Source organism: Pseudomonas sp. SCPG-7 (assembly GCF_002156405.1).
GTDB lineage: Bacteria > Pseudomonadota > Gammaproteobacteria > Pseudomonadales > Pseudomonadaceae > Aquipseudomonas > Aquipseudomonas parakoreensis.
Genome location: NZ_MVOO01000001.1, coordinates 224,014 through 281,684, shown reverse-complemented (window position 1 = coordinate 281,684; position 57,671 = coordinate 224,014). Strand labels below are relative to the sequence as shown.

46 protein-coding genes and 1 pseudogene (2 of these 47 only partly in view) are annotated in these 57,671 nt (G+C 59.6%); 20 read left to right on the top strand and 27 right to left on the bottom strand.

What is annotated here, in order from left to right:
- The 5 genes from B1722_RS01365 to B1722_RS01345 all read right to left on the bottom strand — a co-directional run.
- Positions 1-260 carry the start of a fumarate reductase/succinate dehydrogenase flavoprotein subunit gene (locus B1722_RS01365; protein ID WP_086790979.1) on the bottom strand. 1,471 nt of this gene lie to the left of the window's left edge, so 260 of the gene's 1,731 nt are visible here — the first part of the coding sequence; its start codon is at positions 258-260; the stop codon falls past the left edge of the window.
- A gap of 1 nt (position 261) precedes the next feature.
- Positions 262-1,008, bottom strand: a complete 747-nt coding sequence (locus B1722_RS01360) for a GntR family transcriptional regulator (RefSeq protein WP_086790978.1) — start codon at positions 1,006-1,008, stop codon at positions 262-264.
- 273 nt (positions 1,009-1,281) lie between these two features.
- A complete protein-coding gene (locus B1722_RS01355) occupies positions 1,282-2,250 on the bottom strand; it encodes a Gfo/Idh/MocA family protein (protein WP_086790977.1) in 969 nt (322 codons plus the stop codon).
- 25 nt (positions 2,251-2,275) lie between these two features.
- Complete coding sequence (locus B1722_RS01350; protein ID WP_086790976.1) at positions 2,276-3,163, bottom strand: Dyp-type peroxidase; 888 nt, start codon at positions 3,161-3,163, stop codon at positions 2,276-2,278.
- A 232-nt stretch (positions 3,164-3,395) separates the two neighbouring features.
- Entirely contained in the window at positions 3,396-4,433 is a 1,038-nt protein-coding gene (locus B1722_RS01345; protein WP_086790975.1) for an AraC family transcriptional regulator, read from the bottom strand.
- Between the two features lie 210 nt (positions 4,434-4,643).
- On the opposite strand from B1722_RS01345, the gene B1722_RS01340 reads away from it, so the two are divergent.
- From B1722_RS01340 to B1722_RS01330, 3 genes are all read left to right on the top strand, one after another.
- Positions 4,644-5,591, top strand: a complete 948-nt coding sequence (locus B1722_RS01340) for a transporter (protein ID WP_086790974.1) — start codon at positions 4,644-4,646, stop codon at positions 5,589-5,591.
- A gap of 272 nt (positions 5,592-5,863) precedes the next feature.
- Positions 5,864-6,055: a hypothetical protein gene (locus tag B1722_RS01335; protein ID WP_003225628.1), complete on the top strand. Its 192-nt coding sequence runs from the start codon at positions 5,864-5,866 to the stop codon at positions 6,053-6,055.
- Positions 6,045-6,314, top strand: a complete 270-nt coding sequence (locus B1722_RS01330; RefSeq protein ID WP_084234091.1) for a type II toxin-antitoxin system RelE/ParE family toxin — start codon at positions 6,045-6,047, stop codon at positions 6,312-6,314. Before B1722_RS01335 ends, B1722_RS01330 begins: the two co-directional genes overlap by 11 nt.
- A gap of 64 nt (positions 6,315-6,378) precedes the next feature.
- Here the strand turns inward: B1722_RS01330 and B1722_RS01325 are convergent, their stop codons facing one another.
- From B1722_RS01325 to gspG, 9 genes are all read right to left on the bottom strand, one after another.
- A complete protein-coding gene (locus B1722_RS01325; protein WP_086790973.1) occupies positions 6,379-18,882 on the bottom strand; it encodes a filamentous haemagglutinin family protein in 12,504 nt (4,167 codons plus the stop codon).
- A 204-nt stretch (positions 18,883-19,086) separates the two neighbouring features.
- The gene (locus tag B1722_RS01320) at positions 19,087-20,199 is read right to left on the bottom strand and encodes a substrate-binding domain-containing protein (RefSeq protein WP_086790972.1); all 1,113 of its coding nucleotides are present in this window, start codon (positions 20,197-20,199) and stop codon (positions 19,087-19,089) included.
- Between the two features lie 490 nt (positions 20,200-20,689).
- Complete coding sequence (gene gspF / locus B1722_RS01315; RefSeq protein WP_086790971.1) at positions 20,690-21,901, bottom strand: type II secretion system inner membrane protein GspF; 1,212 nt, start codon at positions 21,899-21,901, stop codon at positions 20,690-20,692.
- Positions 21,901-23,307 carry a type II secretion system ATPase GspE gene (gene gspE, locus B1722_RS01310; RefSeq protein ID WP_086790970.1) on the bottom strand — a complete coding sequence of 469 codons (1,407 nt, stop codon included), beginning with the start codon at positions 23,305-23,307 and terminating at the stop codon, positions 21,901-21,903. The genes gspF and gspE overlap by 1 nt, the downstream gene beginning before the upstream one ends.
- Positions 23,308-23,491: 184 nt before the next feature.
- Positions 23,492-25,873: a type II secretion system secretin GspD gene (gspD, locus tag B1722_RS01305; RefSeq protein WP_086790969.1), complete on the bottom strand. Its 2,382-nt coding sequence runs from the start codon at positions 25,871-25,873 to the stop codon at positions 23,492-23,494.
- Complete coding sequence (gene gspM / locus B1722_RS01300; protein ID WP_086790968.1) at positions 25,870-26,418, bottom strand: type II secretion system protein GspM; 549 nt, start codon at positions 26,416-26,418, stop codon at positions 25,870-25,872. The genes gspD and gspM overlap by 4 nt, the downstream gene beginning before the upstream one ends.
- Positions 26,411-27,595: a type II secretion system protein GspL gene (gspL, locus tag B1722_RS01295; protein WP_086790967.1), complete on the bottom strand. Its 1,185-nt coding sequence runs from the start codon at positions 27,593-27,595 to the stop codon at positions 26,411-26,413. Before gspL ends, gspM begins: the two co-directional genes overlap by 8 nt.
- Positions 27,592-28,545 carry a type II secretion system minor pseudopilin GspK gene (gene gspK / locus B1722_RS01290; RefSeq protein ID WP_086790966.1) on the bottom strand — a complete coding sequence of 318 codons (954 nt, stop codon included), beginning with the start codon at positions 28,543-28,545 and terminating at the stop codon, positions 27,592-27,594. Before gspK ends, gspL begins: the two co-directional genes overlap by 4 nt.
- Positions 28,546-28,553: 8 nt before the next feature.
- Positions 28,554-29,012, bottom strand: coding sequence for a type II secretion system major pseudopilin GspG (gene gspG, locus B1722_RS01285; protein ID WP_086790965.1), 459 nt, complete (start codon positions 29,010-29,012; stop codon positions 28,554-28,556).
- Between the two features lie 148 nt (positions 29,013-29,160).
- Here gspG and gspI point away from each other — a divergent pair, with 148 nt between their 5' ends.
- Positions 29,161-29,535, top strand: coding sequence for a type II secretion system minor pseudopilin GspI (gene gspI / locus B1722_RS01280; protein WP_086790964.1), 375 nt, complete (start codon positions 29,161-29,163; stop codon positions 29,533-29,535).
- A 217-nt stretch (positions 29,536-29,752) separates the two neighbouring features.
- Here gspI and B1722_RS01275 read toward each other — a convergent pair whose 3' ends face one another.
- The 6 genes and pseudogenes from B1722_RS01275 to B1722_RS01250 form a co-directional block, all read right to left on the bottom strand.
- Complete coding sequence (locus B1722_RS01275; protein ID WP_086790963.1) at positions 29,753-30,109, bottom strand: DUF6124 family protein; 357 nt, start codon at positions 30,107-30,109, stop codon at positions 29,753-29,755.
- A gap of 425 nt (positions 30,110-30,534) precedes the next feature.
- Positions 30,535-31,251 (bottom strand): hypothetical protein, encoded by a 717-nt coding sequence (locus B1722_RS01270; protein ID WP_086790962.1) that lies wholly within the window; start codon positions 31,249-31,251, stop codon positions 30,535-30,537.
- Between the two features lie 90 nt (positions 31,252-31,341).
- A pseudogene (locus tag B1722_RS29700) lies at positions 31,342-31,631 on the bottom strand (hypothetical protein).
- A gap of 417 nt (positions 31,632-32,048) precedes the next feature.
- Entirely contained in the window at positions 32,049-32,378 is a 330-nt protein-coding gene (locus B1722_RS01260) for a hypothetical protein (RefSeq protein ID WP_256578833.1), read from the bottom strand.
- A gap of 173 nt (positions 32,379-32,551) precedes the next feature.
- A complete protein-coding gene (locus tag B1722_RS01255; RefSeq protein ID WP_045122058.1) occupies positions 32,552-32,938 on the bottom strand; it encodes a hypothetical protein in 387 nt (128 codons plus the stop codon).
- Positions 32,935-34,083: a hypothetical protein gene (locus B1722_RS01250; protein WP_086790960.1), complete on the bottom strand. Its 1,149-nt coding sequence runs from the start codon at positions 34,081-34,083 to the stop codon at positions 32,935-32,937. Before B1722_RS01250 ends, B1722_RS01255 begins: the two co-directional genes overlap by 4 nt.
- A 167-nt stretch (positions 34,084-34,250) precedes the next feature.
- On the opposite strand from B1722_RS01250, the gene B1722_RS29515 reads away from it, so the two are divergent.
- The 5 genes from B1722_RS29515 to B1722_RS01225 all read left to right on the top strand — a co-directional run bounded on the left by B1722_RS29515 (position 34,251) and on the right by B1722_RS01225 (position 38,023).
- Positions 34,251-34,406 carry a hypothetical protein gene (locus tag B1722_RS29515; protein WP_176393368.1) on the top strand — a complete coding sequence of 52 codons (156 nt, stop codon included), beginning with the start codon at positions 34,251-34,253 and terminating at the stop codon, positions 34,404-34,406.
- A 67-nt stretch (positions 34,407-34,473) separates the two neighbouring features.
- Positions 34,474-35,073, top strand: a complete 600-nt coding sequence (locus B1722_RS01245) for a hypothetical protein (protein WP_086791512.1) — start codon at positions 34,474-34,476, stop codon at positions 35,071-35,073.
- 298 nt (positions 35,074-35,371) lie between these two features.
- Entirely contained in the window at positions 35,372-36,163 is a 792-nt protein-coding gene (locus B1722_RS01240; RefSeq protein ID WP_140395971.1) for a hypothetical protein, read from the top strand.
- A gap of 257 nt (positions 36,164-36,420) precedes the next feature.
- Positions 36,421-37,218, top strand: coding sequence for a hypothetical protein (locus tag B1722_RS01235; protein ID WP_086790958.1), 798 nt, complete (start codon positions 36,421-36,423; stop codon positions 37,216-37,218).
- A gap of 436 nt (positions 37,219-37,654) precedes the next feature.
- Positions 37,655-38,023, top strand: coding sequence for a hypothetical protein (locus B1722_RS01225; protein WP_083387108.1), 369 nt, complete (start codon positions 37,655-37,657; stop codon positions 38,021-38,023).
- A 184-nt stretch (positions 38,024-38,207) separates the two neighbouring features.
- Here B1722_RS01225 and B1722_RS01220 read toward each other — a convergent pair whose 3' ends face one another.
- Positions 38,208-39,764: an ATP-dependent endonuclease gene (locus B1722_RS01220; RefSeq protein WP_086790956.1), complete on the bottom strand. Its 1,557-nt coding sequence runs from the start codon at positions 39,762-39,764 to the stop codon at positions 38,208-38,210.
- Positions 39,765-40,142: 378 nt separating this feature from the next.
- Between B1722_RS01220 and B1722_RS30005 the strand changes: the two genes are divergently transcribed.
- Positions 40,143-40,415 (top strand): DUF3892 domain-containing protein, encoded by a 273-nt coding sequence (locus B1722_RS30005; protein WP_086790955.1) that lies wholly within the window; start codon positions 40,143-40,145, stop codon positions 40,413-40,415.
- Between the two features lie 250 nt (positions 40,416-40,665).
- Here B1722_RS30005 and B1722_RS01210 read toward each other — a convergent pair whose 3' ends face one another.
- Positions 40,666-41,097, bottom strand: coding sequence for a type II secretion system protein N (locus B1722_RS01210; protein ID WP_086790954.1), 432 nt, complete (start codon positions 41,095-41,097; stop codon positions 40,666-40,668).
- Between the two features lie 133 nt (positions 41,098-41,230).
- Here B1722_RS01210 and gspH point away from each other — a divergent pair, with 133 nt between their 5' ends.
- Positions 41,231-41,683 carry a type II secretion system minor pseudopilin GspH gene (gene gspH / locus B1722_RS01205; RefSeq protein ID WP_086790953.1) on the top strand — a complete coding sequence of 151 codons (453 nt, stop codon included), beginning with the start codon at positions 41,231-41,233 and terminating at the stop codon, positions 41,681-41,683.
- Complete coding sequence (locus B1722_RS01200) at positions 41,680-42,288, top strand: prepilin-type N-terminal cleavage/methylation domain-containing protein (protein ID WP_086790952.1); 609 nt, start codon at positions 41,680-41,682, stop codon at positions 42,286-42,288. Before gspH ends, B1722_RS01200 begins: the two co-directional genes overlap by 4 nt.
- A gap of 293 nt (positions 42,289-42,581) precedes the next feature.
- On the opposite strand, the gene B1722_RS01195 is transcribed toward B1722_RS01200, so the two are convergent.
- The 3 genes from B1722_RS01195 to B1722_RS01185 are packed head-to-tail and all read right to left on the bottom strand — an operon-like array spanning position 42,582 to position 44,765.
- Entirely contained in the window at positions 42,582-43,520 is a 939-nt protein-coding gene (locus B1722_RS01195) for a FecR domain-containing protein (protein WP_086790951.1), read from the bottom strand.
- 31 nt (positions 43,521-43,551) lie between these two features.
- Positions 43,552-44,103, bottom strand: a complete 552-nt coding sequence (locus B1722_RS01190) for an RNA polymerase sigma factor (protein ID WP_027613107.1) — start codon at positions 44,101-44,103, stop codon at positions 43,552-43,554.
- A complete protein-coding gene (locus B1722_RS01185) occupies positions 44,100-44,765 on the bottom strand; it encodes a secretin and TonB N-terminal domain-containing protein (RefSeq protein ID WP_371851360.1) in 666 nt (221 codons plus the stop codon). Before B1722_RS01185 ends, B1722_RS01190 begins: the two co-directional genes overlap by 4 nt.
- A 207-nt stretch (positions 44,766-44,972) precedes the next feature.
- Between B1722_RS01185 and B1722_RS01180 the strand changes: the two genes are divergently transcribed.
- A complete protein-coding gene (locus tag B1722_RS01180; RefSeq protein WP_086790949.1) occupies positions 44,973-45,287 on the top strand; it encodes a hypothetical protein in 315 nt (104 codons plus the stop codon).
- 253 nt (positions 45,288-45,540) lie between these two features.
- Here the strand turns inward: B1722_RS01180 and B1722_RS01175 are convergent, their stop codons facing one another.
- The gene (locus B1722_RS01175; RefSeq protein WP_041062432.1) at positions 45,541-45,981 is read right to left on the bottom strand and encodes a carboxymuconolactone decarboxylase family protein; all 441 of its coding nucleotides are present in this window, start codon (positions 45,979-45,981) and stop codon (positions 45,541-45,543) included.
- A 315-nt stretch (positions 45,982-46,296) separates the two neighbouring features.
- On the opposite strand from B1722_RS01175, the gene B1722_RS01170 reads away from it, so the two are divergent.
- The 4 genes from B1722_RS01170 to B1722_RS01155 all read left to right on the top strand — a co-directional run bounded on the left by B1722_RS01170 (position 46,297) and on the right by B1722_RS01155 (position 49,701).
- Positions 46,297-47,730, top strand: coding sequence for a PLP-dependent aminotransferase family protein (locus B1722_RS01170; RefSeq protein ID WP_086790948.1), 1,434 nt, complete (start codon positions 46,297-46,299; stop codon positions 47,728-47,730).
- Positions 47,731-47,853: 123 nt separating this feature from the next.
- Positions 47,854-48,147: a putative quinol monooxygenase gene (locus tag B1722_RS01165; RefSeq protein ID WP_003225668.1), complete on the top strand. Its 294-nt coding sequence runs from the start codon at positions 47,854-47,856 to the stop codon at positions 48,145-48,147.
- A 197-nt stretch (positions 48,148-48,344) separates the two neighbouring features.
- A complete protein-coding gene (locus B1722_RS01160) occupies positions 48,345-48,746 on the top strand; it encodes a cupin domain-containing protein (RefSeq protein WP_086790947.1) in 402 nt (133 codons plus the stop codon).
- Between the two features lie 241 nt (positions 48,747-48,987).
- Complete coding sequence (locus tag B1722_RS01155; protein WP_086790946.1) at positions 48,988-49,701, top strand: ATPase; 714 nt, start codon at positions 48,988-48,990, stop codon at positions 49,699-49,701.
- A gap of 206 nt (positions 49,702-49,907) precedes the next feature.
- On the opposite strand, the gene B1722_RS01150 is transcribed toward B1722_RS01155, so the two are convergent.
- Positions 49,908-54,803, bottom strand: coding sequence for an NAD-glutamate dehydrogenase (locus tag B1722_RS01150; protein ID WP_041062444.1), 4,896 nt, complete (start codon positions 54,801-54,803; stop codon positions 49,908-49,910).
- 505 nt (positions 54,804-55,308) lie between these two features.
- On the opposite strand from B1722_RS01150, the gene B1722_RS01145 reads away from it, so the two are divergent.
- From B1722_RS01145 to B1722_RS01135, 3 genes are all read left to right on the top strand, one after another.
- Complete coding sequence (locus tag B1722_RS01145; protein WP_041062446.1) at positions 55,309-55,662, top strand: hypothetical protein; 354 nt, start codon at positions 55,309-55,311, stop codon at positions 55,660-55,662.
- Between the two features lie 290 nt (positions 55,663-55,952).
- Positions 55,953-56,912, top strand: coding sequence for a MoxR family ATPase (locus B1722_RS01140; RefSeq protein WP_003218556.1), 960 nt, complete (start codon positions 55,953-55,955; stop codon positions 56,910-56,912).
- Between the two features lie 5 nt (positions 56,913-56,917).
- A protein-coding gene (locus B1722_RS01135) for a DUF58 domain-containing protein (protein ID WP_041062467.1) crosses the window boundary here: on the top strand, positions 56,918-57,671 show its 5' portion. Its footprint extends 191 nt past the window's final position; only the first 754 of its 945 coding nucleotides appear in the window; it begins with the start codon at positions 56,918-56,920; its stop codon lies beyond the right edge, outside the window.

Here is a 57,671-nt window from a genome sequence, read left to right as displayed (position 1 = left end):
GCCTGATTGACGATGCCGTCGTTGGCGATGGTGATTTCCTTGGTGTACTGCTCCGGCGTCGAGTGGCCGGGGATGATCGCGTTGTTCAGGCCGTCCATGCCCATGCTGATCGCGCCGCTGCGTTTGACGTTGGCCTTGTCCACCAGCAGCACGCGCAAATCACGGTTCTTCTCTTTGGCCTTGATCGCCGCCATCGGCCCGGCAGTGCCGCCGCCGATCACGACGATGTCGTATTCCTGTTCCAAGGTCTTGCGGGTCATGTCACGCCCCTTTTTGCCGGTCGATCCGCAGGCGGTACTGGAATGCATCGCCACGGTAGTAAAGGTGTTCGAAGTCCAGCGGCTGGCCGTTGGCGTCGTGGGTCAGACGTTCGATGCGCATGATCGGCGAGCCGGCCTCGACGTTCAGCGCCTGGGTCAAATCGCTGTCGGCCAGCACCGCGTCAATCGCCAGATCAGCGTGGCCGAGGGCGATGCCGCAGTCGTTTTCCAGAATCAGGAAGATGTCGCGAGTCACCAGATCGGCCTTCTCCAGCCGATCGCCAATCGCTTTGGGCAGGTAGGTGATTTCCAGCGAGATCGGCTCGCGGTTGATCAGGCGCACGCGTTTGATCTGCGCCACGGTCTCGCCTTCGGCCACCTGCAAGCGATCGGCGACACGTTTGTCAGCGGGGATGAATTTGAAGCTGCGCAGGCGGTTGATCACCTCGTAGCCGCGCCCGGTCATGGACTCGGCGAGGCCTTGCAGGCTGCTGACGTTCTGAAAGGTTTTCGGCTTGGCGACGAACGTGCCTTTGCCGTGGATCTTGAAGATCAGCCCTTCTTTCTGCAGATCGCCAAGTGCCTGACGCACGGTGATGCGGCTGACTTTGAACAGCGCGCCGAGCTCGCTTTCGGAAGGCATTTGGCTGTCTTGCGGATATTCGCCGTCAAGAATGCGGGCGCGCAGCACGTCGCGCAGTTGCGTGTGCAGCGGGACACTTGCCAGGGACAGTACGTTATCGGTCATCACGGGATCACTTGTTATAACGAGTTATGACGTGATCTTAGAGACGTTATGACAAGCTTGAGAAATATTGTTTGGGCATAACCTTAGAGCTGGAGCAGTTCCTGAGGGCTCCCGTCTCCTGTGGCGAGGGAGCTCGCTCCCGCTCGGCTGCGCAGCAGTCGTAAACCCGGCTGAGGTGATTTACCTGGAATACCTCGTTGCCAGTATTTGAGGCCGCTGCGCGACCCAGCGGGAGCAAGCTCCCTCGCCACAGGGTTGGTTTTAAGACGTAAATCAATAACGTTTGAGGATCTGGTCCATCACCCAATCGGTTTTGAGGGCGTGTTCGGCGACTGCCGGATGCTGCGAATCACCACGGATATGCGCATTCATGCCCAGCACGTGATGCCACTGAATGTGCTCGTGATGGGGGATTTCCAGGCTGATCTGCTCATCGGCGAATAGCTGCACCGGATGTTCGTCAAACACGGAGAATGCGATGCGCCTCTGACTGCCGATTATTTCCACCCGGTCCTCGCGCCGATCCGCGACAAAACTCCAACAGCCCATGCCCAATGCTCCGGAGGCGAAGCGCCAACTGGCACTGACCGCGTCTTCCGCCGCATACAACCCGGCTTGCCGGGCGGTGAAACCGGCGACTTCAACGATGTCGCCGAGCAGGTACTGGAACAGGTCAAAACCATGGCTGGCCAGATCGGCAAAGTAACCGCCACCGGCGACGCTCGGGTCGGTTCGCCAATTGGCGCTGCCATCCAGATCCGCCGCCGAGGGGGCTTTGGTCAGCGTCCAGCTCAGGTGTCGTACCTCACCGATGCGGCCCTGCGCCAGCCATTGCCGCACTTGAGCAAAACGCGGCAGCGAACGGCGGTAGTAGGAAACGAACAGGTGCAGACCGGCGTCGGCAAACGTCTGCTGCATGTCGCGGCTTTGCCCGGCGTTGAGCGCCATCGGTTTCTCGACGCAGCAATGCTTGCCGGCGGCAGCGACTTTGAGGCTGTAGGCGTGGTGGCTGTCGGGTGGCGTGGCGATGTACACCGCGTCCACTTCGGGGTCGTTGATCAGCGCATCGACATCGGTGTAGACCCGGGCGATGCCATGACGTGCGGCGTAATCGCTCACCGCTTCAAGGCGCCGGCCCATCACCGCCACCAGCGCCGAACCGGGCGCCTTGTAAAAGGCCGGCCCGCTCTTGCGTTCAGTGACGCTGCCGCAACCGATCATGCCCCAACGCACCACGTCCATGCTCAACTCCCTTTGTTTGAAACACTCAGCCGATGCGCAGCGCGCGCAGATCGAGGTGGCCGTCCTTGATGGGCGGGCACCAGTAATAGCCGCCGGTAATCGGTCGGCTGATGCGGTACAGACCATCAGCGATACCGTCTTCCAGACCGCTCATGCGCCGCAGTTGCGCCTCGAAGGCGTCCAGCGAGAACCCGAAGGCGAGGAACATCAGACCGGCCCGGTCACCTTCAATCCATGGCATCGAACGGCGCACGACGAATGCTTCGGGGGCGAAGCTTTCCTGGGCGGTGCGTTTGACGTGGGCAGAGACTGGCGCATCGTCGATCTCCTCGTTGTCGCTCAGGCGACGGCCCATGATGTTGTCCTTGTCTTCGCCGGACAATTGATGAAAACCCTTGAGGTCGTGCTGCCACTGCTGGATCGCGGCGAAGCTGCCGCCGACCAGACCTTCTGCGCCCTCGCCCAACAAGGCTGCAGCGATGGCGGCTTCGTCGTGCGGGTTTTCGGTGCCGTCTTCGTAGCCGGTCAGGTCATGGCCGTCCTTGTGGCGGAAGGCTTCCTGCATGTCGACCAGGCGCAGCGCCGGGGCCAGTGCGGCCTCAACGGCGTTGCAGCGGTTGAGCAGTTCGCCACGGTCGTCACCGTGCAGCCAGACCCACAGCGCGTGCTGGGTCGAGGGGTTTTCCACGCCGACGCCGGTCATGGCCGGGAAGCTGCGCAGACCATCAATCTGTACGTTCAGCGCCTTGGTCAGGGATTCACCGAAACCGACCACCGCCGACTTGCCGTCCACCAGGCTCAGCAGGTTGTCGATCGCCTGCGGCAGTGCTTCAACCGACGCCAGGGCGAAAAACAGGTGGCGCGCTTGTGCAGGAACGGGGGTGGCGAGAATGCCCGGCTGGTAGTAACTCATGTGAACTCCTTGGGAAAGTGCGCGGGAGTTTACCTGTAGCTGAAGGGCTTGTGGGGTTGAAATACTGATGAGTGGCGCACGGAAGCCTGTGGCGAGGGAGCTTGCTCCCGCTCGGGGGCGAAGCACCCGCAAACCCCGCCGGCATGGTGTGTCTGGAGAAATGGCGTGGCAGGTTTTGGGTCTGCTGCGCAGCCCAGCGGGAGCAAGCTCCCTCGCCACAGGGGACCGATGTCTAAGCGGTGCTTGCATCCTGGCGCCACGCACTCGGGCTCATCCCGGTCCAGCGCTTGAACGCCCGACGGAAGCTGCGCACGTCGCTATAGCCGACTTCTTCGGTGATGCGTTCAATCGGCATGTCCGGATTCGCCAGCAGACTCAGGGTCCGCGCCTGCCGCACCTGTTCCAGCAGCGCCTCGAAGGTCAGCGCATGCTCGGTGAGGCGCCGACGCAAGGTGCGGCTGCTCATGTTCAGGTCGCCGGCGATTTTTTCGATGTGACTGCCCCGGCTCAGGTCCCGGGCAATCGCCCGTTCCACGGCTTGAATCAAATCGAGTTTCTGGTGCACCTGAGCCGCTTCCAGCTCCAGCAATGCAACCGCCTGGCGCAGCGCCAGCGAATGATGATTGGGCAAGTTGACGTCCAGCCACTGAACATCGATCAGCATGCGATTGTGCAGACAACCGAAGCGCACATCGGGCCCGAGCAAGCGGTGGTATTCGCTCAGGTAATCCGGCGCGGCGTGCACAAACTCCACGGCAATCGGCTTGAATTCACTGCCGGCCAAGGCCCGGCCATACACCAGCAGGCTGGCGAAAAACTCTTCGACGGCAAACACCTGAACGTCGGCGAACGGCAAGCGGCACTCGGCGTCGAGGTGCACCTGATCACCCACCACATCGACGCTGGACACCACGATCCCGCCGGAGGTGTGTTGGTGGCGGATACCGAGGGCAAAGGCATCGCGCAAGGTCTTGCACAGCGACAGCACATGCCCGAGCAAGCCCAGCGTACCCAGCACATTCTGCGCGCCGACCCACAGCCCCAAACCCTGATTGGGCAACACTTTGAGCGCCCGTTGAATCATCGCTACGGCCTGGCGATAGGAAATCCGTTGCGCCGGATCCTGCAGATCATCGAGGGTGAAGCCCAGGCCACGGCACAGGCTTTCGGGGTCGATGCCTTTGTTGTGCACGACTTCGGCGAGGGTTTGCAGGAGAAACGGCGAGACCAGCGCCAATTCGAAAGTGGGGTCTTGGACTTTTACGTTCATGGGAGCTGACATTCCGGATCACGCTTGATTGTTATTTTTGTAACCGGTTATGTCGAAGGAAGTTAGCACAGGGTTGGCCGACTGTCCGCAGAAGTCCCCCTAACTGTCCGCCAATACCCTGCCCCGTCGGGCCTCTAGCGCTTATTTCTATGGTGCCGGACGTTCCGCGTACCGGCGCCACGTCCCACCACAATAATAATGAGGACAGCCATGAGCCCGAACCGCGCCACTTTCCCCTTGCGTCTGGCACTGACTTTGCTCGGTTGCACCGCGTCCCTGTCGGCCCTGGCCACCGAAGCCGGCGTCGACAACATCGGCCCCGGCACCGACGGGTTCTTCATGCTGCCGCTGGAGGTCGACAGCCTTCCGGAGAACATGGTTGCGTTCAACCTTTACTACAACCATTACAAGTCGACGAAGCTCAACATCAGATCGTTGGGCGGCAAGGTGCCGAATGTCGACATCGAATCCACGGCGGTCATTCCGCGCATCGATTACCTGAGCCCGGTACGCGTGTTCGGCGGACGCCTGGCCGGCTACATCGCCCAGCCCTGGTTGAAGCAGGAAGTGTCGGTATTCGGTCTCAGCGATACCCGCGAAGGCATGGGCGACACCACGATTGCACCGATCATCCTGTGGGACATGGGCAAGAACCTGACCCTCGGCGCCGCCCTGGAAATCACGGTGCCCACCGGTGAATACAGCGTCGATCGGCTGGCCAATACCAGCAACAATTTCTACACCTACAAGCCGCTGTTCTCGTTCACCTGGCTGCCGACCGACAAGACCGAGGTGTCACTCAAGACCACCTACAGCTTCAACGAAAAGAACAAGGACACCGACTACAAGTCCGGACAGATTTTCCACTTCGATTATTCGGCCAGTTACAAGATCACTGACGATGTGATGTTCGGTATCAACGGCTACTACCTCAAGCAGACCACCGACGACAAACAGTACGGCCATACCGTGCAGTTCGCCGGGCAGGATGTGGACGACGGCGTGCGCGGCAAGGTCTTCGCGATTGGCCCGGCGTTGCATTTCACCTTTCTCAAATACGCCAGCGCGGAGATTCGCTGGGCCAAGGAGTTTGACGTGGAGAACCGGCCGGAAGGCGACATGCTCTGGGCCAAGGTCAGCATCCCCTATGCCTTCTGACCTCGACCTGCAGGAGCTGCCGCAGGCTGCGATCTTTTGACGTTGGTTTTCACAAGCCAGATCAAAAGATCGCAGCCTGCGGCAGCTCCTACACAGACGGCGGTGTTGTGGAGGAATCCGATGACAACGTGCGTCGATTTTCCCTTATGGGCAAGGGAAACGTCTGACATCTTTCCCGCCAGCGCTTGGGGATACTTGGCACTTCGTCTTGCCAGTGACGACAGCGAGCCACATCCCCCTTAGACTGCTTCACATTGATCATGGAGGTCACTATGAGCGCCGAACTTTCCCTTATCGTTTCAGACTTCGAAACCCCAGAGCAGGCCGCCAGCTATGATCGCTGGTTCAGGGCACAGGTACAGGCCTCGATGGATGATCCGCGGCCCAACATCCCCCACGAGCAGGTGATGGCCGAGATGCGCGCCCTCATCGAATCGAAACTCAACAAAAACAGTGCGGGTTGACTGGCGACCTGAAGCTCGCACTCAACTCTGGCAAACCCTGAACTACATCGCTGACCGTAACGCCGTTGCGGCCAGTCAACTGAACGCCGCCATCGAAGCGGCTACCTCCGCCCTCCCACTTCACCCCTACCTTTATCGCTTCGGCAAGGTCGCCGGCACCCGGGAAATCGTTGTCCATCCCAACTATGTCGTGGTTTATCGGGTGACCGAGCGGATCGAAATCCTAAACGTATTGCATGCTCGACAAGGGTATCCCTGAACCTTCCCACCTACACAAAAAAAGGGCGACCAACCGGTCGCCCAAAGTACTACACGAGAGTCCTTTACAACGTCAGCTGCCCCCGTTCCTCCTCGGTCAGCTGCTGTTTCGCCTGTTCATCCAGCACCCCGGCGCCCAGCACCTGCACCGGGCTGTTCGGGTTGTATCCGCTGGCCGGCGCACGACTGGCGCCATCGCGGGTCGGCGCCAGTTGCTCGTTACCGAAACTCAGCACCTGCACGGTGAACACCGACGCCTGATTCTGCCGCGCTGCTGCCTGCTGCTGACGGGCCACGTCCTCAGCGGCCTGGGTGGCTGAAGAGGCAGCGGAGCTTGCCGAGGTGATCGCCCCGGTGTTCACCGCCGACACAACAGGCACACCCGTCGCCTTGCCCTGCACCGAGATGTTGGCAGCGTTGACCACCGTCAGCGCGGCGATGTTGACGTTGCCCGAGACGCGAATCCCCGCCTCCCCGGCGTCGATGGTGCCCAGCGGCGCGATCAGGTCGATGTCGCCAGGTGCCACTTCGGCAATCGGGTTAAGGGTGGCGATACCCGCACCGGTGCTCGGCACCGAAGGCGACAGGGTCACGTTGCCCCAAGTGTCGTAAACCCGTTTCGGCGGGGTGTAGACCACGGTGGTTTTCGAACCGCGACCGGCGTTGATGTCGCCCTCGGCCGACCAGCCGAGAATCGAACCACCGAAGGTGGTCATGATCCGGCTCTGCCCCAGCAGAATGCTGCCCTGCGAGTAGAGCTGAATGTTGCCCAAGCCCTGCGTAATGATCCCCGCCGTGGACGGTGGTGCTGAGCCTTCGATGCCGAACACCTGACCGCCGCCCGGCGTGAGCATCTGGATATCGCCGCCGAACAGGGTCTTGACCCCGGCACCACCGTAGAGCGTGATGTCGCCGTCGTAACGCAGCGGATTGCCCGCCACATCGGTGCTCGGGAACAGTGCGGCGATGGCGTTGCGACCGCGCAGATAACTGCCTTTGCGTGGGCCGTCAGCGTCGTTGTATTCCAGGCCGCCGGCGCGCAGTTCGGCGAAGTACACCTGGCGAGCGAAGATCGCCTGCTCGGCACTTGGCAGCGCGGTATAGAACGCCTGTGCCTGCTCTGCGTTGCCGCTGAAGCCGTAGCCGAGCGTCAGCCAGCTCTGCAACTCGTCGAGGTAGGTCTTGACCACTTTGCCCGGCTGGCCGTTGAGAGAGGCATTCGGATCAGCAAGGTTTTGCGGGTTCAGGTAACGGGCGATGAACTTTGTGTAATCCGGCCCCTGCGCGCCTGCGCCCGCCTGCAATACCACGCTGGCACCGGGCCGCGAATCCCCGGCCACTATCGCGCCGAGGCTGGTGATGCTGGCACGGTTTTCCATCAGGATGTTGCGCCCGGCATTGATATCCAGCGTGCCAGGGCCGGCGATATCGAAGCTGCTGTAGAGAATGTCGCGGCCCGCCGACACCCGGGATATATCTCGCGGGTCGTTATGAACGAACAGGTTGCCGGTCGAGGTGATGCCTTCCCGACCCACGCCCATCTCATCGGGCTGCACGGCTGTCGGTTGGCCCAGGTGGGTTCCGGATGCCACGATGTCACGTCCGGCAATCATCCAGACAGGGCCTGCTGCTTCGTACCAAGTGCGTTTCGAGGTATCGAAACTCAACGTCTCGCCACTGCGTATCCCCACCAAATCGCCGGTCAGGGCATAGAACCGTGCCGGCCCTTGCACATCATTCAAACCGGAATAGCTGTCGGGCCCAAAAGCGAACAATGGATAACGCGAATTACCATCCGGTTTAACACCGTCACTGCCGTAGTTGCTGGTGAGTGGCTTGTTGGGGTTATTGCTGGCAAAGGCGAGGAATGACGGCCTGAACGGGGTGGCGATGGCCAGCGGGCTGGCACCGGACTGATTGATTGCGTAGCCGCCGGCATAGATGGAATCGCCCGCCAACAGTTCGAGTTGCCCGGATGGAGAAGGCGCCAAAAGCAGGGAATACGCGGTTTTCGGCGCAGCATTGCCGACCCCGTAAGCCGCTGATGGCCCCGCATAAATCGAACCTTGAGCGGCAACGGCCCGAAGAATCGCCGGGTAGACAAAACGACCATCGGTGGGCGAGGTATTGGCGCCCCTCACAGGAGACAGACTCCCATCGACCTGCGCCAACTGAGTGCTGGGCGTGAGATTGCCGCCGGCGGAAAACAGATCGATGGCGGTGTGATCGGTCCACAGTGAGAAGCCGCTCAGGGTGCCACCGGGAAGGATATTAGCGTCGCTATCGAGCAGTGGCGTGGCGTTGAATTGGCTCACACGACCGGGATCGGCCGCCCCCCCCAATACCAGATCACCACGGGTGCTGAGACTCATGCCGGAGTCTCCGGGAATCAGCACCAGGCCACCAGAAGCGTTGCTGGTCGTCGAGGTGAACGGATCCAGCGGTCGGGTTTCACGGACATCATGCAACTGCGAGCTGGCACCGTATTGCAGATTGATGCCGCCCAGCGCCCCACCCGTCAATTGCGCCGCACCGCGCAAGTTGATCAGTGCGCCTTGCAGGTCGTGCCTCGGCGGCTGAGTCCCGTTATCCCCGGCCCGCGCTTGCAGCGATGGGTTGAATGCGCCGCCGATGCGAATGTCCATATCGCCACCGCCGGTCATCTGCACGCTCCCATCGTCGGCGACACGCCCGGTGCTGCCCACGGCAACGATCAGCCCTTGGCTGCGCGGATAATTGACCGCATCGCCCAACGGTCTGAGCATCCCGGCGTCGCCACCGACACGCAGGCTGATGTTGCCGCCGCCCAGGGTGCCGAATCCGGTGAAGCCCACCAGGTACGGTTCGGTATTGGCGTCAGGCGTCATCAACCGAGTAGCGTAACTGCCAAAGTTGATCCACCACGCTGTGGGCACATCCGGGTTGCCCGTGCCTTGGCGCCACAACCAGTTGCCCACTGACGCACTGGCGATCTGTTCGCGGAAACCGCCATTCACCGATTGTGCTTTCGTGCCGACGGAATCCCCGGAAACCGAGCCACCGGCATTGATGTGCAGATTGCCACCCAATTGCGGATACCAGGCCTGATAAAGGCTGTCGCTACCGCCGTCGACCCATTTTTCATAAGTGGCACCGGCGCTGCCCAACACCGAATTGCTGTCCGACAGATGCCCACGTTTCTGGTTGTACAACGGATCGACATTCGCTGATTGAGTGCCGGCGGTATAAACGCCGAACGGTGAATCCATGCTCAGGTTGCCGGCAGCCATCAGATCGAGATCGCCTGTACCGGTGCGCAGCACACTGAACATCTGACTGTGGGCCTTGGCGGTTGTGCCGGGATTATTGCCGATGCAGAACTCCGGATAGATTTCACAAAGGATCTGATACTCCTCGGGAACGGGTTCGTAGTCAGGTCCCTGACCATTGCCCGGCGCCCAGACCCAACGTGCCATCGGCACACAGAGCCCTTCCACCTGTGCACAGATCTCCAGTTGGTCATCGGGCACAGGGTAATATCCCGGAAGGTCATACGGATTGTCGGGTGCCCACACGAGTATTCCCGTTGCCTGGGTAAGCGTGACACCGTAATGAGTGTCCGCCAGCCGCAGATTGCCATCGGTGGTGACAGGCTTCACGGCACGGCTGTCGGCCGCATCAAGATCTGCACCCGCCACCACGCGCATCGACCATGAAGCACTGCCCGACGGCAGCATGCTGGCCAGCGCCCAGTTCTTGCCCTGTTGTGTGCCGTTGAACGGCCGCAACTCGATCAGCGAAGTGCCTTCGGCGAGCTTCACATCGGTCATCGACGGAATCAGCGAACCGCGCAACAAGGCCAGTTCGCCCTTTAATTTCACCCCGGAGAACGTCGTCAGATCTGCATCGTAAGCACTTGGCAGCGGCACACCCTTGGGCCAGTTCATCGCTTGCAGGGCGGTGGCCTTGTTCAAACGGATGCCGGCGCCCAGGCGTGTGTCGGCAGGCAACGTCACGCTGTCGCTGAGCAGCGTACCGGCGGTGTACAGCAGATGACCGTTGCTGTCGTGAATCGCCCCCGCCAACACCGTGCCGGCGCTGAAGGTATACGCCTCGTTCAGCACAGCTTGAGTCGGCAGCAACGTGCCACTGGCCAGAACCGCTGGTTGAATCGTCACGTCGTAATTGAGTGTCGCCCCCTGCGGAAACTGCGTGCCCTCGGCCAGCGTCACCCCACTGCCCGGCACGATCAGATCGCCACCGAACGGCTGCACACCGGCAATCAGTTTCCACCCGGCGTCATCCTGGGTTTCCGGTGGCGGCGCGAAGCCGTCATTGATGCTGCCGTAAATATCGAGGTTGCCACCGGCACGAATCACCAGGCTGCCTGCTTCCCCGGAACCATATACGGCGGGGTTCAGCTGCGTGTGCGGATTGAGACTGGCGTAGCGATAACCGGACAAATCCAGATCGCCCTCTACCACCAGATCACCGTCAGCCGTCTTGCTGGCGATCTCCACACCCGGGCGCAGATGGAAGGCGTCGGCGTAAGTGGCGTTATTCAGCCCGGCGAGTTTGCGTTGCAACAGATCGTTGTTGCCCAGTGCGCCGTTGATAAAATCATTGCTGTCGCCGTGAATGCGTTCGAGCATGGCCTGATCAATCACCTGATATGGTCGGCCACTGACCGCCGGATCGACGCCATCGCGGGCATCGGTATAGCGGCGCAAACCATTGAGCCCGATGGAGCGAGCGCCCTGAATGGTCAACACACCGCTGGCGTCGATGGCGATGTCATTGCTGCCCAGACGCGGCGCGTTCAGCTCCAGCGTACCGCGCAGCACTCCATCGTGTTGCCCGGCGAGGAAACCGGGCACGGCATCAGTGCCGTGGCGCAGGTCGATACGCGCGCCGCTGCCCAACGTAAGCAAACCATCGCCGGAATTCAGTTCGACCGTGGCGCGGTTGGGTGCATCGATGATCTTGCCGTAGCTGTCGACGCGCAGCACGCGGCCATGGGCATCGAGTACGCTGCTGCCAGCCAGCGTCAGGCCATTTTTCGCCGACAGGCGAATGCTGCCGACACGCTCGCCGCTGGCATCGATCAGACCGGCCACCGTCAGGCTGCCATTGTCCAGCGCGACATTGACCTCGCTCGCTTTGAGGCCATCGCCGATCACCAGGTTGCCTTGTTTGAGCTGCAGGCTGCGGCTGCCGTAAACCTGCCCGGCATTCAAGCGCTGATTGAGTGCGGCGAACTGCTCGGTGGCGTCACCACCCAGGCGCTGCGCGCGAATGTCCACGCCACCGGCCTTGTACGGCACCAACGTGCCTCCGGCGTCGTAGTAACCGCTGCTGCCGCCGACAATCTCGCCTTGCAGATCGACCATCCCGGCCGCATCGGCCAGAGCGACGACGCTGAGGTTACCGGCCTGATTGTTCTTCGCCGACAGATCGATCCGCGAGCCCGCAGCCTGGCGAATATTGCCGTTGGCGCTGTACAGCGATACGTCGCCGCCCCAGCTGTATTTGCTGACATCATTGAACGGCAAGGTCCGCCCGGCCATGTCCAGCACGGCACGAGTGCCCAGCGTTAAATCGCCCTCGGACTTGACGGTCAGCTTGCCGCTGGCCAAGGCGATACGGCTGTCCAGCACGATATCGCGGGCTTCAAGATTCAACTCTGCAGCCAACGCATTCGCCACCCCGGCAGCCCCGGCGCCGCTGAGGGTCAGGCTGTTGCCGACCTTGAGCAGACTGACCGAAGCCGCTTCACCGGTGAGCAACGGCGTGCGCAGGTTCAGATTGCCGCCGCTGTAGCGGTAACCCTTGAGCGGATCGTAAGCGCCCTGCTCCTGATACACCGCCAGGCTGCCCTTGTGATTGGCGGTGATGCGCTCGCTGGCGCTGAGGTTGACGTTGGCAAAACCCAGCGCCAGACGATTGTTCTGATCCAGCCCGCTGGCCTGAGGCATCGGGCCGTAACCCAGCTCGATCCGCTGGGCCTGAATGTCCAGTGTGCCGCTGCCCGTACCGGCGCCACCGGTGATGACGCTGCCAGCACTTTGCGTCGCGCCGTTCCAGATCAGGTTGGCGGTGCGGATGCTCGCCACATCGTTGGCATCGCCCAGACCGTAGATCGCCGGGGTAACCAGCACCAGGTTCTGCAGTTTGCTTTGGCCGGTCTGCGGATCGATTGTGTCGAGGCTCACGCTGCCGAAGAAATTGAAGGCATCGCGGGTGGTCAGGCTCAGGGTTTCCAGCGCTGGCGCAGCATATTGGGTGTCGCCGCGCAGCAGGCGGTCGAGCACGTTCTGGTTAAGGGTCAGACCGGCCGGTACGCGACTGCCGGCCGCCGCCAGCGCGGTGGCGCTGCCGGCGTTGACCGAGCCCACTGCCAGTGCCAGTCGGCGCGTGCCGAAACGTACCGCTTCACCCAGTTCGAACTGATTGTCCGTCGCCGCCGTAATACTGCCGTTCGAATAGAGCAGCGCCGGATCGTTGCAAGATGACGTGACACACACGCCAATCCGGATGCTGCCCGCGCCGCTGATGCCGCTGGCCGCTGCCGGCGCCAGCACATGGGTCCAGCCGTTGGATACGACCAACAGGCTCGAGGCTTCAGGCTGGTAGAGGTAGCCGGACGTTGAATCGAAGGCCACATTGCCACGCTTCAGGGTGTTGATCCCGGCGCCCGCTTCGACCGTGATGCCACCGGTGGTCGAGGTGGTGCGCAGCACGACTTCCGGCGCTGACAGGATGGCCCCTTCGCGCAGCGTGATGTTGCTGGAGGTCCCCACGAACTTGATGATGTTGCCGGTCGTGTTGTAAGTCACCTCCGGCAGCGCACCGAGCGTCAGACGTCCGGCATTGAAGTTGTTCAGCGTGTCGGCGTACACCGACACGCCACTGAAACCCGGCGACGGCGCATGCCCCGCACCGAGCACCTCGAACTCGGCGCCGGCGTAACCACCGCGTAGCGCCGCCGTGCCGATCAGCCCGCCTTCGGCGGCATCAAACAGCGCTCGCCCATCGAACTGCAACGCAGTCTCCTGCTTGCCACCCGTGCTCAGGCGCAGATCAAGCACCTTGCCGTCCATTGGCGCCAACGCACGGGGCACGCCACGCCGGGCGGCATCGCTGCGGATGAACTGGGTGAACGAGGTTTCGTTGTACTGCGAGTAACGGCGCAGCACGTCAGCCGACGTCAGGATCACCTGACTGGCCAGACTGTCGCGCAGTCCGGTATTGGCAATCGAAATCTGCCCGCTGCTGGTCCACGAACCGTTGCGTAGCTGCAACGCTGCCGTCGTCGCAGCTGGCGTCGCCTGACCGTTGACCTCGACCCGGAATGCGCCCGGCAACAAGGCAAAGGTGGACGGCAGCAGCGTGTATGTCCCCGCCGCCAGCCCCGGCACGCCGGCGCCAATAGTGACCTGCTGGCCGATGCGCGGATCGACCGCTCCGGCTTCGGCCAGGATCGGCGCGTAACGGCTCTGATTGCCCGGCACGATGGCGTAGACCGGATTACTCGCCAGCCCCGGCAGACTGAAGGTGCCATCGGTGGCATTGCGCACCAGCGGATTGAAGCGCGCATCGGTAGAACCGCCGCGTCCGGAAATGAAACCGGCGCCGCGAAGATCGCCACCGCCGGACAGATCGATCAGCGCACCGTTCTGCACCTCGATGTATTGCCCACCGATCGCCACGCCGTTTTTATCGCCCGTGATGCCGTTCAACACCACGGATTTACCGTTGTAGAGATAATCGATGCCGTCCGTAGTGCCACCGTATGGCATGACCAGACCGGCGCCGCTGACCGACGTGGTGCTGCCCGACAGCAGTCGAACCTCATGACTGGTGGTCTGCAAATCGTCACCCAGAACAATCTTGCCCAGCGGGGCCCGAACCACCCCGCCCTGCTCGATGTACGCCGCGGAAAAACTCAGATTGCCGAATACCGAGTACGGCACCTCAGCGGGTGCCGCACCGTGGCTGCTGATCCGCAGCGTATGGTCGGACACCGCAACGGCACCCTGATAGCCAACGCGCACTTCAGCCTGGACGTCACTGGCGGGATAGATTTGTGCAGCACCGAGGTTCAAGTCACCCGGCGTCCACAGCCGGGTTTTTTCGGCACCGTCGTTGGGTGCGAGGAAACGCAGATCGCCACGACTGTCGAGGCTCACCTGACCAAATGCCCGTCGGCCATACGCAACCGCCGGCGCGCCGAGTTGCAGGATTGAACCCTGCGTACCGAACGACAGGCCATTGCTCACGTCCAGCAAGTCCGCTGACGCGCTGAAGGTCGCGTCCGACAGCTGTGTCGTCGGATTATTGGTCAATCGCGGCCGTATCAGGCCGAAGCCGGCGTGGTAAGTGCCGACGCCAGACAGGCGCAGGTACGGCGCGCTCAAATCGACGCGAGTCGTACTTGCGGAGGTTTCGGCCAGCGACAGCGCTCCGGCGTACAGCGTCAGGCTCTGGTTCATGTGCAGATTGACGTCGCCGTCAAACGACAGCAAACCGTTGCTCAACAGACTCAGGTTATCGAAGCCGCCCGCCATCAGGCTGTCTGCGCTCAAGCGCGTCTGACCGTAGCGCAGGTCAGCGGCGCCCTCGCCCGGACGCAGATCCGGCGCGAGCGGTTTGTCCGTCGGCGCCTGGCCAATGATCATCTCTCGCGGCGCCCGCACGGCATTGCTTGCCGAGTCAACGTACAGCGGTGTTTCAAGCGCAACGTCCAGACGACCGCCGGCAGCCCCGACACCGCCCGCCACTGCACGCAGGTTGCCCTCAACGAACAGGCCGTTGTAGGAGCTCAGGCTGATCCGCCCGCCGTCGGTTGCGACGCGGGTCGGCCCTTGGCCGGCGATATCCAGAACGGTCTCGCTGCCGGAAGCGTCCAGCCGGGCGCCCTGACGCACGATCACATAAGCATCGGCGGCCGTGGCTGTAGCCAGTTTCGCATCGATTTCACCGCCGATGATGATGCTGCCGCCCTTGCCGACCTGCCCGTAAGTGCGGCCCAGCGCATCGACTGCCGTAGTGGTGCGTCCGGAGACATCCAGCACAGCCTGTTCACCGATCCAGATGGAGCGGTCATGTGCGCTCGGATCGGCCACGGCAATGGCGGTCGCCGGTTTGTTCGAACCAAACTGTTGCTGACGGATATCAATCGCACCACCCCAGGCATTCAGTTCACCTTCCACGGTGATCTGTCCGGCACCGCGCAGTTTGATGCTCTGCCCCGGATCGACACTGATCCGCGAACCGCGGCCCAGGGTCAAGGTGCTGTTGGCGGCGTCTATCAGCCCGACCAGCGTCGCGCCACCTTGCAGTGTCAGGCTGGCGCCGGCGCGTTGGGTCAACAGGCCCTTGGTCGGGTTTTCCTGGAACAGCGTCGGTGTCCACAGCTCCAGCGCCGTTTGCGGATCGACACCACTGACCTGATTCGGCGCGGCATCAGCGAAACGGTACACCGGCATGTGCACATCGATCGCCGTACCTTCAGCAACGTCCAGCCCATTCAGGCCAATCAGGTTGTAGGCGGAAAAGCCCTTGCGCAACAGATCGGCAGACAGCTGCAGGGTATTGTCGGCCAGCGCCTTGTCGGTCTGACCGATGAGAATCTTATTGGCCTGCACCGTCAGCGTGCCGCCGCCCGTGACACCGTAGCCCCGCAGTTCGCCCGCAAGGTTCAGGTGGGTTTCACCGGGCGCCGAAATCGCACTGGATTCCAGCGTCAGGTCGCCGCCCTTGCCACCCCGGGTCTTGCCGTTGGCCAGCACAGCGCCGCCGGAGGACGCATCGAGCAGACTGCCTGCGCCCATATCGATGTCGCCACTGCTGCGGATCGACAGCAAACCGCCATTGAGATACGCCAGGCTCGCACCGTCGTCCGGGTTGCTGCGCAGGTTGCTCCATACACCACGGGTATCGAGTTGCACACCGTCGGCCACAGTGACTTGCGTCGCCTTGCCGACCTTCGCCGTGAGCCGAGTGTCAGCGGTGTCGCTACTGAGAAACTGATTGAGCACGTTACCCAAGCGCAGACTACCGCCACGCGCGCTCAGGTCGGCGCCGATCTGCACCTCCGGGGAGTACAGGGTGATGTCGCCACCGTTATCGACCGTGAGCGCACCGTCGACGGCGATCTGATCGCTGGCCGCGACCTTGAGCGCACCGAGCCGGAAACCATTGAGTTGATCGTTATCCAGATACAACTTGCCCTTGCGCGACTCGGACACTGCGGCGCTCAGATTCAGATCACTGTCGGCGACCGGACGCGTGCCACCGATCTGCACCTGATCGAGCAATGGATTGAGGGTGTAGAGCAGGCCATTCGACGCCGCGACGAAGGTCGGGTCGTAACTGCCGACGATCAACTGCGCACGCCGGGCCAGTGCGGTCTGGCTCTGCTGATAGCCGTCGAGCACCGGTTTCGGCGCCTGATTCTGCCGTTCGCCCTGATACACCTCGCCGATCATTTGCCCGTCGAGGACCGCATTGGCCGTGGCAATCACCAGTTGCCCGGCATCGCGGCCCACGGTGTAACCCGACTCGAAACGCGAGCGCGGGGCAATCAGCGGGCTGTAGTAATAGCGGGTCTGACCCCAGCGTTGGCTGCTGTCTTCATAGCCTTTGTACAGGCCGGTGTAGAGCAGATCCCCCGGCGCGCGCGACACTTCATACAGCTTGCCGTCGGCGCCACGCAGCCAGCTCTGGCGGATCTCGCCGCTCTGCACATCCAGGGTGCCGCCGGACAGGTTGATCAGCGAACCCTTTTCAGTCACCACGTCGTTGCCGGCAAAACTCACCGTGCCGCCCTGAGCCATCCATTCGCCGACGCTGTGGCCCTGAGTGCCGAGATAACCACCGACTTCCAACAGGCCACCGGCGGTGTACCAGCGATCCGTGGCGTAGCCGTTGGTGCCCGCCGGCACATACACCAGATCGCGCACATCGACCCAGATGTCATTGCTGTTGAGCGCGCCTTTCTCGCGGTTGACCGAGGCATCGCGCTGCTCGTTGCCTTGCACGTTGATCTTGATGCTGTTGTTTTCCATCGCCACTCTGACGCCGAGGGCACCGGACACATCGATCATTGCACCGTCGCGCACCAGGCTGCGGCGTTGTGCATTGACCGCAACCTGGCCGCCAGTGGCCAGGGTGATCGAACCGCTCTGGAACTCGACACTGCCACCGCTCTGAATCTCGACGCGTGACTGATCGCCACGGATCCGGTTATTGGCCGTGACGCCTGTCAGCGCGGCCTGACGTTGGCTGTCGAGGGCCGTCAGGTCACTGCTGTCGAGCATGACGGCCGTGGCGCTGCCCTGCCCCAGCGTGACGCTGCCGCTGCCGCTGCTGTCGCTGTTCGGGTTGGTCAGGTGAATCGTGCCCCGCGTCGCCACTGACGTGCTGGCGAGCAATACGCCATTTTGCACCACCTCGTGACCGGTCAGAGTGATGTCGCCCGTGGCAGACTGGATCAGTCCGTTGTTAGTGACTTTGCCCGCAACGGCTCCGGCCTTGAAGCCGGGAATGACTTCGCTGCCGAAGGTGGTCGACAGCGCATTACCCTCGGTGCCCGAGCCCTTGCGAATGTAGAAACGGTCACCAGCGGCCAGCACGGTCTGGCCCTTGACGGTGCTGATGCTGCCGTCGTTCTGTACGTCGCTGCCGAGCAGCAAGGCATAACCCCCGGCAGCTGTAGACGATGCCGGCTTGTGGGTGTCGATGGAGGCACCACGTTCCACCAACACTTTGCCGGCCGCATCGGTGAAGGTCGGCTGGGTGGCGCTGCTGTCGAAATACAGACCCCGATCGCGGAACTGGATATCGGTGATATTCGCCGCTGCCGCCACCAGGTTGCGCACGTTGACCTGACTGCCGCCGCTGAAGACGATGCCGTTGCGGTTGATCAGCATCACCGTGCCGTCGCCCTTGATCTGGCCCTGAATCCGGCTGGCCCGGGCATTCGGATCGTTGACCCGGTTGAGCACCGCCCAGTTCGACTGCTGGGCGAATTCAACGGTGGTGTTGCGGCCGACGTTGAAGGTTTCCCAGTTGAGGATCGCCTTGTCGGAGGTCTGCTCGATCTTCACCGTTGTCTTGCCGTCGGCCCGGGTCTGTTGCGGGCCCTTGGCGTTCTGCCAACCCTGGGTCAGGCTGTTATCGACTTTCAAACCGCCCTCGCCCAGACCGTCCGGTACAAACTGTACCGTGCCCAACGCCGCCGTGCGTCCGGCCGCCTGCGCCGCCTGTTGCGCAGCAATCGCGGCAACCGTGTTGTTCAGGGTCTGGATCGAACGCTGCAACTGCGCATTGGCTTTTTGCTGTTGGGCCAATGGCGGTGTCATCCCCGGCAATCCGCCAACGCTCGGACGTGCCGCCGCAGCCTGTTGCGCTGCACCCTTGGCGGCAAACCAGCTCGAACTGAACGCCGTCTGCGCCTGCGCACTGCCCGCCACCAGACACAACGCCACCGCGTGCGCCAATGGCTTGAGCAGCCACAGCGCCGGCTCCACGGCATCACGCTGGAAGGACTGAACGTGGGTACGACGACGGGATGGGCGAGCGAGCATCACTACGAGATCCTTTTTTGATTGCCACACTTTGGTTGCCAAAGATGCCGCAGGCCTGCAAAAACCTGCTGTTACGACATAGGCCGTTGGCGAGGGGCGCGACCGAACGGATGTCACACAAACTTCATGTTCGGCGTGTATTCGAGCCAAAAAAAATGACGGCAACCCCAAGGTTGCCGTCATCGGCGTTACGACCGCGAGAGCTTACAAAGGACGACCGATAGCGTTGCAGACGCTGGCGTTGTTGATGTCCAGGTTGTTGCCCGAAGTGTTGGTGATGAAGTTGGCGGTCACAGCAGTTTTCCAGGCGTTAGGCACGGCGACGAACTTGTGGGCCTGAGTCGCAGTGTTGTTGCCCGGGTTGCTGTAGTGCTGAGTCAGGAAGGCTTTGACGGCCGCGGCCACGGTTGCATCCTTGTAGCACTGACCGAAGATGAAGTTGGTGTAGGCAGCCAGTTTGTAACCCGAAGCCGGGTTAGCCACCACGGGCGACCAGTTGGCAGGGTTTGCAGCCTGGGCGGGGGTCGAAGGAGCCGACACCGACGACAGTGCCAGGGTGACGTTGAGCGACGTTGGCTGAACGCCGTTGACGCGAGCAACAACAGCGTTGCTGGTAGCGTCGACACCGTCCGGACCGACATAACCGATCGAACCGTCAACCGCGTTCACGGCGGTGGCGACATCGGCAGTGTTGGCGACGCCGACCCAGTTCGACGGCAGCGCCGAACCGGCTGGCAGACGCGCGTTGGTGAAGGTGGAGCTGGTGGCGAACTGAGTCGGGCAGACCGAGTTCAAGTGACGGCTGAGGATTTCCGAAGTGCCGCTGGAAACGTTGCGGTAAACAACGCGAATCGGTGTGGTGTCAGTGGTGCCGAGCAACTGGCCCCAAGTGGTTTTGGCACCGGAGAACGCATCGCACAGTTGAGCGCTGGTCAGGTTCAGTGCGGTCTGGCCGGCTTTTTTGTACGGGATGGCAACCGAAGTGGCCACCGACGGCAGTTGAATCAGCGGGCCGTACGAAGCGCCGTACGTGGTGTTGTAGGTGCTGATTTCCGCAGCGCTGAGGATCGAGTCGCTACCGGCGAAATGCACGGTGCCGGTGGTGCTGAAGCCAGCCGGGTTGTTGCTCAGGAAAGCGGTCTTGCCGGCACCGCTACCCACGGCCGCGTAGCTGAAGTTGGCAGGCAGGATGCTGTCGGCCGAACCTTTGTACAGCGCGGCTGGCAGCGTAGCGCCGCCACCGGTAACGGCCATGGCCTGGGCGGAAGCCAGAGCGGCGACTGTCAAGGAAGCGGCGATCAGAGTGCGCTTGAACATGAAGAATCTCCTTTTCAACGATGGTTGTGAACACAGGTTTTCAGGGGACTTGCATGACACTGGGAAGACTCACCGCTGACCTTCGCAAGCGGGGCCCGGGGTTAAGTCGCAGTGAGAAATTCGCAGTTTCCGGTGACAGATAAAGGAAAAAACCTCGGGAGCTGCGCGGGGTTTTTCAGGGGGTTTTCTCGGGTGTTTGCGGGGGATTGCGCGGCGTCTGGATCGTGGGTTTGGCTGAAACTGGCTGCAGCCGTTGCGGGGTGGTTGCAGATGACAGAAAGGAGAACCCGAGGATGGTTCTTTTGAGGCTCGGGTGATGCTGAAGTCCTGGTAAAAAAGTCTGAGTTATTTGTTGTGCTGCATGGCCCTATCGCTGGCAAGCCAGTTCCCACAGGTTTTGATGTTGTGACGCAGGTCGCATTAACAACACTGCCCCCTGTGGGAGCTGGCTTGCCAGCGATGGGGCCAGGGCAGACCACATCAATCGCAGCTACTGCACCAACTGGTTGATCTCAATGATCGGCAACAACACCGCCATCACAATCACCAGCACCACCCCACCCATCACCACAATCATCAGCGGTTCGAGCAACGCGGTCATGCCCATTGCCCGCCGTTCGATATCCCGCGACAGCGTTTGCGCCGCACGTTCGAGCATCGGCGGCAGTGCGCCGGTTTTCTCGCCGCTGGCGATCAGGTGAATCAGCACCGGCGGAAACACGTTTTCCACCCGCAACGCCGCCGCCAGGTTCACCCCTTCACGCACCTTGGCCGTGGCGTCGCTGACGCTCAGGCTCAAGCGATCATTGGATAACGTCTGCCGCGCCGCCTCCAGCGCCCGCAGCAACGGCACCCCGGCACCGCCGAGAATCGCCAGGGTCGAGGCGAAACGCGCAGTGTTCAGGCCCAACACGAAACGCCCGATCAGCGGCAATTTCAGCACCCGATGATGCCAACTCAAGCGCGCCGCCGGATTGCGCAGGTACAGGCGCCAGCTCCAGAATGCCCCCGCGATCAGCACCGCACACAACCAGCCCCACGCCCGAATAAAATCGCTGGCGGTGAGCATCGCCAACGTCAGCCCCGGCAAGTCCTGCCGCGCCTGGGAAAACGCACTGACCACCTGCGGCACCACATAGCTGAGCAGGAAGATCACGATGCCGATCGACACCAGCCCGACCACACCGGGATAGATGAACGCGGTGAGAATCTTGCCGCGCAGGTTGTTGCGCTCCTCGATGTAGTCGGCCAGGCGCTCCATCACCTGCGCCAGATCACCGGACTCCTCCCCGGCGGCGATCAGCGCGCGATAGATCTCCGGAAAATCCCGTGGCCGTGCGGCCAATGACTCGGCCAGACGCATGCCGCTGCGCACGTCGGCGCGCACCGCGCTGAGGGTGTGGGCGATGTGTTTTTTCTCGGCCTGTTCCACCGTCGCGCTGAGCGCAGCCTCCAGCGGCAGGCTGGCGCCGAGCAGGCTCGCCAATTGCCGGGTGGCCCAGGCCAGATCGTTGTCCGACATCCGCGCACTGAACAAGCCACCGCCGCCATGCTGGGCGACGTTGCTCTCCTTGTGCACCGATAACGCAGTCAAACCACGGCTGCGCAACACGCCGAACGCAGCGCCCTGACTGTCTGCTTCCAGATGCCCGGATTCGATCTTGCCGGTGGCGTCGGCGGCTTCAAAACGATAGCGATTCATCAGGCGTCCCGGGTCACACGAAGGATTTCTTCCGGGGCGGTGGCGCCGCTGCGAATCCAGCGCTCGCCGTCCTCACGCAGGCTGAACATCCCGGCCTCTGCCGCCGCCGCGCGCAAAGCCTGCTCCCCTGCCCCTTGGTGAATCAGGGTGCGGATGTCGTCGTCGATGCAGAACAATTCGTGGATGCCGGTGCGGCCGCTGTAGCCGGTGTGGTTGCAGGCGGCGCAGCCCACTGGCCGCCACGTGCCCGGTGCCGCCGGGTCTTCCTGCTTGCACTGATTGCACAGGCGTCGCACCAAGCGTTGCGCCAGTACACCGAGCATCGACGAGGCCAGCAGAAATGGCTCGACGCCCATGTCGATCAAGCGGTTGACCGCCGACACCGCGTCGTTGGTGTGCAGCGTCGCCAACACCAGATGCCCGGTGAGCGAGGCCTGCACGGCGATTTGCGCGGTTTCCAGATCGCGGATCTCGCCGATCATGATGATGTCCGGGTCCTGGCGCAGAATCGCCCGCAGCGCCAAGGCGAAGGTCATGTCGATCTTGGCGTTGACCTGGATCTGGCTGATCCCCGGCAGATCGTATTCCACCGGGTCTTCGACGGTGAGGATGTTGCTGGTGCTGGCATCCAGTCGCGCCAGCGCGGCGTAGAGGCTGGTGGTCTTGCCGCTGCCGGTGGGGCCGGTGACCAGCACGATGCCGTGGGGCTGGCGGATCAGGTGATCGAGTTTGGCCAGCACCTGCGCGTCCATGCCGAGGGTTTCCAGATGCAGGCGCCCGGCCTGTTTGTCGAGCAAGCGCATCACCACGCGCTCGCCATGCCCGGTGGGCACGGTGGAGACGCGAATATCAATCGGCCGCCCGGCCACCCGCAACGCGATACGGCCGTCCTGCGGCAAGCGTTTTTCGGCGATGTCGAGCTGGGCCATGATCTTGATCCGCGACACCAGCGCGCCGTGCAATGCCTTGCGCGGCGACACCACGTCGCGCAGCGTGCCGTCGACCCGATAGCGCACCACCGAATGGGTTTCGAACGGCTCGATATGAATGTCGCTGGCCTCATCGCGCGCGGCTTGAGTGAGCAAGGCGTTGATCATGCGGATCACCGGCGCGCCGTCCTGAGTGTCGAGCAGGTCGGTGATTTCCGGCATGTCCTGCATCAGGCGGTCGAGATCCACTTCGTTTTCTGCTGCTCCAACGACCGCCGCCGCACTGCCGGTATCCGCGTAAGCCGTAGTGAGCAAGCCGTCGAGTTCATCGTCGCGCACGCGCCGGAGCGACGTTTCACCGAACTGCCGCCGCACCTCGCTGATCGACCAGCCCGGTGTCGATGGGCAAACGGTCAGCACGCCGTCGCACAACAGAATGCGCTGGGCCTTGGCCCAGGCGTAGGGCAATGCACTCATCTCTTGCGGCCCCCCAATTCCCCTGTGGCGAGGGAGCTTGCTCCCGCTCGGGTGCGAAGCCCCCGTAAATCCGGGATGCAGGGTGTATCTGGAAGAATGGGGTTGCAGGTTTTGGGTCTGCTGCGCAGCCCAGCGGGAGCAAGCTCCCTCGCCACAGGAATATCAACCAGATTCAGAGTGTGTCTCATAACGATGGCCCCGACTGAATCGGCACCGCTTTGATCGTCGCGCGAGGTCCCGAAGCCGGAACCGGACTCGGCACCCCTTGCGCCGCCGTCGGCAACTGCGGCGCCTGCATGTCCGGCATCGCCCAGCTGCGCTCCGGTTGCAGGCCGCCCTGGGCGCGGCGCATGAAGTCGTAGCGGTTGAGGGTGATGCTGCGCCCCGCTTCGCTGTCGCGGATGATGTACGGGCGCAGAAACACCATCAGGTTGGTCTTGCTGATCGCCCGGCGCTCGTTGCGAAACAGCGCACCGATTCCCGGCAATGTTCCCAGCCAAGGCACCGCTTCGTTGCTCTGGCTGTAGCCGTCCTGCAGCAAGCCGCCGAGGACCATGATCTGACCGTCGTCGAGCAGAATACTGGTGTCGATCGCGCGCTTGTTGGTGACGATCCCCGCCGCTCGCGCGCTGACTGAAGCACGTTCGTCGATGCTGCTGACTTCCTGATAGATATCGAGCTTGACCGTGCCGCCCTCGGAAATCTGTGGCCGCACATTCAGCTTCAAGCCCACCTCTTCACGGGTCACGGTCTGGAACGGGTTGTTGCTGGTGCCCCCGCCGCCAGTGACGTAACTGCCGCTGACAAACGGAATGGTCTGGCCGACAAAAATGCTCGCCGCCTCGTTATCGAGGGTCAGCAGGTTCGGCGTCGACAGCACGTTGGTGCCGCCCTTGCTCTTCAGCGCCCGGGCCAGCACTTTCAGGTCGAGAATCTTGCCGATGCCGGGGATATCGACGGTGCCGTTAACGTAGCCGATGTTCAAACCCTGCGGCAGCACATCAAGGCTGGTCTTGCCGTTGAGATTGATCCCCGAACCGCCAAGGTTCGCCCCGCCGATCACGCCGTTGCCGCCGAGATTGCCGGTCTGCCACTGCACGCCGAATTCGCTGGCATCGTCCTCGCCGACCTCGACGATCAGGCTTTCGATCACCACTTGCGCGCGGCGCTGGTCGAGCAAATCGATGACCTCGCGCAGGTTGCGATACAACGGCTCCGGCGCGGAAATCAGCAAGGTGTTGGTGGTCGCGTCAGCCTGAATCGTCACCCCGCCAGCGCTGAACGCAACGTTCTGCTCGCTGGCCTGATTGCCGCCGCTGCCGGTCGAACTGCTGCCCTGCGCATAACTGCCGCCGGTACTGCCAGTGCTCGACGTGGTCGAGGTGTTGCCACTGCTTTGCGTGCCGCTCTGCGCACCCGAACCGCCATTGTTGTTGCCATTGCTACCCATGGCACTGAGCACCGAGCGCGCACTGTCGCTGGTGCCGCTGTCGCTCTCGCCAGTCAGCAGCCCGCGTAGGGCCTGCGCCAGTTTCGCCGCTTGCGCGTTACGCAAATAAACCACGTGCAGATTGCTCGGATTGCTCTGTGCGTTGTCGAGCTTGTAGATCAGGTTGCGCGCAAGCTCCGTGCGCTCGGGGCTGCCAGCACGAATGATGATGGTGTTGGAACGCGGGTCACCGATCACCGCAATTTTCTGCGTCGGGTCGTTGCCCGGCGCGTCGAGCAGATCGGCAACCATCGGTGCGATGTCGGCAGCGATACCGTTCTGGATCTGCACCACGTCAGTGTCGATCGCGCTCGGGGTGTCGATGGTCTGGATCAACTGGGCGACGCGGGTCAGGTTCTCCGCGTAATCGGTAACCACGATGGTGTTGTTGCCCGGGTAGGCATTGATCGGGTTGTTCGGCGACACGATCGGGCGCAGCACCGGAATCAGGTTCACCGCGTTTTCGTATTGCAGGCGAAAGGTGCGGGTGAGCATGCCGTTGCCGGCGGGTTTGTCCGGGCTGTAGATCGGCCCGCCGAGCAGTTTCGCATCGGCCTCCGGCACCACCTGCGCGACGCCGCCGACATCGACCACGCTGAAACCCTGCATGCGCAACGCCGCGAGCAACATGTCATAGGCCTGGCGTGCCGGCACCTGACCTTCCGAGACCAGCGTCAGGCTGCCCTTGACCCGAGGGTCGACCAGAAACTGCTGGCCGGTGGAACGCGACAACGCGCGCACCACCGCTTGAATATCGGCATCGACAAAATTCAGCGTCACCGGCTGATCGCCCAGCGGATTGCTCGGCAGTGTGCTGCCGCGCGGGGCGCCGCCACTGCGCGCGCGTTCGGTGATGTTGTGCATCTGCCGGGGTTGCGGCGCGGTTTGTGCCTGGGCGCGTTGCCGATCGAGCAGCGCATCGCCGCTGCGCTGGGTGTTGGCCAGTGGCCGACCCAGTTCGCTGTCCACCAGCAACGGCGGCTGATTCGGCGGCGTGGTGGTGTTGCTGCACGCGCTCAATGCCATCAGCAGCATCGGCAACGCCATGCGCGCCGGTTTGGATCCTGACCCCTTCATGAAGCTTCCTTAGCGCCCAGCGCCTGATCCATGCGAACGGTGCCCGACAATGTGCCGGCAGTGACTTCGGTCGAAGCGTTGTCGGCGCGTTGCAGACGGGCCTCGACCACTTGCAGAGAAAGTTGTGCCGGAGTGCTCAGCAGCCAGTCGAGCACGGCATCGGCTGGCGCCGCGTCGAACGTCAGTTGCCACGCGCCGGCCTCCCCGGCCTGCAATTGATAGTGCCCGGCCAAACCGCTGGCTTGCAGCGTCTGTTCAAGCGACTGCGCGAGACTTTGCCCTTGCGGACGTACGCTGACCTCGCGCAACAGCACTTCAAGCGCTTCGGTCTGCGCGCGCAGCTTTGGCGTTTCAGCTTGCCAATAAGTGATTTTTTTCAGCGGCGGCTGGATCAGCGCGACCCACACCAACAGCGACAGCAGCACCACCGCCATGCCGCCGACCATGCGTTTTTCCCGCAGGGCCAACGCTTGCCAACGGACTAGAAGCTGCGCGCTGAAACGCTGCCAGCGACCGCGGTACACCGCGAGCGATGCCTTATTCATCTTCTGCTCCGCTGTCGTCAGCGCTGTCGTCGGGGGTGGTGACTTCGTCGCTTGGGCGCAGCAGCCAGCCTTCATCGTCAGCCGTCGCACTGATTCCGATCTGGGCCAATGCGGCTTGCCAATCCTTGTCCTTGTCATTGGCGCTGCGCCGGGCATCGGCCAGCAGACTCAACTGCAAGCTGCCGTCGACAAACGTCAGGCGCTCGACCGTGCCAGCCATGAACGGCATGCCGCTGCCGGCCTGCAACACCAGCCGATTGAAGGGCTGCGCCGGATCCTCCGCCGCGCCCTTCTGCCGCGCCGCCAATTGCTGACGCGCCTGTTGCAGCGGATTGAGGATCACCGGTAATTCGGGAAAAGCCTGCTTCACCCGCAGCGCCATCTGCGCCTTGAGCTGCTGGCCCTGACTGGCTTCGCGGGCGGCATACAGGTTCAAGCCGATGACCCACACCGCCACCGCCAATGCGCAAAGCCCCAGCGCCCGGCCCCAACCGCGATGCTCGCTGCGCTGCTGTTGCACCGCACCCTGCAGACCCCAACCGGGCAACGGCCCGGTCCAGCGCTGCGCTTCGGCCATCGGCAATTCTGCATCCGGCGGTGGCATCGAACCGATCCAGTGCAGCGGCGTGCCACAGCTCAGCAGCCAGTCACCAATCTCGTCGTCGAACAGCGGCTGCACCCGCGCCACCTGCACGCTTTCGCGCAGCAACAAATGGCCGTCCTGCCGACAGGCCACCGTGCCCGGCAGCACCGGCAAGCTGTACGCCGCCGGGTACAAGCCGCGCAGATTCAGACCGGCCTGCTTCAGCAATTGCCCCAGATGCTGCAAGCGCTGACGCGGCGCCCAGGCGATCTGCACCTGCCCCGCTTCATCCCGCGAACTGTGAGCGATGTGCATGTCGTTGCAGTCACCGAGCATCAAGGCCTGCGCCGCGCATTGCACCGCCGCTGCGATCTTGTTCGCCGGCAATGGCGGCAGGTCGATGCTCGCCAACAGACTGTCCGCCGGGTGCAGAAAAACGCTGAGCGGTGGCTGCTTCGGTAGCTGCCCCAGTTGGCTAAAGGTCTGGCGCTGCTCACGAATGACCTGCCCCTGACGGTCCAGCCACGCGCAATCCATCTCACTGTCGAGGCTTAACTGCGCCATTGGCGGCAAACTCACACGCAACTGACTCATACGCCCACCCGCGACCAGATCACCTGTGGCAGACGATCCTCGCTGCGATGCAGCAACGCATCGAGGCTGACCCGGCGCTGATCACGCCGCGCCTCGCCACGCAGACGAAACCAGTCACTGGTGATGCCGACCTTGACGCTGGTCAGCTCCAGATTCGGCATGCGCAAGCGGTTGACGAAATCGCCCCGGTTGATGAACCAGCGCCCGGCATCGCGCTCATTGATCAGCGCCTGCGCCCGCTCCAGCGACAACCCCGGCACATACGCGGCCAACACCGGCGCAGTGGCGGTATTGCCGTTGAGCCAGGTGGTCGCGGGGATCACCGTCAGGTACGGTGCCAGTTTGCCGATGACCGCCTCATTCACGCCCTCGACGCTGCGCAAATCATCGACACTGCGCAGCATCGGCAACTTCGGATTCTGCGGTTTACGCGAAGCATTCGGCGACGTGGCGCGGCCACTGTCAAAGGCGTTTTTGCTCGCGGTGTTTTCGGCAATCTGCGGGTTCAACAGATACGGATAAGAGCCGATCACCCGCTGACTGATGCGCTGACTCAACCCGGCGCTGACGCCGATCAACTCGCACAGCCGCTGAAACGCCTGCACCTGCGCCTCATCGACACGCTCGTTGGCCACCAGATTGCGCAGGTTGAACTTGCCCTGCTCATCCTCCAGCCGCCCCTCGAAACCCTGCGTATTCAAGCGCTGCGCCCACGGCTGATCGAGCCGGGTCAGCGGATCACGCTGGCGCGCATCCCAGAGCAATTGCCGGCTGATCTCCAGACCGCCGTGCAACACCCAGCGCCCCTGCACCCGCTGCTGATCCGCCTCCAGCGCACGGGTCGAAACGCTCTGCCGGGTCAACATCCCCGCCGCAATCACCGCGACCACCGCCGCGATCAACAGCGCACTGATGATCGCCATCCCCTGCTGATTCGATTGGCTGTTCATCACCGGCCTTACAGCTGCCAGGAACCGATATCGGCATTCACGCCGTCGCCGTCAGGCTGACCGTCGGCACCGAGGGAAAAGATATCGATCTCGCCGTTGGCGCCAGGGTTAAGGTACTGATAAGGACGACCCCACGGGTCATTCGGCAAACGCTCCAGGTACGAACGCCAGTTGCTGTTCTTCGCATCCGCCGGCCGCTCCACCAGCACTTTCAAACCCTGAGTCATGCTCGGATAAGTACCGTGATCGAGGCGATACAACTTCAGCGCCTGCATCAAACCGCCAATGTCCTGCCTGGCCGCCGTGGCCCGCGCCTGATCCGGCCGATCGAGCACCTTGGGCACCACCATCGCCGCCAGAATCCCGAGAATCACCACCACCACCATGATCTCGATCAGGGTGAAACCCTGCTGCCCGCGGGGCATCCGGCTCGGTCGTCCGGGCTGTTTGAACTGCGCGATATCCATCTCGACATTCCCTTGGCTTGATTCGATTCGACGCGCAGTGTTGCAAGAAGATATGTCAGGGATGTTGAAAATCCTCGGGAGTTTTCGTCGTCAAGCCGTCAAGGACGCGGGTTAGGGTCGAGGGCTGTGTTTTGGTTTTGGGCCTTATATGCGCGCGTGTTCCCGAGAAGCGGGTTTCACCTTGATTGAAGTGCTGGTGGCGCTGGCGATCATTGCTGTGGCGATGTCGGCGGCCGTGCGCGTGGCCGGGCTGATGACCCAAAGCAGCGGAGTTCTGCGGGATCGCTCAATTGCCATGATTGCGGCGCAAACACGCATGGCAGAGCTGCAACTGGAAGGTCGATTGCCGACCGGTGTGAAAGCGGTTGATTGTGATCAGGGACGCCTGCTATTGCGCTGCGAACAAGCCATCGCAACGGCTGAAAATGGCCGACTACTCAAAATCGCCATCCAAGTCTACGACCGCAACCAAGACGCCCCGCCCCTAGCCCGCCTGGAAACCATACTGAATCGCCCCCTGTAGGAGCTGCCGAAGGCTGCGATCTTTTGATCTTGTTCTTTAAAATCAAAATCAAAAGATCGCAGCCTCTGACAGCTCCTACACAAACATCTCAGGCAACAAAACAACGCATGCCCCACACGACATCCGCAATCAACCTAAAACCCTGTGGGAGCGAGCTTGCTCGCGAAGGCGCCAGAATGAACACCCGATCAATCACCAAGTGTCCCCGACACCTACATCACCCTGGCAACTGCAAATTATCCAACGCCCGATTCACCGCCAACTCCCCGAGCATGATCAACTGCGCAATCCCCGCCAGCGCGTGCCGCTGCGACACCGGCACCAGACTGGCAACGTTCTGCGCAATATTTTTGGCCGAAGCGAGTGTTTCACTGGCATCCACCAGCAGCTCTTCGGTTTTGTTGTCCGCCGTCACGGCATACATCCCTCGCGTTTTACGCGGCGGCGTGGCACCGGGCGGACAGAGGTAATGGTCGAGCGCGCGGTCGGCGGCTTCGTGGAGCTTTTTTGAATCGATGGATTCGTAGGGGGAAACCGAGGCGGTTTCGGGTGGGTTGGGTGTTGGTTTGATCATGGTGAAGCTCCTTGATGACTGGAGCCGCCACCGTTCGCGGTCAAACAAACAGGGTGGCAGCTGTACGCGGGTTGACCGACCGGACATCAAGGAATCCGGCACACCCGAAGGTGTCCCACGCACAGCCACCGCGACATGATTTCAGACAATGCCTGAACACGTGCAGAACGCTGGCGCGCCTTGATATTGGGCGGACGGTCAAATCCGATCGCTGATTCGTCAGCGACCGAACCACAATAGAACCCGCCCCCAAGGCGCACAAGCCGGCGGATTCTGGCGTAGCTGTAGGCAAAGGCGCAAGGATATGTAGCCTGAGAGAGTGTCTGGAGATGTCTTTTTAAACACTGGCGTTTATTGGGGCCTTGCTGCGCCGCTCCCCTTTTACTGGACCAGGCCCTATCCCCCAGTACAAAAATGACGAGCACTCATAACCGAGCATAGGCAGCTTCGAAATCACTGAGTGCTTGGTCTACTTTGTATCGAAGCATCAGCGATGCGGAAAGCTTCACCATTGCTTCAAACAGGACATGCCCTGATTGAATCTGGCATTGACCAACACAATGTCCCGCGTACTCGCCAGGCTCATACGCGTAAACAGTGTAAAAAACCCTGCCTGACTCCTCCCGACTCAATCCCGCGGTGAGATGTGTGACAGAGCTATCCGCCACTGGGGGCCCAGGTCGTGAAAACTCCAAGACATCATCGAACGGAATGAACATCGCTGAAGCAGACATCACAAATAGACTCGCGATATCCAATGCCTCCTCAACGTTTTTGAGCTCAGGTGTGGCGTACTCGTGCTCAAGAAAATTTCGCATGTCGACCACTTTACGCAAAAGACTGGGAGCCAATAACCCAAGCGCCCTTACTCGCTCGATCTTCTTCGGCACGTTCCACCTAAGTGATTGATAGCCAAAAGAGATCAGCAATTGGTCAAGCTGCCCGACAATGGCGCGTTTCACATTAGTCGTTGCATTGACAAGAGCTGCCAATCCACCCCGTTCAAAATCCTCTTCTGCCAAAGTCAAAAATTCAATTGGCGAAGTTTTCAGATCCGTCATTCCGAAATCACCGCCGCCCAACGCGACTCCACTTTTGCTCAGATCAAATCGGTGAGCGGCGCAAAACTCTTTGATATCCATCTCAACTCCTGGCTATTTGGCGGCTCAAAGGTAGATGTCGGGAATCAGGGTATCAGCGACAACAAGGCTTACACGGCCAATTAGACAGTGCTATTTCTTCGAGCATATCTGGACGTCATCCTGGGTTTTCAGTGCCGTGTCGATACCTAACCGGTACCTGCAGTAATCAATAATCCACGCCCGCTCCTCTGGTGTCAGGCGCTCTACCTTCCTAATCTCCCCATCGTTTGCGTGGATGTTGTAAAAACTTTATATGGAGCGTGGAGTGCTTCTTGATGAAAACAATTGTCTCGATGTCTCCGCCCTCGAGGGCATCGTAGTAGCCGACGTAGAGCATGACCATCACGGCGGAGGATCGCCGCGATTAAAAGCTTTTTCATTCCTGCGGAACCGGAGGTTGAAGGTGATGGGTTTTGGCTTTGATGTGTCTGACCGGTTCGGTACTTAATCTGAACGGTGGTAGCAATGTCAGCGTAATGAGCCAACTGACTGGCCATGTGCTACTTTTTCAATGCTTCTCATCACCGATCTTTACAGGAGTGAGTATGTTTACTGACATCAAGCCAGGTCCCAAGCCAAAACGCGAAGACGGCAAGGAAGATCGCAGACGGCATGTGAACCCACCCAACGATAAAAAACACCCGACGTTGCCTATTCACAAGCATAAGCCTGGAGACTAGCTGCAGATTGGCAGCCTCTGTAATCGAAATTACTCTGGGTCGGATCCCTTCTCAAAGAATGGATTCGTCCCCTGTGACCGATCGATCGCTTATTTATCGAGCAACCTTATTATCAGGTCACTTGAGTATTCCTGATTTACCCACTGCAACCAGCACAGTCATCGCAGAAAGCAGCACAATTGCGCTCCATTGCATCCATACAAGTTTCTGCCTTAGTGAGGCCGGAAAGCTTGCTACATCCTCGATGTTAAGCGTGCCGCGCCTGATGTAGAAATTCGCAAACGTAACGAGACCAGAGGCGCCACCTACCAAAAGCAATCTGCCCCACGCACCACCGTGCTTCAACGCAGCTAACCTAGTGCCGGCAGAGCTGTTTTTGAGGTGTTCAAGGATCACGTCCGTCTTGATGTGCGCAATGTGGAGCGCAATCACGATCCAGATGAGCATTGAGATAATCACTAGGCCACACCCCCCCCCCCCGACTCCTAGTTCAGCGGTATTCATATAGTGACCTCATAAAATCCTTCCGCCAGTCGGCTCACCTGACACCCGTCTGTTTAAACATCAGCACTTATCGAGACTTCATTGTGCCTAGGCGCGACCCGCGCAGTTCAGAGGCGCTAAACGAAACCTGATTTAACAGCTATTCCGAAGCTGATCATGACCAACAACAGGCAAATAACGCTCCATTGCAGCACTACTAACTTACGCTTGAGATGGGGTGGGAAACTGGCCAAATCTTCGGAGCTTAGCTCGCCCCTTTTCAAGTAAAACCTGGGGAAGGTGACGATGCCCGATATACCACCCACGAGCAGAAGCTTTCCCCAAGGTCCACCGTGTCGAAGTGGAGCGCGCGTCATGATGGCTGAGCAATTCTTTAGGTGCTCCAACATCAAATCCATCTTCGTATAGGCCAGGTGCAAACAGACTCCGATCCAAAGAATAAGCCCTGCCAGATCAACGACGGCAATGGATAGAAGTACCTTATCAACGACGTTCAAACTCATTTACTTACCTCATAGATCTTCTCACCAGCCCATTCGCCTGTAGCCCCACCAAGCGCCCCACCAGCGTATGAACCTGCAGCTACGACGATGACGCCACATGCCAAGGTTGCCATACCACCTGTAGGAACACCCAAGCCAACACAGATAACCCCCGCCGTGGAGCCAGTCAAAAACGCACCGGTAGCAGCACCGCCGGCCACTCCTCCGACGAAGTTACCACCTTCGGTATATTTGATCTTTTCACAGGCATCTTTATTGCCTGCCGCACAGACTTCTTGAACCTTCATATAAGAAGCTCCGCCCCCTACGGCTGTACCAATCCAGCCACCGTACTTGACCACTTTGGCTGCTCTGGCGACACCTTCCGTATGAGTGGCGTAGCCAGGAATCTGCCCCGGAGCTCCCGCCAGACTCCAGTGATGCACCAGACTTTTGCTGGATATGCCGAGAGCTGATTTCAGGCTCGGATGATCAGGGAAGCCGATGCCCTTTCTGGTTAAACCGGTGAGCTGTCTATCGAGCTTGGCAAACAAACGTGCACGTTCTGCAAAGAACTCTGAACTACGCAAGTGACCGTCACGCTGAAAACTTTTCTGGTGCAACGCTTCGATTTCCTTCAGCGAGGTTTTCACGTCCTCCAAGTTCTTGGCGAAAATCGATTCACCCACACCGATTGATGTTGAACCTTGCGAAAGAATGGATTCAATCTCGCTCCGATAGCGAACCATGAAGCTGGCCTCTTCGTCGCTCATGGGTTTGAGTGCCGCATCCACCTTCTGAGCGGCTTCCATGAGCAACGCCTCCTCACGCGTGCACTGCGGATTGTTCGGATCACTCAACACGATAAGTTGACCGGGCTTGGCATAACCGGTGACGTGAGGGTTGAGGCGCGTGAACCTCTCAAGCGTCGCCCCATCCGGCTTATCGAACAGCGCAGCTTCTAGCGCAGAGCGTGGCATGACTTGCTGAACGATGTAGAAACCGGGTTCCGCTGGTGCCTTCGCAGCAGCCGGTTTCTCCGCCGGTTCCTCAGGGTATTCCGCCCAATACTTGGCGTGCAGGTCGGTCGGTTCTACGCCGCGATAGACCTTATTTCTAGGTGGGTTAGGTAGCGCGGGCTTTGGTACGTTTCCATATTCACTCATGCATCATCCTTGTCATTTCGGGAATACTGACTTGAGGTTCTGACAGCCGAACGCTATCGGAAAGCCCAAGTGCAGGCTGTAGGACAAAGCCTAAAATGCTACGTCCTAGCTGCTGATTCCTGTCATTCGCGGGGTGCGCAGGATAACCGGTGAGGGGAAATGGTTGTATGGCAGCAGATGGCCATCTCGTAGCGTTACCAGATGAATTGCGTGCGTTGATCTATTTTTCACACCCGTTGGCTGCTTTCGGCCAGAAGCGGACATTTGAGAGCGACACCTTCTGGCCAATTGTTGCCTTTTACGACCGCCAGCTTTGGGTCTAGAGTGTGTTGAGATTTGTTAGCGCTACTACTTTTTAACGTTTTGGCCTATGGGCTTGGGGGGTAAGTGGTGAGCAAGTATTTTTATCATATTGACCAAGAGCAACTGCCAACCGACTATCCCACCCATCGACATTCGGGCGAGTTCTGGGAGCAGCTGGGTCGCACTGTTGCAACTTACGGTTTTCTGGAGCAAGTATTGGGCCGCGCAATTTTTGCCCTTACCGCGACGCGCAAGTATGCTCAGGTTGAGCTAGAGCAGGCATACAGCAATTGGCTGGGCCAGCTTGAACGGGCGTTGTCAGACCCTCTAGGAGGGCTCATTGATGCGTACGGTAGCGCCCTGCGTAACTACCATAAACTACCTGCCAGCAATCTTGAGCAACTGGTAGAGGACTTGCGACAAGCTGCCCAGTTGCGGAACGTACTATGCCATGGTGCTTGGCAGGTACCGGACGCTAACGGTAAATCTCTACCATTGTTTGTTGATCGCAAACAGAGGATTTTCGAAACGAGCATTGATGTCGCTTATCTTCAGCAAGTCCGCGCAGAAGTGGCAAGCCTTGTCTATTCGGTGATTAACTCCATTAGCAGCATCGGTCTACAATTCCCAGGGTCAGGCGGCCCGGGCGAAACCATCCTTAAGCCAAGTTCAGCGGGCGAAGCATAAGCCCAAAAAGCGTAAAGCTTCTGGCGACAGCGGCCTACTGCCAGATCAGCTATGGGGGGGTTGCAGCCCTTCGCGACAGGCAGAAATCGGCCAGAAGCTGCCACTCAACGGTATCTATCAAGCCAAGGATGATTCACTAGAGCATTGCATGCATGCCCCGATGGATTCCAACCTAGAGGAGCTAGCAACTGATCCCCGTACATAGCGCTCCAGCAAGTGAAGCGAGGCCTACTATGATGTCTAGTCTGCTAGAGTGGGTGAAGCCGGCACGAGGCTCTCAGGTTGAAGGGTGATACGGATGCCAAGCAAGAAAGATGAAGATAAGATCCCACGGGATCACTTTGTAACTGGCCACACTACTGAACTAGTTGAATCGCTAAAATTCCACGTTGACCCTATAACTGGTATTCCCAATATTGCAGAATTAGACCCTAGTACACTACGTAGCGAAATATCTTACCAGAAACAGAATGGTAAGGATAAAGTGATCTACTCAACGCCGGTTATGAGTTTTTCGGCATTGAACGAAAGTCATCTAGACCAGCTCAAGAAACAGTTCGATTACTTAATTGCGGTTGATACCAACACAATCGAAAGGCCCAAGCGTACGCAAGGATGCAGAGTTAGCGTGTGTGCAAGCAGCGCAATTAGCCAATCGTTAGATTCTCTGTCAGCGGATGTGCAGTCACAACCAGTTGCCGCCTATTTGATTTTGGATCCTGGCCCCATTGTGAATCCAGAACCTCTCGGATGGCATTTGAATATATCCCGTCTCACCACCGTTCCAGCTTTGAGCTCAAAGCGAGTGGGCGTGATTGTTGATAGTGAGCTAGGGCTACTCCCCGACATCAATGCTCGAAAGATCCCCTACTACGGCGAACACATGTTGCCCGGCAACATGACGCTGATTTACGCCTCAAGCGATAAACCAGAGATATTTGTCAACCAGATGCTTAAACACTGTGACGCAATGGCTGAGCTTGGGCTTGCCGAGTTTAGAAAGAGTGACCCTAGCTTTCTGTCACGCCTACGTGGTCAGAAATACGGCACTGCCATCTGTGTCCCAATCGTCCAGAAGAAGCAAAAGTGAATAGCCCTCGGCTTACCCTCTAGGCTGCTGAGTACCGATAGCGGTCTGATCGGGCCGTCAGCTTCCGGCCAGAAGCGGTCGGTCGTGAAGGGGCAGTAGACGTCCCATGGAAGAGACTGACGCCGGCGTCAATAAAAGCAGTTTCTATAGACATACTGCGAACATAGCTGAATCTTATGATATCAAAGAGCCCTCGCAGGATGGATGTGGGGGTAGGTGCTCGCCCCCCCCCTCTCTCGAATAAAAAAGGAATAGAAATGCTTCTCGCAAAGAACTGTTTTATAAAGGACAACCTGAAAACTAGAAAAACGATAAAGCTGGGCACTCTGTATGAGTATAGAAAAATCGAAAGTGCTCAGATTGTCGATAGCGGTGAAGGCAAGTACTCTTTTTTACTGAAGTTTGACGGAATCGTTGAGATTGAAAGGCCCTGGTTCAGTCTCATGTTTCAAGGAGCAATCGGCTTAGGTGACGATGAGCATCACCCGAGGATTCCGGGAGCGATGAGCGCAGCTATTCATAATCTTGAGATGGTCGGCGGCAACGAACATATCATCAGAGTACGAAATTCCAGTGCAAGCGTTCATCGAGAAGCGCTAAACGGATTCATTTTTTGCATGTCCCAAGTTAGGAAGATGCGAGACGCTGTAGGATTATTTCCCGACTACGATGACTGTTGGTATATGACTGCAACAAAAGCGCATAACTTAGGAGTAGCGCTTTCAGTCCTGCTACGGGACCGCATTACCTCCGGGCGTGATTCAGGTAATCACATAGTTGATCCATGCATCCCACTAGCGAACCTGTCGGTTCACTGTCGGCATGAACTAGTGTCTTACATTGGTCGTGAGATTCATATTTCAGATACCAGCCTGTTCACAGCAGATCAGTTCATGCGCAAAATCTGGGATATGGCGTTTGTAAAACCCCCCTCTTTCTTTGCAGAGAAGGAATATCGATTTAGCTTCACAATTGTGGCGGGAGACAAGATTCTCATACCTATCGTGGATAATTTGATTCTTAATGCTGAACAACTGGCGGACTGGGCGTTATGAGCTACGATAGATTGCGCATCCATTAATTAGGAAAAATATAATGTCCAACATTGATGTGTATTTACCGGCAGTAGATGGGTCCGCGTATTGGCCAGTAGCGAAAGGCGATTCGTGCAAGGAGGCTGTACATGTCCTCTTTACCGATGACTTCGCCGCACCACCTCATCGATTAGTAATCAAAGTCGCTACGGAAACGGGGAAGGTGGTTGAGGTGAGCATTCCGTACGATGACGCTGGAAAGGCCACAGTGCGAATCGACGGTGAATCGGTGTAACAATAAAATTTCGTTAAAAATAGCTCTAGGGCGAACGTCAGCTATTGGCCGAAAGCGGTAGCCTGGTACGGCAGGTTTCGGCTAGAAGCGCACTCGACAGCTAGCCGCTGATGTCTCTACGCTGATCGATCTGGTGAAAGCACACCACTAAAAGGAGCAGTCATGTTGGTAGTTGCCATTGATCGAGATAGCGTTCATGCGGGAGATGATCTGGAAAGTCATGCAATATCGATCACACTCGATCAATCAGCAACACTGCGCACCTTGATCGAAGTGATACAAGATATGGACTACCTACCTCGTATCAGTGGAGGCAAGGCCACTTGGGTTGTTTATTCATCTGGCAAACCATTAGGTGTTTTAGCCCAGCAATGGCCAGAACCTAAATTGGTCGTGCGCCCCGAGAGCATCGTGGATCAATATTTCGGAAATATCGAGCCTCGCCTACTTTTCAGATATTGGTGTCAGGCAGATCCAGATGAGGTCTTTTCGGATGCCCAGGCCGGAAATGAACTGCCATCACGATTTTAGAATGGGCAGGAGGCATTGCTTTAGATCAATGCGGTTCAGATTACTGCTGTGGGTCTATAGCTGTCTCCCGTTAACGACTGCTTTTGGCCGAAAGCGGTCGCTTCGTGAACGGCTACTTTCGGCTAAAAGCAGTCACTACTAAACCTTTACCAATCCAGCTATAAGTAAGAACGGGATGACCTAGTTAGTCCAGTCGTGACTCAATTAGCTTTCTCAGCGGCATCAAATCGTCGCTGAATCCTTTTGAAATAACGCGGCACATTTGTTGCAGTACCTGCTCTTTATCTAAGCCTATATGAGATGCTATCTCAAAAAATTCATCATGCTTTCCCGCCTGCAGGCCGTACTCAAGAACTTCTAGAACCCGGTCCTCTTCTAAGTCTAGGGCGGTAGAGACAAATGCAGGAACCTCCATGCATTTTTGAATTATCCACGCTTCTGGCCATGTGCTTCCTGGCAAATATTCAATCCTGCTAGAAAACCACTCCGCAAACTCTTTGCTAGGGTTTTCCGCCATCTTTCGAGCATGATTCAGATTATCTGATTGGAGCTTTCTTTGATCCCCATCAAATATCGCGATTGTTGGCCTTTCCTCTCCACGCACATTAAGTGCAGCGAGTTGTTTTGCTATTGCGGTAGCTGATCCAATTACAGATATTTTAAGTCGGGAACGAACATGAGATGGCAGACATGCCTGAACAAGCGTGCGCGCTACCTCATCCTCTACAAACACATCTAGCTCTTGATTTTCTTTTGCTCCAAGCTTTGAGAAGGCAAAATCAGGCGAGATTCCTGGAGTTAGTTTAGTTTTGCCCCTTATCGACTCTATGAAATATCTTGCGTCGTCGGGTAAACATTGAAAGATTTCCTTTGAATGAGTTGTGCAAATAACTTGAGTACCAGTTTCCTTGCAAACTTCTTTAAGCTTGGTCATGAAATTTCGCTGCGCTTTTGCGTGCAATCCAAGTTCGATTTCGTCGAGAACTAGAAGGGTATTCCCTTGGCAAGAGTATATTATGGAAAAAATTTCAAATAGTGCATTTTCACCAGCGCCCATATTAAATCCAGAATAGATTATGTCGCCTACCGTTACCACTGGCAGACTATAGCGAGCATGCTCTAAGTGAAGATACTCATCGTATTTTTTTCCAAGAATAAACCCTACAGCATCTTTAACCTTTTCCTCCCAACCCTTGGCTGCAATATTTTTAAATGACTTTGAGTAAGATCTAGACTGACTTCTTTCAGCGTGCGGAACTATCCTTTCAATGCCTAAAAAAACTACATTTTTATGGACTCTTGAGTCATAGTTATTCCACTTTCCACCTTTGTTTTTCTTTCGGCTCTGATACCCAATCCCCTTTCCGTCAGGAGTGCGTTCATCTTTTGAAAGAAAATCCAAGGCAAAAAAATAATGTAACTCTATTCCTTGCGGCGGGACCTCATTGGTGTGCTGCAAAAAAAAATCAGAGAATGTGTAGTAGCTGTTTTTTCTTTTCGCTAATTTAAACCCTTTTTTACTATTGTGATAAGCACAGCAAGCCAAGGCAAGAATGGTAGATTTTCCTGAACCATTCGCACCTGCAAATGCAGTTATAGGGTAGTCAAAACTAACGTCTAACGCGCTTATTCCGCGAATTGCACCTTCGACGATAGTTATTTTTCGCAATAGTCTCTTCGAGTAGTCATTGGCAAACCATTGCCGAAGCTCTTTATCCAATTTGCTTTCACGATATTTCACGCGGCTACTCTTCTAAGGAATTTTCGGCAGGCAGTTTGGCCATTAAAGATTACGCTAATGGTTTCGGCGTGGATTGTCTAGAGAGTGATTCGGCAGATCAAAAAACTAATCGATTGAGCTTGAGAATCGGCCCCTGACCAGCCCGACTTTGGCCGTTTTTTGCCTATCTCGACGTACAGAAAACGGCCAAAAACTGTTGCTCACTCTGATTAAGGAGCTGGAGACGATTCAGACGGTTTGTTGAGGAAATCCTGCATGACCACGTGGTGCTCAGATCACGAAGAAATGATACGGAGGAAATTGGATTTCTAGAAAAATTCGACTACAGTCATTTCGCTATCATCACCAAAATAAAACACGTGTAAAAGGAGAGCTATCTTGGGGGATTGTCAAATTACCTGTATCACGTTATCTGGAACTCGATCTCATGACCGTATAACTCAGATTGGTAACGCATCTGTACCTTGGTATCTCACAACCGCAGACGCAGTGCAGAGAATTGACGCAAAAACCGATACGTTTTATGTGATGGACGCATCGGGGAGACGGGCTAACGTGGGGGTTGTCCGCCCCTCTCAAGGATTACCCTATTTACGAACTTATGCTGATAGCGTCTGGACTGACAACCTATTGAGTCTAGGAGTCTGTTAATGGTTTAGTCCAATAGTTGCGCGACACGCTAAAATATTTAAATACGTGATCGTATTCTGTACGACTGCTTTTGGCCGGAAGCGGTCCTCCGTGCGAGCGTCCGTTTATGGCCGATAGCGGACATTTTCGTCTACCCGTATCAGCTTGGGAGCGACAACATGCACTCGCTTGCGTCTCGGCTGCTTGCCTTTGGAGGCCCTTGAACCGGCATTCAACTAAATAGCAAAAATAACGACTCCGATCCAACAAATCAGGGCCTCACGAGGCTCGGCAAAACCACCCCTTCCCCCAACCTCTCCAACCCCAACCGCACCCTCTCCCCCCCCTGCTCAATCACCACCCCATCCCCCTCCACCGCCACCAACTTCACCCCAGGCCCCACCCTCTCCCCCTGCAAAAAACTCCTCGGCGGGCCATCGTTCAAACTCAAAATCGCCACCGCCCCGCGACTCCCCGCCATCACCCCGCTCACCTTGATGTCCATCGGCGCCGTCTGGTTGGAAAACCATTGCAACGCCGGGCTGTCACTGCGCGCCGCGAGCATTTGCGGTGGCGCTGGTGGGGTGTGGGATTCGGCGGAGGTCAGGAGTAGCGACGACCAGGTCGCGACGCCGACCAATGCGGCGAGCAGTGCGAGGGCCTGGACGGTTTGCGGGGGGGAAATGCGTGCGGTGAGCATCATGGGCTGAATCTCCTTTTTGTCCCTGCTGACAGGCTACGCGGCAATTCTCACGGTTTTATTTCACACGCCTTACATGTTGGCCGTGCAGGATGTTTTTTTTGGACGGGGCAGGACGCAACGGAGTACGCAACCGATGAATGTGGGCAAGCAACAGGGCTTTACGCTGATCGAACTGATGGTGGTGCTGGTAATCATCGGGATTGCCAGTGCGGCGATCAGCCTGAGTATCAAGCCGGATCCGCTGCAGTTGCTGCGCAAGGACGCCGAGCGTGTGGCGCAGTTGCTGCAGGTGGCGCAGGCGGAGGCGCGGGCGGATGGTCGGCCGATTGTGTGGCTGAGCGATGGCAAGGGGTTTCGGTTCAGTCGGCGCAGTGACAGTGGTCGGGGGTTTGAGCATTTCAAGGATGATCCGCAGTTGCGGCCGCGCACCTGGCAGAGCCCGAAGCTGGAGGTGCGGGTGGAGCCGAAGCAGAAGGTGGTGCTTAACGCCGAGTGGATCAATCCGCCGCTGCAATTGACCCTGTCTGATGGGCTCGATCGGCTGAGTGTGCTGCGTGATGCCAGTGGCAGGATCAGTGTGCAATGAACGATCAACGGGGCTTTACCCTGATCGAGGTGATGGTCGCGATTCTGCTGATGGCGGTGGTCAGTCTGATTGCCTGGCGCGGGCTGGACAGTGTGACGCGGGCGGACAGTCATTTGCAGGCGAGCAGTGAGCAGAGTGACAGTTTGTTGCGGGCGTTGAATCAGTTGCAGCGTGATGTGGAGATGCGCGCTGGGGTTGAATTGACCGAGCCGAAGAAGATTGGCGTGGATGATGAACCGCCGAGTGCGCCGCCTGCGCTGACGGTGCGCAGCAGTGACAGCAAGGGGTTTCGGCTGGACATTATTCGCCGTGCGGCGGATCAGCCTGGGGCTTTGCAGCGGGTGCGCTGGTGGGTCAAGGGGGATACGTTGTATCGGGCGGTGGCTGAGACGCGCAGTCGGTATCCGTTACCGGCGCCGGGGGCTGGGGTGGCGGTGTTGGAAGGTGTGAGTGATGTGCAGGTGCGGGTTTGGGAGTTGGATAAGGGTTGGCGGCAGTTGAGTGGGAATAGGCGGGAGGATCCGTTGGGGTTGGAGGTTCGGTTGACGCGGGAGACGGCGCAGGGGGTGGAGCGGTATCGGCAGGTGATGGGGCCTTTGCAGTGAAGCATGCGGGTTATGTCGATATCCCTGCATAACGGAGATTTCTGTAGGAGCTGCCGGAGGCTGCGATCTTTTGATTTTGATTTTTGAAGATCAAAAGATCGCAGCCTTCGGCAGCTCCTACATGGGATTGGGGGCAGTCAGTTGGGGATTGGTTGGTTGTGAGGTCGTCTTCGCGAGCAGGCTCGCTCCCACAGTTGGATTGGGTTTGGTCAGTTGGAGGGGGGTTGGCTGTTAGGGCGTCATCGCTGGCAAGCCAGCTCCCACAGGGGGTGGTGGGGTTGGAGGGATTGGGGTTAGCTGAGGACGACGACGCCGCCGGGCAGTTCGGTGCATTTGACGCCGTAGGCGTCGCGGATCAGCAGGGCGACGCCGGCGAGTTGGTCGAGGCTGAAGCGGGCCTGGACGCGGCGTTGGCCGAGTTCGCGGTTGAGCAGCAGCAACATGCCGGGGCGGTAGCGGTTGATCTCGTCGATCATCTGGCTGAGGGTTGCGCCGTTGAATACCAGTACCTGTTGGCGCCAGTTCATCACTGCGGTGGTGTCGACGCTTTGCACTGCGCCTACTTGCTGCGCGTCGTAGGTCAGTTGCTCACCCGGCTGCAAGCGCAGGCTGCGGCCATCGACATTGACGTCCACCGAACCATCGAGGCACGTCACGCACACCTGCTGATCGGTGTTACGCAGGTTGAACCGCGCCTGACTGGCGCGCAACCACCCTCCTCCAGCCTGCATTGCCAATGGCAGGCGTGCGGTCTGCACTTCGACTTCGCCGCTGACCAGTTCGAACCCCTGCACACCGTCGTCGCCGGCGCGCTGGTTGATGCGGGTCTGGGTGTTGAGTTCCAGGCGCACGCCATCGGCCGGTTCAAAACGCTTCTGCTGGCCGACCTCGGTGATGTAATCGGCGCCGAGCCCTTCGAAACCACCGGGAATCGTCCCGCGTACCAGCAGGAACGCCGCCGATGCGGCAATCGCTCCACCGAGAAAAGCCCGGCGACCGAAGCGCCGTGGCGATTGCAGCATTTCAGCGGCAGGCTGCAGGTTGTGCCACAACACCTTGGCCTGCTCGAAAGCCTGGGCATGTTCGGCGCTCTGCGCGCACCACTGGCGTAACGCGCGGGCGTCGGCCACGGTGGCACGGCCGGAGGTCAGCAGGACCAACCAGTCGTGGGCTTCGCTGTGCAGATTGTCGGCCGCCGATGGCTCGGCAGGTGTCAGTCGAAAGATGTTCAAACGCGCAGATTCTCAACGAAATGATCGGGCACTATTCAGAAGACGGTTTTCCGGCCCCGCGACCGAACCGCTGAAACACTTTTCTTTCCAGTTTCGCGGCGCAGAAGCCCAATGCAGCTTTGATTTCCTTTTCGACCATGCGCGTGGAGATGCCAAAACGCTGGGAGATTTCCAGGTGCGGCGCCTCTTCCAGCCGCGCTGCGATGAAGATTCTGCGGCGCCGCGCGGGCAGCTCGTAAAGGGCGCTGAGCAGCGACTGGATTTCCTTCTGCCCACCGACCACCCGCGCCGGGTCCAGCGCCTCGTCGCCGATCTGCAGCAGCTCTTCGACTTCCTCGCCGGTGAGCAGGCGCGCATCGGCCTGACGGCGGTCGGCGGCGATGTTCAGGGCCATGCGATAGAGGTAGGCGTTGGGCCGCAGCAGGTTCGGCGGCGTTTCCATGCGGTCGACCCGCAGGTAGGTTTCGTGCAACACGTCGTTGGCCAGATCTTCCGAGCCGAGACGGCGGCGCAAGCGCACCCGAAAGTCCTCATAGGACGTCAGGAACAGTTGGACCATCGAACCTTGTCCGGTGTCTTTCATCCCCCGGAAACTCCTTCCCATTGGGTGCATTCCATGCGTTTCCCTGACGACTCCGGTAACAACAGCAACGTGACCGGCTGACGCAACGCGCTGGGTGTCGGCCGGTCGATCCTGAGATTGCGAAAGCTCTCCACCAGCGCGGTATCGCGCCGTACATCACCGGTCGAAGTGACCAACCGGTTGTGCTGCACCACGCCGTCGCGCCCGACCCAGACCTGCAACACCGCGCGATAACTGCCCGGACGAGTCAGTGGCGAACGGCACAGGTTGCGCTCGATCGCCGCTTGCACCGCGGTGGCGTAGCTGCGACTGACAGCGGCACTGGCCGGGGTGGTTTTGTCCAACGCCGACGGCACGTCCTCGACCTGCGCCACTTGCAGGGTGAACGCGTCGTCGCGGGCATAACGCGCCATCAGACCGCTGCCGCCGAGCAAGCGGCGCAAGGCGTCGGCAGCGGTGTATTCGCCATCGACCGCCAATGAGCGTCGGCCGCGACTCAACTGGCTGTCGACCAGCACCGCAACGCCCGTGGCGTGGCTGTACTGATCCAGCGCCCGGGCCAGATCCTGCGCCGGGATGTGCAGCGTCATGCGCATATCGGCCGGCAGCGGTTCGGCGGTCACCGCACCGCTGAACCAGCCAAGCAGCAGCCCCAGACTCACCCGGCGCACGAGAGTCGCTGAACGCTGAAGACCGTCCCTGGAACTGCCTCGCTGCACGGCTGACGTACCCCTGAAAACCGTCATCCTGATGGCTGTTTATGAATCTGGTGTGACGGGCGGTGCAAAAAAACCATCACGGGATTCGCCCAAGGCTTGCACTAGACTGCAAACAGACAACGGCCGCTTCGGGCCGGCCAGGAGGCTTGCATGAAATCACTGTGGAAAATCGCCCTCGGCGGGTTGCTGCTGAGCGCCTTCGCCAGCGCCCACGCCGAACAGCCGTTGGGTTGTGTGGAGGTGACGGTGGGTGGCTACAAGGCGCCGAATTACGACTGTCTGAGTCAGCAGATGGGCAACAATCCCGAGGGTGCGGCCGCCGCGCAGAAGAATCAGGAAGCGCTGAATGTGCCGGTGAACAAGCGGCCACCGAATCAGGTCGGGCTGGCGACGCCGGCGGCGACCAGTACGCGGATGGGGAATACCTTCGGGACGTCAGTCAAACCACAGCGCCCACCGAATTAGGAAAACATCAAAGTCAAAAGATCGCAGCCTTCGGCAGCTCCTACATGGGATCGAATATAGGAGCTGCCGAAGGCTGCGATCTTTCCACCAAACTGAAGACCAAACTTTGTGGGGAGGGAGCTTGCTCCCGCTGGGGTGCGCAGCGCCCCCAAACCTGCCGAACCGGTTTTGACTGACAGACCGCATGCAAAGGTTTTGCGACTGCTGCGCAGCCGAGCGGGAGCAAGCTCCCTCGCCACAGGTTATGTGTACGTCAGTCGCTTGGGATCTGGCGGAAACTTACCGCCAGGCGATTCCAGCTGTTGATCGTGGTCACTGCCATGGTCAGATCCACCAGTTCGGCTTCACTGAATTGCGCTTTGGCCAACTGGTAAACATCATCCGGCACATGACTTTCAGCCAACAACGTCACCGCCTCGGCCCAGGCCAGCGCGGCACGCTCGCGGGGGTTGAAGAAGCCGCTGTCGCGCCACACCGCAATCGCATACAAACGCCGTTCACTCTCCCCGGCGCGCCGCGCATCCACTGAATGCATGTCGGTGCAAAATGCGCAGCCGTTGAGCTGCGAGGCGCGGATCCGGATCAGTTGCAACAGTGGCGCCTCGATGCTCAGGTCGCGGGTCAGCGCTTCCATGGCGAGCATGGCTTTCATCGCCTTGGGCGATGCGTTGTAGTAGTCCAGACGCGGGGACATAGGCAGGTCTCGGAATGCGGGATAGTGGTTTTACGGTAGGCGCTGATGCGCCGGCGTTACAGCCCCAATTCCACGAAAAACCGCCACACCACTGAAATCCCGGCCCCACACATTTCCCCTGTAGGAGCTGCCGTAGGCTGCGATCTTTTGATCTTGCTTTTGCTTATAAAAAATCAAAGTCAAAAGATCGCAGCCTGCGGCAGCTCCTACAGGGATGGTGACCAATTTCGGGTTTTTGTGCTGCGCAACTACTGCCAATCACGCAACAGCGGTAATCTGGCCGACACCCCAATCGCCCCCCGGAGCCGCGTCGGTATGGAACTTCACGTCGTGATCAATGGCCGCAAGGACCTGGCCGGCCAGTTGTATAACCAACTGCGCGGCGCCATCGAGTCCGGGCGTCTGGCCGCCGGCACGCAGTTGCCGCCCAGTCGCTTGCTGGCCGAGCAACTGGGGATCTCGCGCAAGACCATTTCCGACACCTACGCGCAACTGACCTACGAAAACTTCCTCACCGGCGTCATCGGCAAAGGCACCTACGTCAACGCCCGTCCGGCGCAGGTTCAGCGCAAGCAAAGCCACACCGAACTGGCCAGCGCCGAACAGATCGAGCGCTGGCGCAACCTGCCGATGTTCCTGCAGCACCCGACGCTGGAAGGCTCGCTGCGTTACGATTTTATCGGCGGCGCCACCAGCAAGGGCCAGTTCCCGCATGACGACTGGCGCCGTTGCGTCTCGCATGCGATGCGCCAGATGGCAGGTTCAAAAGGCTTCTACAGTGTCCCCGAAGGCTTGCCGGCACTGCGCAATGCGATTGCCCGGCACATCGCGTTTTCGCGCGGGATCAACGGTCGGGACGAGGACATCGTGGTGTGTAACGGCGCGCAGCAGGCGCTGGATCTGATCACCCGCGTGCTGATCAGCCCCGGCAGCCGAGTGGCGATGGAAGACCCGGGGTATCCGCCAGCCCGCCTGCTGTTCGGCAGCCACGGCGCCGCAGTCAGTGGAGTTCCGGTGGATGCCGAAGGCATTGTGGTCGAACAGATTCCCGAGGGTACGCGGCTGATTTACGTCACCCCGTCGCACCAGTTCCCGCTGGGCATGCCGATGAGCCAGGCGCGCCGCGAGGCGTTGCTCGCCCGGGCGTATGAGTTGGGCGCGATCATCATCGAGGACGACTATGACAGCGAGTTCCGCTATGAAGGCCGGCCTACGGACTCCCTTTTCAGCCTCGACCAGCGCGGGATCGTTGCCTACGTTGGGACCTTCTCCAAGACCCTGTTGCCGGAGCTGCGCCTGGGTTACGCGATTCTGCCGCCGGCGATCCTCGAAGCGGTGATCCGCGCGAAAAAGCTCACTGACCAGCACGCTTCGACCTTGCCGCAATGGGCGCTGGCCAAGTTCATTGCCGAAGGTTGCCTGCTCAAGCACATCCGCCGCTGCCACGCGATTTACGCCCAGCGCCGCGAGCGGATTCTGGCGCGCATGGCCACGGATCTGTCGCCGTGGCTGGAGGCGATAGCGCCCAGTGCCGGGTTCCACATGGCAGTGCTGTGCAAGGTGCCGGTCGACCTGGCGCTGGTAATCGAGTTGGCGAGAAAGGTCGAGGTCGGGTTGTATCCCATCGACATTTTCTATTATCAACAGCCGGTGAGGAGCGGCCTGTATTTCGGCTTCGGCGCCATCGAAACCCTCGACATCGACACCGCTCTGGATCGCCTGCGCGACATTCTGCAACAAGTGGCGTGAATGATTGGTCTGCGCGATTAACCGCCGATTGGTTATTGGTGATCAACGGAGGCGGGCCTATTCTGCATGGGCGTTATCCCTCAATGAGCAGGATTCGTCCGGCCTGATTCAGGAGAGTGAGCAATGTCCAACGAAGTGATCAACACCGTCCAGGTGCGCGCCGCCGCCGGCCGTTCGGAAGAGCTCGGCCGGCAGCTGCAGAAGATCGTCGACACCTTGCGCCAGACCCCGGGCTGCGACGCCTATATGGTCGACCGCTGCCCCGAGGACAGCCAACGCTGGACAGTGAGCGCACGCTGGCAGTCGGAAGCGGCGATGCAGGCGCACTTCAACCGGCCCGAGGCGCAGGGGTTTATTGACCTGATCGATAGCCGTCTGGCCAATAGTGTGGATTTCAACAGCTTCCCCATCGTCTGACCGGACGCCTTCGCGAGCAAGCTCGCTCCCACATTTGGAATGCGTTCAACTGTGGGAGCGAGCTTGCTCGCGAAGACGTATTCAGCTGCACCGCCGAACGACTGATTGGTCACCCGATCTTCCCGAATATTGGCCGTTTGCATGCCCCACCCCGCAGACTACTGTGGTCACCACCCCTCCCCAACTGGTGATCGAACATGAAAGCCCTGCACCTCTTCACCGCCGCTCTTGCCCTGTCCCTGTCCGCCGCAGCATTGGCCCATGACCCGTCGGAAAAAGTCACCGTCCTGCAAGACCAGATGCTGAAAAACGCCCCCGGCAAGAAAGCCATGATGATTGAAGTCGACTACAAACCCGGCCAATCCTCGATTGCCCACAAACACGACGGCACTGCCATGGCCTACGTGCTCGAAGGCGAAGTGATTTCCCAGGTCAAGGGCGAACAGCCGATCACCTACAAGAAAGGCCAGTTCTGGTACGAACCGGCCGGCTCCGAACATCTGGTGTCGAAAAACGCCAGCAACAGCAAACCGGCGAAGTTGCTGGTGTTCATGGTGTTGGCCCCGGACGAACAAGTGCTGATCCCCTTGAAAAACTGATGGTTGTTTGCACAGCCATAAATAAAAAGGCGCAAAACACTGTTTTGCGCCTTTTTATGTCCCGAGGCAATTAACCGATTTGCCTTAAAGCCAATAAAACTAATGCATCGCCATAACTGGAAAAATTGTCAGCTTATTTACAGGTTGGCGGGTTTAGTCTGAGTCAACTGTCGCGCGCCTTTGACAAACAGCCGCGACAACTATGACGTTCCGACTGAAGTTGCTTCACGGGAGACTCACCATGAAACTTGCGTTTGCCAGTACCTTGGCGATATCGGTTTTAGCTTTGTCCGCCTGCTCAGTACCCACCGCGCCGAAAGCGGTTTCGTCCCTCGATACGCTGTTCACCCAACCGGTTGGCCGCAGCAGCGCCGCCCAAGTGCAAAGCGGCCCCGGCGTGTCACTGGGCGTGGTCTACAGCCCGAGTACCCAGACCAACCGCGAATACCTGCGTGACTATCAGGCCAACGCCGGCACCGGTTTCGGCCGGAGCCTGCTGGTGCAGCCGATCCACGACGCCTACGTCAACACCTCGAAACCGGACATGGCCGTGGACTGGGTCAAGGCTTCGCTGCAACGCCAGTTCGGCTCCGTCACGGTGTACCCGGACATGCAGAGCCTGCGCGCGGCGCATCCCGACGTGGTGGCGATCATCGACACCCACAGCCAGTTGATCACCTCGCGCAGTTCCGACATCAAGGCTGATGTGAGTGCGGATTTTTATGATGCGAAGTTGAACTACATCGGTACAGCTAAAGGTTCTGAAGCGAAGGAACTGACGCCGGTGTGGGCCGACTTCAAACGTTCGGAAGAGATAGTCGCGGATATTAATCAGCAGCAGGATGTGCAAGTTCGGGCGTTGCAGAAGTTTGATCAGTCGCTGAGTAATTTATTGACCAGACCGACAGATAAAGTGTCGATGCTGGATAACAAACAAGCACCTGACTTGTATTGAAAGTAAGGCCCTCATCGCTGGCAAGCCAGCTCCCACAGGATTTGTGGTGACACTCAAACCCTGTAGGAGCTGCCGAAGGCTGCGATCTTTTGACTTTTAAAATCAAAAGATCGCAGCCTTCGGCAGCTCCTACAGGGAGCGCATCAACGATGCATAAAAAAGCCCCGGCATCTCACGACACCGGGGCTTCTTCATTCAACCACTACTCAGGCCGGTTCAAGCTCGGCATTCGCAGCAGCCGCAGGCACCACCGCTTGCCCGCTCAACGCGAGGTCCAGCAGCTCACGGTTGGCCACGGCATACATGGCGTAGTCAGTGCCGCTCGCAGCACGGATTTCCACCAGCATGGCGCGCCAGCGCTCGATCATGCTTTCGTGCTGTGCCATCCACAGCGCCAGGCGTGCTTCCACGTCCTGGGTGCCGTCGCCCTGTTGCAGGACGGAGATGGTGATCGCACGTTGCTGCCAGTCCACATCATCACGGAACGCTTCACGGGCCAGAGCCTGCCAGTTGTTTTCAACCGGCAGCGCGCTGATCTGTTGCAGGTACCAGGTGATGTCCAGCGCACTGCCCACGGCGAAGTAGGCCTTGGCCACTTCGGCCGGATCCTGGCCAGTGACGTCGGACGCTTCGATGATCGGCAGCAGGGTGTACAGGTGCGAGGTACCCGCGACCATACGCGCCAGCAACTCCGGCACACCGGCCGCGACGTAAGCCTGATAACGCGCCTGCCAGTTTTCACGGATTTCGCCGCTCAGCAGTTCGTCGAGCTTCAGGCCCAGCTCCTTCAGGTGCGGACCGAAGTGCGCGACATCACGGGCAGCGTTCTGCTCGTTGCGACGGGCACGCAGGAACCAGCGGGTAGCACGGCGGCCCAGACGCATCAGTTCGTCCATCAGCTCCAGCTGCACGTCAGCGGAAACCTGGTAGTCCAGCGCTTCGATCTGACGGAACCAGTGCGGGAGGTGGAAGATGTCACGCACGATCACGTAAGCGCCAGCCACGTTCGCCGGGCTCATGCCGGTCGACTCTTTGAGTCGCTGAACGAAGGTGATGCCCATGTGGTTGACCAGGTCGTTGGCGATCTGGGTGCTGACGATCTCGCGCTTCAGACGGTGACGACGCATGGCTTCGGAGAACTTGCTGACCAGGGTCAGCGGGAAGGCCGTTTCCATGTCGCGGGTCAGGTAGTCGTCATCCGGCACCAGCGAGTTCAGCAGCTGTTCCTTGAGGTCGATCTTGCTGTACGAGATCAGCACGGACAGCTCGGGACGGGTCAGGCCATGGCCTGCCGCAACGCGCTCGTTGATCTGCTCTTCGGTCGGCAGGAACTCGATGGCACGGTCCAGCTTGCCACGGCCTTCCAGATCGCTCATCAGACGCTTGTACTCGGCAATGCGCTCGTAGGCACGACGCGCCGCCAGGGACAGAGCCTGAGTCTGCTTGTAGTTGTTGCCCAGCACCAGACCACCGACTTCGTCGGTCATGCTCGCCAGCAACTGGTTGCGTTGCTTGTCGGTCATGTCGCCGGCCTGAACCACTTCGTTCAGCAGGATCTTGATGTTCACTTCGTGGTCGGAGCAGTCCACGCCACCGGCGTTGTCGATGAAGTCGGTGTTGGAACCGCCGCCATTGAGACCGAATTCCACGCGACCCAGCTGGGTCATGCCGAGGTTACCGCCCTCGCCCACGACTTTGCAGCGCAGCTCGTTGCCGTTCACGCGCAGTGCGTCGTTGGCCTTGTCGCCCACGTCGGCATGGCTTTCGCTGCTGGCCTTGACGTAAGTGCCGATACCGCCATTCCACAGCAGATCCACCGGCGCCTTGAGCAAGGCGTTCAGCAGTTCGGTCGGGGTCAGCTTGTCGGCCTTGATGTCGAAGCGTTCTTTCATCTGCGGCGAGATGGCGATGCTCTTCGCGCTGCGCGAGAAGATACCGCCGCCTTCGGACATGATGCTGGTGTCGTAGTCGGTCCAGGCCGAACGCGGCAGGTCGAACATGCGCTGACGCTCGACGAAACTGGTGGCCGGGTTCGGGTTCGGATCGATGAAGATGTGCATGTGGTTGAACGCAGCAACCAGTTGCAGCTTGTCGGACATCAACAGGCCGTTACCGAATACGTCACCGGCCATGTCACCGACGCCGACCACGGTGATGCTGTCTTCCTGGACATTGATGCCGCGCTCGCGGAAGTGGCGCTGTACGCCGACCCACGCGCCCTTGGCGGTGATGCCCATTTTCTTGTGGTCGTAACCGGCGGAACCACCGGAAGCGAACGCGTCGCCCAGCCAGAAGCCGTAGTCGATGGCGATGCCGTTGGCGATGTCGGAGAAGGTCGCAGTGCCCTTGTCCGCTGCCACCACCAGGTACGGGTCATCGTCGTCATGCCGCACGACGTTGGCCGGCGGTACCAGCGCGCCGTCTTTCAGGTTGTCGGTGATGTCCAGCAGACCGGAAATGAAGATGCGGTAGCAGGCGATACCCTCGGCCGCGATCTCGTCACGGCTGCCGCCCAATGGCAGACGACGCGGCAGGAAGCCGCCCTTCGCACCCACCGGCACGATGACCGAGTTCTTCACTTGCTGGGCTTTTACCAGGCCGAGGACTTCGGTACGGAAGTCTTCTTCACGGTCGGACCAGCGCAGACCACCGCGCGCAACGTTGCCGAAGCGCAGGTGCACGCCTTCGACGCGTGGCGAGTAAACGAAGATTTCGAACTTCGGTACCGGCTTCGGCAGCTCTGGAATTGCGTGCGGGTTGAACTTGAAGCTGAAGTACGACTTGTTCTGGCCGTTGGCGTCAGTCTGATAGAAGTTGGTGCGCAGCGTGGCTTTGATCAGGTCCAGGTAACGACGCAGGATGCGGTCTTCGTTGAGCACCTGAACATCGTCCAGTGCGGTCAGAATCGCCTGTTCCAGACGCTGTTGCTTGTCTTCCAGATCATCACTGCCCAGCTTGCGCGCCAGGTAGAAACGGGTCTTGAACAACCGGGTCAGCTCGCGAGCGATGTCGGTGTGGTTGTTCAGGGTGCTGGCGATGTAACCCAGGTCGAAGCCCAGACGGATCTGCTTCAGGTAACGGGCGTAGGCGCGCAGCAGCGCCACATCGCGCCATGGCAGACCGGCGGTCAGCACCAGACGGTTGAACGCATCGTTCTCGGCATCGCCACGGACGATGTGGACGAACGCGTCCTGCAGGGTGTCGTTGAGTTGCTGGATATCCAGCTCCAGACCTTCGGCTGCGGTGAACGCGAAGTCGTGGATCCAGAACTCGCGGCCATTGGTGTGACGCAGACGGTACGGGAACTCACCCAGCACGCGCAGGCCGAGGTTTTCCAGAATCGGCAACACGTCGGACAGCGCCAGCGGGGTGTCGGCGTGGTACAGCTTGCAATGCAGCTCGCGCTGACCAGACACCTGGCCCAGCGGCTGATAGAAGCTCATCACCAGCGGATTTTTTTCGTTCAGGCTCAGCAGGTGCTGCATGTCGACCACGGCCGAATGCGCCGCGAAACGCTCGCGGTAACCTGCCGGGAAGCCTTTCGGGAAATCCGCCAGCACGTTGGTGCCGTGGGCTTCGCCGAAGCTTTCGACGGTCAGGGCGGCGTAGTCGTCCTGCCAGCTGCGGCAGGCCTGTACCACTTCTTTTTCCAGCAACAGCGGGTCGATGTCGATGCGGTTCTTCGGATCGACACGCAGGATCAACTGCACGCGAGCCAGCACGGACTCGGAGAAGAAGGTCCAGAACTCGCAGTCGGTGGCCTTCAGACGCTCCATCAGCACCTGCTGGATCTTCTGGCGCACTTCGGTGGAATAGATGTCGCGCGGCACGTAGGCCAGGCAGTAGCAGAAGCGACCGTACGGGTCTTTGCGCAGGAACACGCGGATCTTGTTGCGTTCCTGGATCTGCACGATCGACATCACGGTGCTGAACAGTTCGTCGACCGGGGTCTGGAACAGGTCGTCACGCGGCAGCACTTCAAGCACCTGCGCCAGTTCCTTGCCCAGGTGAGCCTTGGACTGGAAGCCGGAACGGCGTTCGATTTCTTCGACCTTGCGGCGGATGAACGGGATGACCCGCACGCTCTCGCCATACACCGAGGAGGTGTACAGGCCCATGAAGCGGTGTTCCTTGATGACGTGGCCGTCGGCGTCGATTTCACGGATCGACACGTAATCCGGGTAAGCCGGACGGTGTACGCGGCTCGGGTGCGCAGCCTTGGCGAACGACAGCAGGGTCGGTTCGCGCAGGTAGTTCACCGCGTAGTCTTCGATGTGCCGGTCTTCGTTGGTCAGGCCGGTGCGCAGCAGCTTGGTCAGACCGAGGAAGGAATTCTGGTCGTATTCGATATGGCCGCCATCGGCCTGATCGACAACGGTGAACTCTTCGTAGCCGAGGAAGGTGAAGTGGTTGCCCACCAGCCATTCCAGAAAGCTCTTGATTTCGCTCTTTTCGTCGGCATCGACGGCGAATGCGCTGTGATCGAGCTTGGTGAGGATCTCCTGCACCTTGGCCTTCATCGGCTCGAAATCAGCGACCGCGACGCGCACTTCACCGAGCACTTGCTCCAGCTCTTTGCTCAGCACATTCAGTTCGGCCGCGTTGGCGCAGCGGTCGATTTCCAGGTACATCAGCGACTCGTGCAGCACGCCTTCGCCGGTGCTGCCCTTTGGCAGGATTTCCAGCAGCTCGCCCTTGCTGCCACGACGCACGCTGAGCACGGTGGTCTGCAGGGTGTGGATGCTGTAGCCGCGACGGTTCAGCTCGGTGCGCACCGAGTCGACCAGGAACGGCAGGTCGTGGTGCAGCACTTCGACCGCGGTGTGGGTCGACTGCCAGCCATGACGCTCGTAATCGGGGTTGTAGACGCGCACTTGCGGTTGCGCGTGATCGAAGCGCTCAAGCAGGCGCCACGCGGAAAGAGTACAGCCAGCGAGGTCGGAGAGGCGACGTTGGGTCAGCTCGTCCAGGGAAATGATGCCGAAGAATTGTTCAGCGAACAGCGCCACTTGTGGCAGTGCCTGTTCACTGATGTGCTGCGCCAGTGCCGCTTGCAGTTGGTGCTGGAAGTCGGCTTTGCTGGCTGCGGTGAAGAACGCCATCTGTGGTACTCCGCTTAAGCTTGTTATTGATGGAAAGCGTCGCGTGCAACACCCCTTGCGGGGCTTGTGTCGCCCTGTTCCTGAATCTCGGGCAGAGGAAACAGGGGGACAGGTGGGTGAAGCTGGACGAGACACTCAGGTCACATTCACCTTCCATTGAATGGGCATCTGCAAAAACGACTGTCGAGGCTGCCGACAATGCCTTTACGGGTGCTCATCCGTTGCGCAGCTTAATGGGTGCGACAATGTGTCTGCTTGCGGTGCTGCGACATATTCGGTCATTGGCACGTAAACCAAGGCTTTGGCAACGGTAAACACTAGCATTCATGGCGGAAAACGGCGGCCTGAATACCCGTATTTACGGTACATCTGTGCCAGAAGTGACCTTTGACCTGTGTCGCGTTCACGACACATCCTCTGACACTCTCACATGCAGAAATTCCCAAGGGCTGGCAGAATCGCGCCCAATTGCGACCAACACGCCCGCCGAGGCAGGAATTCCCCCATGCAAATGACCACCGCCCTACTGATCGTCAACCCATGCGACGACGAAGAAGACAACATGGCCATGCTCTGCTGCCATAGCGACAAGGGCGATATGTTTCTGATGAGCCGCTATCCGGACGAGGACGAGTTGGAGATCACTCTGGATGGCGAGCCTTCGACGCTGGACGGCGTAAAGGTAACCCTGAGCAAAACGCAGTTGAAGATCGAGATCGCGGCGGCGGATGCCGATGCGCTGAATGGCGATGATGTGCTGGAGATTACCTTCAACCCGGATATGGTTGATCTGGCTGAAGTTGAAGAAACCCTGAAGAATATTCTGGATGGGACTGGCACCTACATCAGCCAGATTTAAGGGTGCCTGAGCCGGCCTCTTCGCCGGCAAGCCAGCTCCCACAGAGAGCGATGTGTTGCATAAATCGCATTCGCACCGCTGATACCTGTGGGAGCTGGCTTGCCAGCGATGGGGCCAGAACTGCCACCTCACCACTCCCCTGCTACAAAATTCCAACAAATCCCCCAGTCATTTCCCGCACTTTGCGCAAAATGCCGTTAGTCGCCACCCCCCTCGATGGATTAAAGTAACGCCCCCAGCCCCGGCGTTATCCGAACGCCTGCGGCCACCCTTTCCAGGAACAGTCACCGATGGAACATCGTGAAGCGCTGCTGGCGCTGCGAACCTTTCTTTCAACGCAGATTCTCGGCCAGGAAAAACTCATCGAGCGTTTGCTCATCGCCCTGCTCGCCGACGGCCACATGCTGGTCGAGGGCGCTCCGGGTCTGGCCAAGACCAAAGCGATCAAAGAACTCGCCGAGGGCATCGAAGCCCAGTTCCATCGCATCCAGTTCACCCCGGACCTGCTGCCGGCCGACATCACCGGCACCGAGATCTATCGCCCGGAAACCGGCAGTTTCGTGTTCCAGCAAGGCCCGATCTTCCACAACCTGGTGCTGGCGGACGAAATCAACCGCGCCCCGGCCAAGGTGCAATCGGCGCTGCTCGAAGCCATGGCCGAGCGTCAGGTCAGCGTCGGGCGCAGCACGTATGAACTGTCGCCACTGTTTCTGGTGATGGCGACGCAGAACCCGATCGAGCAGGAAGGCACCTACCCGCTGCCGGAAGCCCAGCTCGACCGCTTCCTGATGCACGTCAAAATCGGTTTCCCGGACGCCGCCGTCGAACGCCGGATCCTGCAGCAGGCCCGTGGCGAAGCGCTGAATGGCGAAACCAAGCCTGAACGCCGGGTCAGCCAGCAGGCGATTTTCGCCGCGCGCAAGGAAATCCTCGGTCTGTACATGGCGGACGCCGTAGAGGAATACCTGGTGCAACTGGTCATGGCCACGCGCACCCCGGCCAAGTTCGACCCGGAAATGGCCGAGTGGATCGCCTACGGCGCCAGCCCGCGCGGCTCTATTGCCCTCGACCGTTGCGCCCGGGCTCACGCCTGGCTGGCGGGTCGCGATTTCGTCAGCCCCGAAGACATTCAGGCGGTGCTGTTCGACGTGTTGCGTCACCGCATCATTCTGTCGTTTGAAGCCGAAGCCGCCGGCATCGATCAGGATCGGGTGGTGCAGCGGATTCTCGACGTCGTAGCCGTCGCTTGACCCCCATGAACGTCCCCCTGCCGTCCGAACCGGGCATCCGCATCAGCCTCACCGACCTGATCGAAATGCGTCACCGTGTGCGTGAAGTGCAGCTGTTTTCCACGCCAAGTCAGCGCAGCCCGCTGATCGGCCTGCATCACTCGAAATTTCGCGGACGCGGGGTCGACTTCGATCAGGTGCGGGTGTATCAGGCCGGCGACGACGTGCGCACCATCGACTGGCGCGTGACCGCGCGCACCCAAGAGCCGCACACCAAGCTGTTCCACGAGGAGCGCGAACGACCGATTTTTATCATGGTCGAGCAAAGCACGCGGCTGTTTTTCGGCTCTGGGCTGATGTTCAAGTCAGTGCTCGCTGCGCAAGCAGCGGCGCTGATCGGCTGGGCCGCGCTGGGGCACAATGATCGGGTTGGCGGGCTGGTGTTCGGCGACAACGAGCACTACGAAATCAAGCCGCGCCGCAGCAAGCAGAGCCTGCTGCAATTGCTCAACCGTCTGGTCAAGGTCAATCAGTCGCTGCACAGCGAACGCGAGCCGGACCGCGACGCCCTCGGCGTGGCGTTGCGCCGGGCGCGCGAAGTGTTGCGCCCGGGCAGTCTGGTGATCGTCATCTGTGACGAGCGCGCGCTGACCGACAGCGCCGAGCAGCAACTGAGCCTGCTGGCGCGCCATTGCGACCTGCTGATGCTGCCGCTGTCCGATCCACTGGACCACGCCCTGCCCGCCGCCGGGCTGCTCAGATTCGCGGAAAGGGGCGCGC

What these genes read in the sequence shown, in the direction of transcription:
- B1722_RS01180 (WP_086790949.1), top strand. Translation starts at nt 44,973, where the DNA reads ATGAAATCACTGTGGAAAATCGCCCTCGGCGGGTTGCTGCTGAGCGCC.
- gspM (WP_086790968.1), bottom strand. Translation starts at nt 26,418, where the DNA reads ATGAATAAGGCATCGCTCGCGGTGTACCGCGGTCGCTGGCAGCGTTTC.
- B1722_RS01145 (WP_041062446.1), top strand. Translation starts at nt 55,309, where the DNA reads ATGCAAATGACCACCGCCCTACTGATCGTCAACCCATGCGACGACGAA.
- gspK (WP_086790966.1), bottom strand. Translation starts at nt 28,545, where the DNA reads ATGAACAGCCAATCGAATCAGCAGGGGATGGCGATCATCAGTGCGCTG.
- B1722_RS01225 (WP_083387108.1), top strand. Translation starts at nt 37,655, where the DNA reads ATGTTGGTAGTTGCCATTGATCGAGATAGCGTTCATGCGGGAGATGAT.
- B1722_RS01150 (WP_041062444.1), bottom strand. Translation starts at nt 54,803, where the DNA reads ATGGCGTTCTTCACCGCAGCCAGCAAAGCCGACTTCCAGCACCAACTG.
- gspG (WP_086790965.1), bottom strand. Translation starts at nt 29,012, where the DNA reads ATGGATATCGCGCAGTTCAAACAGCCCGGACGACCGAGCCGGATGCCC.
- B1722_RS01340 (WP_086790974.1), top strand. Translation starts at nt 4,644, where the DNA reads ATGAGCCCGAACCGCGCCACTTTCCCCTTGCGTCTGGCACTGACTTTG.
- B1722_RS01175 (WP_041062432.1), bottom strand. Translation starts at nt 45,981, where the DNA reads ATGTCCCCGCGTCTGGACTACTACAACGCATCGCCCAAGGCGATGAAA.
- B1722_RS01140 (WP_003218556.1), top strand. Translation starts at nt 55,953, where the DNA reads ATGGAACATCGTGAAGCGCTGCTGGCGCTGCGAACCTTTCTTTCAACG.
- B1722_RS01275 (WP_086790963.1), bottom strand. Translation starts at nt 30,109, where the DNA reads ATGATCAAACCAACACCCAACCCACCCGAAACCGCCTCGGTTTCCCCC.
- gspH (WP_086790953.1), top strand. Translation starts at nt 41,231, where the DNA reads ATGAATGTGGGCAAGCAACAGGGCTTTACGCTGATCGAACTGATGGTG.
- B1722_RS01350 (WP_086790976.1), bottom strand. Translation starts at nt 3,163, where the DNA reads ATGAGTTACTACCAGCCGGGCATTCTCGCCACCCCCGTTCCTGCACAA.
- gspL (WP_086790967.1), bottom strand. Translation starts at nt 27,595, where the DNA reads ATGAGTCAGTTGCGTGTGAGTTTGCCGCCAATGGCGCAGTTAAGCCTC.
- B1722_RS01345 (WP_086790975.1), bottom strand. Translation starts at nt 4,433, where the DNA reads ATGAACGTAAAAGTCCAAGACCCCACTTTCGAATTGGCGCTGGTCTCG.
- B1722_RS01240 (WP_140395971.1), top strand. Translation starts at nt 35,372, where the DNA reads ATGCCAAGCAAGAAAGATGAAGATAAGATCCCACGGGATCACTTTGTA.
- B1722_RS01325 (WP_086790973.1), bottom strand. Translation starts at nt 18,882, where the DNA reads ATGCTCGCTCGCCCATCCCGTCGTCGTACCCACGTTCAGTCCTTCCAG.
- B1722_RS01200 (WP_086790952.1), top strand. Translation starts at nt 41,680, where the DNA reads ATGAACGATCAACGGGGCTTTACCCTGATCGAGGTGATGGTCGCGATT.
- B1722_RS01270 (WP_086790962.1), bottom strand. Translation starts at nt 31,251, where the DNA reads ATGGATATCAAAGAGTTTTGCGCCGCTCACCGATTTGATCTGAGCAAA.
- B1722_RS01360 (WP_086790978.1), bottom strand. Translation starts at nt 1,008, where the DNA reads ATGACCGATAACGTACTGTCCCTGGCAAGTGTCCCGCTGCACACGCAA.
- B1722_RS01355 (WP_086790977.1), bottom strand. Translation starts at nt 2,250, where the DNA reads ATGGACGTGGTGCGTTGGGGCATGATCGGTTGCGGCAGCGTCACTGAA.
- B1722_RS01155 (WP_086790946.1), top strand. Translation starts at nt 48,988, where the DNA reads ATGAAACTTGCGTTTGCCAGTACCTTGGCGATATCGGTTTTAGCTTTG.
- B1722_RS01165 (WP_003225668.1), top strand. Translation starts at nt 47,854, where the DNA reads ATGTCCAACGAAGTGATCAACACCGTCCAGGTGCGCGCCGCCGCCGGC.
- gspF (WP_086790971.1), bottom strand. Translation starts at nt 21,901, where the DNA reads ATGAATCGCTATCGTTTTGAAGCCGCCGACGCCACCGGCAAGATCGAA.
- B1722_RS01335 (WP_003225628.1), top strand. Translation starts at nt 5,864, where the DNA reads ATGAGCGCCGAACTTTCCCTTATCGTTTCAGACTTCGAAACCCCAGAG.
- B1722_RS01250 (WP_086790960.1), bottom strand. Translation starts at nt 34,083, where the DNA reads ATGAGTGAATATGGAAACGTACCAAAGCCCGCGCTACCTAACCCACCT.
- B1722_RS01260 (WP_256578833.1), bottom strand. Translation starts at nt 32,378, where the DNA reads ATGCTCATCTGGATCGTGATTGCGCTCCACATTGCGCACATCAAGACG.
- B1722_RS01235 (WP_086790958.1), top strand. Translation starts at nt 36,421, where the DNA reads ATGCTTCTCGCAAAGAACTGTTTTATAAAGGACAACCTGAAAACTAGA.
- B1722_RS01160 (WP_086790947.1), top strand. Translation starts at nt 48,345, where the DNA reads ATGAAAGCCCTGCACCTCTTCACCGCCGCTCTTGCCCTGTCCCTGTCC.
- B1722_RS29515 (WP_176393368.1), top strand. Translation starts at nt 34,251, where the DNA reads ATGGCAGCAGATGGCCATCTCGTAGCGTTACCAGATGAATTGCGTGCG.
- B1722_RS01190 (WP_027613107.1), bottom strand. Translation starts at nt 44,103, where the DNA reads ATGAAAGACACCGGACAAGGTTCGATGGTCCAACTGTTCCTGACGTCC.
- B1722_RS01320 (WP_086790972.1), bottom strand. Translation starts at nt 20,199, where the DNA reads ATGTTCAAGCGCACTCTGATCGCCGCTTCCTTGACAGTCGCCGCTCTG.
- B1722_RS01255 (WP_045122058.1), bottom strand. Translation starts at nt 32,938, where the DNA reads ATGAGTTTGAACGTCGTTGATAAGGTACTTCTATCCATTGCCGTCGTT.
- gspD (WP_086790969.1), bottom strand. Translation starts at nt 25,873, where the DNA reads ATGAAGGGGTCAGGATCCAAACCGGCGCGCATGGCGTTGCCGATGCTG.
- gspI (WP_086790964.1), top strand. Translation starts at nt 29,161, where the DNA reads ATGCGCGCGTGTTCCCGAGAAGCGGGTTTCACCTTGATTGAAGTGCTG.
- gspE (WP_086790970.1), bottom strand. Translation starts at nt 23,307, where the DNA reads ATGAGTGCATTGCCCTACGCCTGGGCCAAGGCCCAGCGCATTCTGTTG.
- B1722_RS01170 (WP_086790948.1), top strand. Translation starts at nt 46,297, where the DNA reads ATGGAACTTCACGTCGTGATCAATGGCCGCAAGGACCTGGCCGGCCAG.
- B1722_RS01210 (WP_086790954.1), bottom strand. Translation starts at nt 41,097, where the DNA reads ATGATGCTCACCGCACGCATTTCCCCCCCGCAAACCGTCCAGGCCCTC.